At 71.3% G+C, this 55,476-nt stretch carries 56 protein-coding genes (2 of these 56 running past the window's edge); 22 read left to right on the top strand and 34 right to left on the bottom strand.

The window, feature by feature from the left end:
* Window positions 1–567, bottom strand: the 5' portion of a protein-coding gene (locus P8R59_RS08490; protein ID WP_278103580.1) for an aminotransferase class V-fold PLP-dependent enzyme. The gene continues 690 nt to the left of window position 1, outside the view; the window shows 567 of its 1,257 coding nt (coding positions 1–567); its start codon is at window positions 565–567; its stop codon lies beyond the left edge, outside the window.
* 79 nt (window positions 568–646) lie between these two features.
* Between P8R59_RS08490 and P8R59_RS08485 the strand changes: the two genes are divergently transcribed.
* From P8R59_RS08485 to P8R59_RS08470, 4 genes are all read left to right on the top strand, one after another.
* On the top strand, window positions 647–1,447 hold the full coding sequence (locus P8R59_RS08485) for a class II glutamine amidotransferase (protein WP_278103579.1): 801 nt from the start codon (window positions 647–649) through the stop codon (window positions 1,445–1,447).
* A gap of 94 nt (window positions 1,448–1,541) precedes the next feature.
* The gene (locus tag P8R59_RS08480; protein ID WP_278103578.1) at window positions 1,542–2,408 is read left to right on the top strand and encodes a spermidine synthase; all 867 of its coding nucleotides are present in this window, start codon (window positions 1,542–1,544) and stop codon (window positions 2,406–2,408) included.
* 103 nt (window positions 2,409–2,511) lie between these two features.
* The gene (locus P8R59_RS08475) at window positions 2,512–3,039 is read left to right on the top strand and encodes a hypothetical protein (RefSeq protein ID WP_077050720.1); all 528 of its coding nucleotides are present in this window, start codon (window positions 2,512–2,514) and stop codon (window positions 3,037–3,039) included.
* A gap of 29 nt (window positions 3,040–3,068) precedes the next feature.
* Window positions 3,069–3,557: a SprT-like domain-containing protein gene (locus P8R59_RS08470; RefSeq protein WP_077050721.1), complete on the top strand. Its 489-nt coding sequence runs from the start codon at window positions 3,069–3,071 to the stop codon at window positions 3,555–3,557.
* Window positions 3,558–3,575: 18 nt separating this feature from the next.
* Here P8R59_RS08470 and P8R59_RS08465 read toward each other — a convergent pair whose 3' ends face one another.
* Window positions 3,576–4,193: a 2-phosphosulfolactate phosphatase gene (locus tag P8R59_RS08465; protein ID WP_278103577.1), complete on the bottom strand. Its 618-nt coding sequence runs from the start codon at window positions 4,191–4,193 to the stop codon at window positions 3,576–3,578.
* An 84-nt stretch (window positions 4,194–4,277) separates the two neighbouring features.
* Between P8R59_RS08465 and P8R59_RS08460 the strand changes: the two genes are divergently transcribed.
* The gene (locus P8R59_RS08460) at window positions 4,278–4,778 is read left to right on the top strand and encodes a hypothetical protein (protein WP_278103576.1); all 501 of its coding nucleotides are present in this window, start codon (window positions 4,278–4,280) and stop codon (window positions 4,776–4,778) included.
* A 7-nt stretch (window positions 4,779–4,785) separates the two neighbouring features.
* Here P8R59_RS08460 and P8R59_RS08455 read toward each other — a convergent pair whose 3' ends face one another.
* The 3 genes from P8R59_RS08455 to P8R59_RS08445 all read right to left on the bottom strand — a co-directional run bounded on the left by P8R59_RS08455 (window position 4,786) and on the right by P8R59_RS08445 (window position 7,330).
* Window positions 4,786–5,436 (bottom strand): response regulator, encoded by a 651-nt coding sequence (locus P8R59_RS08455; RefSeq protein WP_278103575.1) that lies wholly within the window; start codon window positions 5,434–5,436, stop codon window positions 4,786–4,788.
* Window positions 5,433–6,608, bottom strand: coding sequence for a sensor histidine kinase (locus tag P8R59_RS08450; protein ID WP_278103574.1), 1,176 nt, complete (start codon window positions 6,606–6,608; stop codon window positions 5,433–5,435). The genes P8R59_RS08455 and P8R59_RS08450 overlap by 4 nt, the downstream gene beginning before the upstream one ends.
* A gap of 233 nt (window positions 6,609–6,841) precedes the next feature.
* A complete protein-coding gene (locus tag P8R59_RS08445) occupies window positions 6,842–7,330 on the bottom strand; it encodes an Lrp/AsnC family transcriptional regulator (protein WP_278103573.1) in 489 nt (162 codons plus the stop codon).
* 109 nt (window positions 7,331–7,439) lie between these two features.
* On the opposite strand from P8R59_RS08445, the gene P8R59_RS08440 reads away from it, so the two are divergent.
* Together P8R59_RS08440 and P8R59_RS08435 are read left to right on the top strand one after the other, a co-directional pair.
* Window positions 7,440–8,846: a DUF6421 family protein gene (locus P8R59_RS08440; protein ID WP_278103572.1), complete on the top strand. Its 1,407-nt coding sequence runs from the start codon at window positions 7,440–7,442 to the stop codon at window positions 8,844–8,846.
* Window positions 8,847–8,972: 126 nt separating this feature from the next.
* Window positions 8,973–9,650, top strand: a complete 678-nt coding sequence (locus P8R59_RS08435; protein WP_278103571.1) for an SDR family NAD(P)-dependent oxidoreductase — start codon at window positions 8,973–8,975, stop codon at window positions 9,648–9,650.
* A 17-nt stretch (window positions 9,651–9,667) separates the two neighbouring features.
* Here P8R59_RS08435 and P8R59_RS08430 read toward each other — a convergent pair whose 3' ends face one another.
* Window positions 9,668–11,158, bottom strand: coding sequence for an MFS transporter (locus P8R59_RS08430; RefSeq protein WP_278103570.1), 1,491 nt, complete (start codon window positions 11,156–11,158; stop codon window positions 9,668–9,670).
* A gap of 79 nt (window positions 11,159–11,237) precedes the next feature.
* Between P8R59_RS08430 and P8R59_RS08425 the strand changes: the two genes are divergently transcribed.
* A complete protein-coding gene (locus P8R59_RS08425) occupies window positions 11,238–12,305 on the top strand; it encodes a threonine aldolase family protein (protein WP_278103569.1) in 1,068 nt (355 codons plus the stop codon).
* A gap of 187 nt (window positions 12,306–12,492) precedes the next feature.
* On the opposite strand, the gene P8R59_RS08420 is transcribed toward P8R59_RS08425, so the two are convergent.
* Complete coding sequence (locus tag P8R59_RS08420; protein WP_278103568.1) at window positions 12,493–13,329, bottom strand: AlbA family DNA-binding domain-containing protein; 837 nt, start codon at window positions 13,327–13,329, stop codon at window positions 12,493–12,495.
* A gap of 22 nt (window positions 13,330–13,351) precedes the next feature.
* Window positions 13,352–13,972 carry an NUDIX hydrolase family protein gene (locus P8R59_RS08415; protein WP_278103567.1) on the bottom strand — a complete coding sequence of 207 codons (621 nt, stop codon included), beginning with the start codon at window positions 13,970–13,972 and terminating at the stop codon, window positions 13,352–13,354.
* Window positions 13,973–14,207: 235 nt separating this feature from the next.
* Here P8R59_RS08415 and P8R59_RS08410 point away from each other — a divergent pair, with 235 nt between their 5' ends.
* From P8R59_RS08410 to P8R59_RS08395, 4 genes are all read left to right on the top strand, one after another.
* Window positions 14,208–14,876, top strand: coding sequence for an alpha/beta hydrolase (locus P8R59_RS08410; RefSeq protein ID WP_278103566.1), 669 nt, complete (start codon window positions 14,208–14,210; stop codon window positions 14,874–14,876).
* Window positions 14,877–15,064: 188 nt separating this feature from the next.
* Window positions 15,065–16,660, top strand: a complete 1,596-nt coding sequence (locus P8R59_RS08405) for an ABC-F family ATP-binding cassette domain-containing protein (RefSeq protein ID WP_278103565.1) — start codon at window positions 15,065–15,067, stop codon at window positions 16,658–16,660.
* Between the two features lie 103 nt (window positions 16,661–16,763).
* On the top strand, window positions 16,764–21,416 hold the full coding sequence (locus P8R59_RS08400) for an ATP-dependent helicase (RefSeq protein ID WP_278103564.1): 4,653 nt from the start codon (window positions 16,764–16,766) through the stop codon (window positions 21,414–21,416).
* Window positions 21,409–22,185 carry a DNA-formamidopyrimidine glycosylase family protein gene (locus P8R59_RS08395; protein WP_278103563.1) on the top strand — a complete coding sequence of 259 codons (777 nt, stop codon included), beginning with the start codon at window positions 21,409–21,411 and terminating at the stop codon, window positions 22,183–22,185. Before P8R59_RS08400 ends, P8R59_RS08395 begins: the two co-directional genes overlap by 8 nt.
* 1 nt (window position 22,186) lies before the next feature.
* Here P8R59_RS08395 and P8R59_RS08390 read toward each other — a convergent pair whose 3' ends face one another.
* Window positions 22,187–22,642 carry a hypothetical protein gene (locus P8R59_RS08390; protein WP_278103562.1) on the bottom strand — a complete coding sequence of 152 codons (456 nt, stop codon included), beginning with the start codon at window positions 22,640–22,642 and terminating at the stop codon, window positions 22,187–22,189.
* Window positions 22,643–22,888: 246 nt separating this feature from the next.
* Here P8R59_RS08390 and P8R59_RS08385 point away from each other — a divergent pair, with 246 nt between their 5' ends.
* Entirely contained in the window at window positions 22,889–23,296 is a 408-nt protein-coding gene (locus P8R59_RS08385) for a transferase (protein ID WP_278103561.1), read from the top strand.
* Between the two features lie 189 nt (window positions 23,297–23,485).
* On the opposite strand, the gene P8R59_RS08380 is transcribed toward P8R59_RS08385, so the two are convergent.
* Entirely contained in the window at window positions 23,486–23,875 is a 390-nt protein-coding gene (locus tag P8R59_RS08380; protein ID WP_077050738.1) for a DUF1304 domain-containing protein, read from the bottom strand.
* A gap of 22 nt (window positions 23,876–23,897) precedes the next feature.
* Here P8R59_RS08380 and P8R59_RS08375 point away from each other — a divergent pair, with 22 nt between their 5' ends.
* Window positions 23,898–24,653 (top strand): LysR substrate-binding domain-containing protein, encoded by a 756-nt coding sequence (locus P8R59_RS08375; protein WP_278103560.1) that lies wholly within the window; start codon window positions 23,898–23,900, stop codon window positions 24,651–24,653.
* Window positions 24,654–24,673: 20 nt separating this feature from the next.
* Here the strand turns inward: P8R59_RS08375 and P8R59_RS08370 are convergent, their stop codons facing one another.
* On the bottom strand, window positions 24,674–24,991 hold the full coding sequence (locus tag P8R59_RS08370; RefSeq protein WP_278103559.1) for a hypothetical protein: 318 nt from the start codon (window positions 24,989–24,991) through the stop codon (window positions 24,674–24,676).
* A gap of 64 nt (window positions 24,992–25,055) precedes the next feature.
* On the opposite strand from P8R59_RS08370, the gene P8R59_RS08365 reads away from it, so the two are divergent.
* Entirely contained in the window at window positions 25,056–25,778 is a 723-nt protein-coding gene (locus tag P8R59_RS08365) for a glutamine amidotransferase-related protein (RefSeq protein ID WP_278103558.1), read from the top strand.
* Between the two features lie 83 nt (window positions 25,779–25,861).
* Window positions 25,862–26,689 carry a tryptophan-rich sensory protein gene (locus P8R59_RS08360; RefSeq protein ID WP_278103557.1) on the top strand — a complete coding sequence of 276 codons (828 nt, stop codon included), beginning with the start codon at window positions 25,862–25,864 and terminating at the stop codon, window positions 26,687–26,689.
* A 24-nt stretch (window positions 26,690–26,713) separates the two neighbouring features.
* On the opposite strand, the gene treZ is transcribed toward P8R59_RS08360, so the two are convergent.
* The 7 genes from treZ to P8R59_RS08325 form a co-directional block, all read right to left on the bottom strand.
* Window positions 26,714–28,465 (bottom strand): malto-oligosyltrehalose trehalohydrolase, encoded by a 1,752-nt coding sequence (gene treZ / locus P8R59_RS08355; RefSeq protein ID WP_278103556.1) that lies wholly within the window; start codon window positions 28,463–28,465, stop codon window positions 26,714–26,716.
* Window positions 28,466–28,560: 95 nt separating this feature from the next.
* The gene (gene treY / locus P8R59_RS08350; RefSeq protein WP_278103555.1) at window positions 28,561–30,963 is read right to left on the bottom strand and encodes a malto-oligosyltrehalose synthase; all 2,403 of its coding nucleotides are present in this window, start codon (window positions 30,961–30,963) and stop codon (window positions 28,561–28,563) included.
* A gap of 6 nt (window positions 30,964–30,969) precedes the next feature.
* A complete protein-coding gene (glgX, locus tag P8R59_RS08345; protein WP_278103554.1) occupies window positions 30,970–33,192 on the bottom strand; it encodes a glycogen debranching protein GlgX in 2,223 nt (740 codons plus the stop codon).
* Between the two features lie 81 nt (window positions 33,193–33,273).
* A complete protein-coding gene (locus P8R59_RS08340) occupies window positions 33,274–33,756 on the bottom strand; it encodes a glutaminase (protein WP_278103553.1) in 483 nt (160 codons plus the stop codon).
* A complete protein-coding gene (locus P8R59_RS08335; RefSeq protein ID WP_278103552.1) occupies window positions 33,753–34,598 on the bottom strand; it encodes a transposase in 846 nt (281 codons plus the stop codon). Before P8R59_RS08335 ends, P8R59_RS08340 begins: the two co-directional genes overlap by 4 nt.
* A 22-nt stretch (window positions 34,599–34,620) precedes the next feature.
* Entirely contained in the window at window positions 34,621–35,298 is a 678-nt protein-coding gene (locus P8R59_RS08330) for a GTP pyrophosphokinase (protein WP_278103551.1), read from the bottom strand.
* Window positions 35,299–35,340: 42 nt separating this feature from the next.
* Window positions 35,341–35,478, bottom strand: a complete 138-nt coding sequence (locus tag P8R59_RS08325) for a hypothetical protein (protein WP_278103550.1) — start codon at window positions 35,476–35,478, stop codon at window positions 35,341–35,343.
* 118 nt (window positions 35,479–35,596) lie between these two features.
* Here P8R59_RS08325 and P8R59_RS08320 point away from each other — a divergent pair, with 118 nt between their 5' ends.
* Complete coding sequence (locus tag P8R59_RS08320; protein ID WP_278103549.1) at window positions 35,597–35,923, top strand: hypothetical protein; 327 nt, start codon at window positions 35,597–35,599, stop codon at window positions 35,921–35,923.
* A 2-nt stretch (window positions 35,924–35,925) separates the two neighbouring features.
* On the opposite strand, the gene P8R59_RS08315 is transcribed toward P8R59_RS08320, so the two are convergent.
* Window positions 35,926–36,243 carry a hypothetical protein gene (locus tag P8R59_RS08315; RefSeq protein WP_022879211.1) on the bottom strand — a complete coding sequence of 106 codons (318 nt, stop codon included), beginning with the start codon at window positions 36,241–36,243 and terminating at the stop codon, window positions 35,926–35,928.
* Between the two features lie 110 nt (window positions 36,244–36,353).
* On the opposite strand from P8R59_RS08315, the gene P8R59_RS08310 reads away from it, so the two are divergent.
* Complete coding sequence (locus tag P8R59_RS08310) at window positions 36,354–36,671, top strand: hypothetical protein (protein ID WP_077050749.1); 318 nt, start codon at window positions 36,354–36,356, stop codon at window positions 36,669–36,671.
* Between the two features lies 1 nt (window position 36,672).
* On the opposite strand, the gene P8R59_RS08305 is transcribed toward P8R59_RS08310, so the two are convergent.
* Together P8R59_RS08305 and P8R59_RS08300 are read right to left on the bottom strand one after the other, a co-directional pair.
* A complete protein-coding gene (locus tag P8R59_RS08305; RefSeq protein ID WP_278103548.1) occupies window positions 36,673–36,927 on the bottom strand; it encodes a hypothetical protein in 255 nt (84 codons plus the stop codon).
* Between the two features lie 89 nt (window positions 36,928–37,016).
* Entirely contained in the window at window positions 37,017–37,562 is a 546-nt protein-coding gene (locus P8R59_RS08300) for a MarR family winged helix-turn-helix transcriptional regulator (RefSeq protein ID WP_278103547.1), read from the bottom strand.
* A 147-nt stretch (window positions 37,563–37,709) separates the two neighbouring features.
* Here P8R59_RS08300 and P8R59_RS08295 point away from each other — a divergent pair, with 147 nt between their 5' ends.
* A complete protein-coding gene (locus P8R59_RS08295) occupies window positions 37,710–38,189 on the top strand; it encodes a MarR family winged helix-turn-helix transcriptional regulator (RefSeq protein ID WP_278103546.1) in 480 nt (159 codons plus the stop codon).
* Between the two features lie 19 nt (window positions 38,190–38,208).
* On the opposite strand, the gene P8R59_RS08290 is transcribed toward P8R59_RS08295, so the two are convergent.
* Window positions 38,209–38,454 (bottom strand): DUF3072 domain-containing protein, encoded by a 246-nt coding sequence (locus P8R59_RS08290; protein ID WP_077050753.1) that lies wholly within the window; start codon window positions 38,452–38,454, stop codon window positions 38,209–38,211.
* Window positions 38,455–38,533: 79 nt separating this feature from the next.
* Between P8R59_RS08290 and P8R59_RS08285 the strand changes: the two genes are divergently transcribed.
* Window positions 38,534–39,496 carry an alpha/beta fold hydrolase gene (locus P8R59_RS08285; RefSeq protein WP_278103545.1) on the top strand — a complete coding sequence of 321 codons (963 nt, stop codon included), beginning with the start codon at window positions 38,534–38,536 and terminating at the stop codon, window positions 39,494–39,496.
* Here the strand turns inward: P8R59_RS08285 and P8R59_RS08280 are convergent.
* The 5 genes from P8R59_RS08280 to P8R59_RS08260 all read right to left on the bottom strand — a co-directional run bounded on the left by P8R59_RS08280 (window position 39,478) and on the right by P8R59_RS08260 (window position 44,757).
* Window positions 39,478–40,698 carry an ADP-dependent glucokinase/phosphofructokinase gene (locus P8R59_RS08280; RefSeq protein WP_278103544.1) on the bottom strand — a complete coding sequence of 407 codons (1,221 nt, stop codon included), beginning with the start codon at window positions 40,696–40,698 and terminating at the stop codon, window positions 39,478–39,480. The two genes, P8R59_RS08285 and P8R59_RS08280, sit on opposite strands and share 19 nt — an antisense overlap.
* Before the next feature lie 18 nt (window positions 40,699–40,716).
* The gene (locus P8R59_RS08275) at window positions 40,717–41,580 is read right to left on the bottom strand and encodes a ketose-bisphosphate aldolase (RefSeq protein ID WP_278103543.1); all 864 of its coding nucleotides are present in this window, start codon (window positions 41,578–41,580) and stop codon (window positions 40,717–40,719) included.
* A gap of 34 nt (window positions 41,581–41,614) precedes the next feature.
* Complete coding sequence (locus P8R59_RS08270; protein WP_077050757.1) at window positions 41,615–42,460, bottom strand: carbohydrate ABC transporter permease; 846 nt, start codon at window positions 42,458–42,460, stop codon at window positions 41,615–41,617.
* Between the two features lies 1 nt (window position 42,461).
* On the bottom strand, window positions 42,462–43,391 hold the full coding sequence (locus P8R59_RS08265; protein WP_278103542.1) for a carbohydrate ABC transporter permease: 930 nt from the start codon (window positions 43,389–43,391) through the stop codon (window positions 42,462–42,464).
* Window positions 43,392–43,464: 73 nt separating this feature from the next.
* On the bottom strand, window positions 43,465–44,757 hold the full coding sequence (locus tag P8R59_RS08260) for an ABC transporter substrate-binding protein (RefSeq protein ID WP_278103541.1): 1,293 nt from the start codon (window positions 44,755–44,757) through the stop codon (window positions 43,465–43,467).
* A 233-nt stretch (window positions 44,758–44,990) separates the two neighbouring features.
* Here P8R59_RS08260 and P8R59_RS08255 point away from each other — a divergent pair, with 233 nt between their 5' ends.
* The gene (locus tag P8R59_RS08255; RefSeq protein ID WP_077050760.1) at window positions 44,991–45,797 is read left to right on the top strand and encodes a DeoR/GlpR family DNA-binding transcription regulator; all 807 of its coding nucleotides are present in this window, start codon (window positions 44,991–44,993) and stop codon (window positions 45,795–45,797) included.
* A gap of 10 nt (window positions 45,798–45,807) precedes the next feature.
* Here P8R59_RS08255 and P8R59_RS08250 read toward each other — a convergent pair whose 3' ends face one another.
* The 4 genes from P8R59_RS08250 to P8R59_RS08235 form a co-directional block, all read right to left on the bottom strand.
* Window positions 45,808–46,827 carry a zinc-dependent alcohol dehydrogenase family protein gene (locus tag P8R59_RS08250; protein WP_278103540.1) on the bottom strand — a complete coding sequence of 340 codons (1,020 nt, stop codon included), beginning with the start codon at window positions 46,825–46,827 and terminating at the stop codon, window positions 45,808–45,810.
* A 76-nt stretch (window positions 46,828–46,903) separates the two neighbouring features.
* Window positions 46,904–49,738: an aminotransferase class III-fold pyridoxal phosphate-dependent enzyme gene (locus P8R59_RS08245; RefSeq protein WP_278103539.1), complete on the bottom strand. Its 2,835-nt coding sequence runs from the start codon at window positions 49,736–49,738 to the stop codon at window positions 46,904–46,906.
* A gap of 116 nt (window positions 49,739–49,854) precedes the next feature.
* Window positions 49,855–51,213 carry an APC family permease gene (locus P8R59_RS08240; RefSeq protein WP_278103538.1) on the bottom strand — a complete coding sequence of 453 codons (1,359 nt, stop codon included), beginning with the start codon at window positions 51,211–51,213 and terminating at the stop codon, window positions 49,855–49,857.
* Between the two features lie 16 nt (window positions 51,214–51,229).
* A complete protein-coding gene (locus tag P8R59_RS08235; protein ID WP_278103537.1) occupies window positions 51,230–52,831 on the bottom strand; it encodes an amidohydrolase in 1,602 nt (533 codons plus the stop codon).
* Window positions 52,832–53,003: 172 nt separating this feature from the next.
* Here P8R59_RS08235 and P8R59_RS08230 point away from each other — a divergent pair, with 172 nt between their 5' ends.
* Window positions 53,004–53,627, top strand: a complete 624-nt coding sequence (locus P8R59_RS08230; RefSeq protein ID WP_278103536.1) for a TetR/AcrR family transcriptional regulator — start codon at window positions 53,004–53,006, stop codon at window positions 53,625–53,627.
* A gap of 12 nt (window positions 53,628–53,639) precedes the next feature.
* Here the strand turns inward: P8R59_RS08230 and P8R59_RS08225 are convergent, their stop codons facing one another.
* The 3 genes in view from P8R59_RS08225 to P8R59_RS08215 are tightly spaced (at most 32 nt apart) and all read right to left on the bottom strand, a layout consistent with a single transcriptional unit that may run on beyond the window.
* Complete coding sequence (locus tag P8R59_RS08225) at window positions 53,640–54,233, bottom strand: DUF3885 domain-containing protein (RefSeq protein WP_278103535.1); 594 nt, start codon at window positions 54,231–54,233, stop codon at window positions 53,640–53,642.
* A 32-nt stretch (window positions 54,234–54,265) separates the two neighbouring features.
* Entirely contained in the window at window positions 54,266–55,069 is an 804-nt protein-coding gene (locus P8R59_RS08220; protein ID WP_278103534.1) for a DUF1206 domain-containing protein, read from the bottom strand.
* Between the two features lie 16 nt (window positions 55,070–55,085).
* Window positions 55,086–55,476, bottom strand: partial view of a phosphatase PAP2 family protein gene (locus tag P8R59_RS08215; RefSeq protein ID WP_278103533.1) — the 3' portion only. The gene runs 305 nt beyond the window's last position; the window shows 391 of its 696 coding nt (coding positions 306–696); its start codon lies beyond the right edge, outside the window; the stop codon is at window positions 55,086–55,088.

The raw sequence follows: 55,476 nt of genomic DNA, 5'->3' as shown, positions 1-55,476 counted from the left end.
GACGAGACCGGACGAAGTGGGCACGTGGGCGACCGTCACGATCGACGGTACCCCGTCGGACAGGAGCGCTTCGAGCGCGGCGACATCGACGCGGCGGCGCGCGTCGTACGGGGCGATCACGAGGTCGATCCCCTCCTCGCGGGCGAGGCTCATGAGGTGCAGCGCATGGCTGACGTAGGTGCTGCTCGAGGCGACGATGCGCTGCCCCCGCGCGGGTCGCAGCGCATCGAGCAGGACCCGGAGTCCGGTGGAGGCGCTGTCGAACAGGGCGATCTCGCTCGGGTCGGCGCCGACGAGGCCGGCCGCCGAGGCGTACACCGCGTCCAGGTGTCCGCGCCGCTCCGCCGCCGCCTCGTAGCCGCCCTTCGCCTCTTCCAGACGGAGGTGCTCGACCACCGTGGCGACCACTCCGCGCGACGGCAGCGCGGCACCCGCGGCGTTGAAGTGGCTCGCGAGCGTGGAGCCCGTGGTGCGTTCACGCTCGGCGGCGACGTCGATGGAGGATCCGTCCGCGGGAAGCGCGGACGCCGAGGCCGGTGCGGCGTCTGCGATGGGGAGCGGGTTCATGGGGGACGGGTTACCTCCGAGTAGGATCCAAACATACTACATGTGGATCCAATCTGTGATCCCGGCCCCCGGAGGTGCCATGTCGCGCATGATCGCCTACGTCAGCCCGGGTCCGGCCGACGTGCCCGCCGCCCTCGGCGACGACGTCCTGACATCCTTCGCCGCGCTCTCGCGCGTGCACGCCGACGGCTGGGGAGCGGGCTGGCGGACGAGCGCGGGCGTGGGGGCTCGAGTCGTCGCGGGACGACCCGCGACGCGCCACGACCTCGCCCGCGCCGTCCGCACCCCCTCGACCGCGGCCCTCCTGTACCTCCGCTACGGCAGCGCCGGAAGCGGTACCGGGGAGGCGGAGGCCCAGCCCTTCCTGTTCGGCGACGAGGCGTTCCAGCACAACGGAGCGCTGTCCCCGTCCGACCGACTGCGCGCCGAGCTCACCGACGGCGAGCGGGCCGACCTCCGCGGGAGCAACGACAGCGAGCTGTATTTCGCCCGGCTCCGACGCGCCCTCACGCCCGGCACCGTTCCCGACCCCGTCAGGATCGCGGATGCCGTCGCCGCCGTCCGCGACTCCTACCCGGAGGCGTGCCTGAACGCCCTCCTCCTCACCCCCACGGCGCTCGTCGCCGTGCACTCCTCCGCGTCGCGGCCCGCCCCGCGCGCCGCGTTCGCCGCCCGGGGCTTCGCCGAGGCCGATCTGCCCCCCGGCCACGGCGACGACTACAACGTCCTCTTCACCCGCCGCACCGCGTCCGGTGCGCGCTTGGTCGCGACGACCGGCATCCCCCTCGCCGGCTGGACCCCCCTCCCCGCCGACACGGTCTCCCTGGTGACCCCCGCCTCCGTGGCATCCACCCCTCTCCCCCGTCGCGCGAGCGCGTGAGTCGCCAAGAATTGTCGCTCCGGTCGCGGTGGAGGCGACACTTCCTGGCGACTCACGCGCGTGGAGCGCGGGGAGCGCGGGATAGCGTGGACGCATGGCACGGATGCGGGTGGAACCGGACGATGCGCCGACGGCGCGGCTGTCCGACGGGGCGATCGCGCGGGTGACCGCGTCCACCTACGTGTCGGGGTCGGAGCTCGTCGTCGACGGCACCCCGCAGTCGCACGTCGACCTGGAAGACCCCACGCACCTGCACTTCGAGTACGTCGCGCGCATGGGTGCGGTCATCGACAGACTCCGGATGCCGGGACAGCCGCTGACCGCGGTCCACCTGGGCGCGGGCGCCCTGACGCTCCCCCGCTACGTCGAGGCCACCCGCCCGGGGTCACGGCAACAGGTCATCGAGTTGGAGCCGGCGCTGTGGGACCTGGTGCGCGAGAACCTCCCCCTCCCCCGCGGGGCGGCGATCCGCGTCCGCATCGGCGATGCCCGCGCGGGCCTCGGCCGCCTGCCCGCGGGCCTGCGCGGCGCCGTCGATCTGCTGGTCAGCGACGTCTACTCCGGCGCCCAGACCCCTGCGCACCTGACCACGGTGGAGTTCTACCAGGACGCGGCGTCCCTCCTCGCACCCGACGGCGTCCTGCTCGTCAACGTCTCCGACGGACCGGGGCTCGCGTTCGCGCGGCGTCAGGTCGCGACCGTGCGCGAGGTGCTGCCCGAGGTCATCGTCCTCGCCGAGGTGCAGGTGCTCAAGGGCCGGCGGTTCGGGAACCTCGTCGTAGCGGCCTCCGCCGCCCCCCTCCCGGTCGAGTGGTTGCCGCGTCTGATGGCCGCCGGGCCCCACCCCGCGAAGGTCGCCCAGGGCGACGAGATCGACGAGTTCATCCGCGGCGCGCGTCCGGCGACGGATGCCGACGCGACACCGTCGCCGAAGCCCTCGGCATCCATCTTCGATCGGTGAGCCCCGGGTCACGACCTGTTCGCGGCCGGACGGTGTGGCGATGCGGCTCCGGCCGCCGACGCACCGCAGACTGGAGACCATCGGCCATTCGAGAGGAGCGACGGTGAGCTACATCCACGGGTACGACCCCGACACATTGCGCGAGATCACCGACTCTCGCGAGTGCGCGGAACGACTCGAGGAGATCGGTTCGCAGCGCAGCCTCCCCGCCCTCCTCGAACGCACCTGGCTCCTGAAGGTGCTCGATCGGTTCGACGAGGCGCTGACGGTGTCCGAGCAGTCGGTGCGCGTGGCGCGCATGGCCGGAACCCGCCGCGACCTGCTGCGCGCGCGCATCCTGCACGCGACGATCCAGCAGTGCCGGGGCGCGTTCGCCGCGGCCGAGCAGGAGCTCACCGCGTGCGCCGAAGAGGCCGAGGGGCAGGGGTGGTCCGGCATCGCCGCGTTCGCCCTGCAGCACCGCGGCAAAGTCCACTACGACGAGGGCGACTTCGAATCGGCCCGTCGCGACTTCAAGCGCGCGCTGTTCCTCCGCCAGAACGCGGGAGCCGGCGACGCCGAGCTCGAGTCGACGCTGCTGGCGATCGACGCCGCCGACCGGCGACGGGCCCGCGCGGTCGTGGCGAGCTGACGTCGGAGCCCCTCTCTACGATTCCCCTCATGTCCGATCTGCAGCGTGTGCGCGTGTGGGCAGAGGCCCTGATCGCTCTGCACCTCGACGAGTCGTGGTCGTTCGCCTTCGACAACGCCAAGCGGCGCGCGGGCCTCTGCGACTACGGCCGTCGCCGCATCAGCGTCTCGCGCTACCTCACGGCACGGTACGACGACGACACCAACCACCAGACGCTCCTGCACGAGGTCGCCCACGCGCTCGCGGGAGCCGCGGCCGGGCACGGTCCGGTGTGGAAGAGGGCGGCGCGCGAGCTCGGGTACGTCGGCGGCACGACCCACGCCGGCGAGACGGCCACCGAGCTGGCCCCGTGGGTGGGCACGTGCCCGTCCGGTCACGTCGCCTACCGGCACCGCCGGGCGACGCGTCCCACCTCGTGCGCCAAGTGCGCACCGTATTTCGACCCGCGCTTCGCGCTGACGTGGGTGCACCGCGAGATCACCCCCGCGACGCGGCTGGCCGCGGCCACGCCGCGCTGAGCCGCGTCCGGCACCGTTTCAGGCGGCGGTGAACGCCCCGTCGCGCAGCACGGGGACCACGGATGCCGCGTCGCGCTCGGCCGCGGCGAGGACGAGGTCGCGCTCGCCCGCGTCCGCGCGCAACCGGCCGGTGCCGCTGGCGGTGAGCAGGTGCCGCACGGCCCCGCGGAGCGCCCGGAAACCCTCGCCGGCGACGGCCGCGTCCGGCGAGGCATGGTCGATCCCGAGGTCGCCGAGCGCCGCCACGACGGCGCCGGCACCCAGCGAATCCTCCACGGCGAATCGCGGGCCCGACTGGCCGTCGTCGCCGACCGCGATGATCGCGATGCTCGTGCGGTCGCCGCGCGAGCGCTGCACCTCGAGCACGTGCGCGGCGACGGCGGCGGCGTTGCGGATCCCCCCGGCCACGACGTGCGCGCCCTCCCGCTCGGCGGCGAGCGCGATGCGGTCGGCGGCGTCGGCCTGTGCGGGAGCGGCTTCCCCGCTCTCGGCGGCCGCGAGCGCCCGCGCGGTCAGTCCCAACGTCTGCACCACGACGACGACGTGCGCCGGAGCCACGCGTCCGAGCCCCGCCTCGCCCCACTCCAGGCGCACCTGGTAGTCGACCTGCGAGAAGGCGGCGGGGGTGTTCGGCATCCCTCGAGCCTACGACGGGCGTCGGGAGTGGCCGGGCTCGTCAACCCGACCGCGTTCCTCGCGGTGAGTTGGCACAATGCGAGCATGCGCATTCTGCTGAAGTTCGAGATCGACTGCGATCCGGATGCCGCCTGGCGGGCCCTACACTCCCCGCGCGCCGTCGCGGAGCTGTACGGACCCCTCCTCGACGTCGAGCCCCTCGAGGAGACTCCGACGTCGTTCGCCTCGGGTGACGACGTTCCGGTGCAGATGCGTGCGGCGGGCGTCTTCCCCGTGGGGCGCCAATTGATCTCGGTCGCCGACCGCGAGACCTCCGACGGCAACGGCCGCGTGCGCGTGTTCCGCGACTGGGGTGTGCCCCTCACGGGTCCGCTCGCGGCGCTCGACGTCTGGGACCACCAGATGGCGGTCTCGGCTGCGCCCGGCGACCCGAACCGGACGCTGTGGCGCGAGCGCCTCACGATCGGCGGCGCCGCCGCGCCCGCCCTGTGGCCCGGCCTGTGGGCGATGTGGCAGTGGCGCGCGGCGCGCATCCGCGCGCTCGCCCCCACCTGGGCGCACGACCCGGAGCTGCACGAGGACTGAGCCGCGCTCAGACCAGCCCGTGCCGGTAGGCGAACACGACGAGCTGCACCCGGTCGCGGAGCGCGAGCTTGCTGAGGATGCGGCTCACGTGCGTCTTCACCGTCGCCTCCGAGAGGAACTCGCGCGCGGCGATCTCGGCGTTGCTCAAGCCCGCCGCGGCGAGGGCGAAGATCTCGCGCTCCCGGTCGGTGAGGGCCCCGTAGCTCGACGGCACCGGATCGGTCGCCCCGCCCTGGGCGATGTGGGCGAACAGGTCGCGCGTCGCCTGCGCGGCGATCACCGCGGATCCGGCGTGCACCGTGCGCACCGCCGAGAGGAGGAACTCCGGATCGGAGTCCTTCAGCAGGAAACCGCTCGCCCCGTGCTGGATCGCCCGGGCTGCGGCCTCGTCGAGATCGAACGTCGTCAGCACCACGATCCGCGGGGCGTCGGGGTCGCGCAGGATCTCGGTCGTCGCGGCCAGCCCGTCCATCACCGGCATCCGGACATCCATCAGCACGATGTCGGGACGCGTCGCCCGCACGACGTCGATGCCCTCGCGGCCGTCGGACGCCTCGCCCACGACCTCGAGATCGGGTTGCGAATCCAGCACCATCCGGATGCCGGCGCGGAACAGCGCCTGGTCGTCCACGAGCACGAGGCGGATCGGGGAGGTCATGAGGTCGACTCCTTTCCCGGCGCGGGGGCGCCGACCGGAAGCGTCGCACGGACGACGAACGCGTCCGCTTCGGGCTGCGCCGACAGGGTTCCCCCGGCGAGCTGCGCGCGCTCGCGCATGCCGATGATCCCGTGCCCGCCCGCGGACGCGGCGATGCCGACGGCCCGGCGGTTGCGCACCGTCATCTCGACGCGGTCCGGATGCCACGCGAAGCGCACCGTCACGCGCGGGTCGGCTCCGTGCCGGAGCGCGTTGGTGAGCGCCTCCTGGAGGATGCGGTAGAGCGCGAGCTGGACGGCGGCGGGCGGGTCGGCGGGCGGAGCGGGGTCGACGGTGGTCTCGAGGTCGACGCCGGCCGCCCGCATCTGCGCGGCGAGGGTCTCGATGTCGGCGAGCGTGGGCTGCGGACCGTCCGCCTGACTGTGCCGGAGTTGCTGGAGGAGGAGCCGGACGTCGGACAGGGCCGCACGGGCGGTGGACGAGATCGTGGCCAGCGCGTCGGCGGCCGCGGCGGGGTTCTGACCGGCGGCGTAGCGCGCCCCGTCGGCCTGAGCTATCACCACCGCGAGCGAGTGCGCGACGACGTCGTGCATGTCGCGCGCGATGCGCACGCGCTCCTGCTCGGCGATCGTGGCCTCCTCGGCCGCACGCTGCGCCGCCGCGTTCTCGGCCGCGCGGCGCGTGGTGCGCACGAGGGCGCCCGACCCCCAGCTCAGCAGGAACGCGAAGCCCGACGTCAGCAGCACGGCGAGCACGGCGAGCACGTTCTCGGGGTGGAAGATCTCCTGCCCGCCCCGCAGGATCAGGTAGCCGGTCACGGTCGCTGCGCCCACGAACGTCGAAAGGAAGCCCGCCCAGTACGCGCGGCGGCTGCCGTAGGCGGCCACGGCGTAGAGGACCACGAAGACGGCGAAGTCCGTGGTGGTCGGGGAGCGCAGCAACGCCATCTGCACGACGGCCGCCACCCAGGCGAGGGCCAGCGCCACTCCCGGCTGCAGACGGCGGAAGGCGAAGGCGGCCGAGAAGAGCACCACCACCACGAGCGCACCCAGGTTGCCGACCACGTCACCCGGCTCCAGCTCGATCACGAACGAGAGCAGCCCGAAGAGACCGGCCGCGACGAGGTCGACGACCAGCTGGTATCGGAGGAGGGGACGCAGGGCGATGCGCATCCCTGTCACGCTACGCGGCACGTGGCGCCGTGGCATCCGTCCGCAGATGTATTCGCGCACGGTGCGGCAGACGCCTCTCGGCATCCGCGAACCCCTCCTGGCGTTCGGAGCCCTCGCCCCGGGGCGCCGACCTCACGTCGAGTGTCCAAGACACGCGGACGCGGGCAAGCCCTATCAGCGTGTCTTGGACACTCAACAGCGACAGACGCAGGCGCAAGCGCACGCGCGCCGGGTCAGGCGGGGAAGTCGGCGGGTTCGATGGGGCGCGCCTCGAAGAAGGTCTGCAGCACGATCGTGGTGCGGGTGTTGACCTGAGCGGCCGCACGGATGTCGCGGATGAGCGTCTCGAGGTCGCGCGGCGTGGGGACACGGACGAACAGCATGTACGCGGCGTCGCCGGCGACGGAGTGGCATGCCTCGATGGCACTCAGGTGCGCGAGCAGGTCGGGGGCGTTGTCGGGTTGCGCGGGGTCCAGCGGGGTGATCTCGACGAATGCGGCGAGCGGGCGACCGAGGGCCTCCGCGTCGAGCACGGGGCGATAGCCGCGGACGACCCCCCGCGCCTCCAGCCGACGCAGACGCGACTGCACGGCCGACACCGACAGGCCCACCTTCTCGGAGAGGTGCGCGAGCGTCGCTCGCGCGTCGAGGGAGATCTCCCGCACGATGGCCGCGTCGACGGTGTCATCGAGCCGGACACGGCGAGCGGAACCATCGGACATGGGCCGAGAGTAGCGGATGCCGCGCCCCTCCCCTCGCGAGCGACGAAAGTTTTCCGTTAGCATGACGTTTTGACAGGAATATTTCCCGTACTGCCGATCGGAGGCCACCATGTCCCTCGCAACGCCCGCGCGTTCCGCTCACGACCTGCTCGACGGGCACGGTGTAGCCGATGTCGAGCGCACTCCGGCGTGGGCCCTGCTGAAGGACGCAGCGGTCGAATTGCAGACCCTGCAGGCCTCGGACGGCTCCATCCCCGAAGCCGCCGACCACCCCCGCGCCGCCGCCCTGGTGTCCGATATCGTCGACGCGATCGCCGCCCTGACCCCGCTCTTCCCCCATGACGACGCCTACCTGCGCGCCGCCGTGGCGGACTTCGACCGGTGGAAGGACACCGGCTTCGGGGTGCCCGACTTCCTCGACTCCCTCGTCGCCTTCCAGCCCCAGCAGCACCGGGTCGACGGCATCCGCCACCTCGTCGTGTTCCCGATGTACACGCAGAACGGGTCGCGCGACCGGCACGTCGAAGCCGTCCTCGTCGAGGTCATCTGGCCCGAGTTCATCGCGCGGCTCGAGACCGAGTACACCAACGGCCTGTTCGTCTCGCTGCGCCTGGTCGACTTCACGCCCGGGTACGACACGAACTCCGCGGTGCTCTTCCCCGAGACCATCGCGATGCGCGAGGTACCGACGTTCACGTGGGGCGCGATCTTCCAGGACCGTGAGGCCGCCCGCTACCGCCGGGTGACCCGCGCGGCCGCCGAGATCACCAAGCTCGAGCTGCCGGCCGCCGCCGCCCGCATGCTCGACGACCAGTCGCTCACCGAGCAGACGTTCGTGATGTGGGACATCATCCACGACCGCACGCACATGCGGGGCGACCTCCCGTTCGACCCGTTCATGATCAAGCAGCGGATGCCGTTCTTCCTCTATTCGCTCGAAGAGCTGCGCTGCGACCTCACCGCGTTCCGCGAGTGCGTCGAGATCCAGAAGCGCCTGTCGGCACGGGACGACCTGGATGCCGCCGAGCAGGCGATGCTCGAGCACGCCGAGCTCGTGCAGTACGCGGTGATCTTCGACCGCATCTTCCGGTTCGCCATCACCGGCTCGCGCGTGCGCAACTACGACGGACTCGGCGGCCAGCTCCTGTTCGCGTGGCTGCACCAGCGTCGCGTGCTGCACTGGACCGACACGTCTCTCGCGTTCGACTGGGACGAGGTGCCCGCGGCGGTCGTGGCCCTGGCCGACGCGATCGACGAGCTGTACTGGCGCTCGATCGACCGCCCGAAGACGGCGCACTGGCTGGCCGCGTACGACCTGGTCCGGTCGGTCGTCACCCCGCACCCCGCCTCGGTGTGGGCGCGCGGACTGTCGGACGACGTGCTCGCCGGGCTCCCGAAGGGGTACACCGACGCGGTGCTGGACGACGAGTTCCCGCTGTCGATGTTCTTCGAGGCGCTGGAGAAGAAGATGCGCCCCGTCATCGCCTCGACCGAGGGCATCACCGGGCGCGACTGAGCGGACGCCCGGTCCGGCCCGCGCTCCGCGGGGGTGGCGGTGAAGGCGGGGTGTCCGACACGATGTCCGCACGACGGTTCGTCGCCGCGGCCGGCGTCGACCGGACCGATCCACGGAGGAGACGGCATGGACACGGGTATCGAGGGCCGGACGGTGCTGCTCGCCGGCGGAACGAGCGCGGCCGGCCGCAGCGTCGCCGGCGCGCTGCGGGCGGCGGGGGCAACGGCCGTCGTCGTCGGCTCCGACGCCGGGCGACTGGCATCCGCCGCCGCCGAGATCGACGGCGTGGTCACCGAGCAGTGCGACCTCACCGATCCGGATGCCGTGGCGGCACTCCGCGACCGCGTGCATGCCGCGCACGGCGGGGTCGACGGCATCCTGCACCTCGTCGGTGGCTGGCGGGGCGGCGGGGGTCTGGCCGGTCAGAGCGACGAGGACTTCGCCTTCCTGCTGCGGTCCTTCACGGCACTGCGGAACGTCACCCGCGCGTTCGACGACGACCTCCGCGCATCCGATGCCGGCCGCCTGGCGATCGTGTCGTCGACCTCGGTCGCACGGCCCCTCGCGGGCGGCGCGAACTACGCCGCGGTGAAGGCCGCGAGCGAGGCGTGGACGCGGGCCGTCGCCCAGGGCTTCACCAAAGCCGCCCGGGACGCCGGAGCGGACCCTTCCGCGGCCGCCGTGGTGTTCCGCGTGAAGAGCCTCGCGGGACTCGAGGACGCCCTCGCCCTCGCCTTCCTCGGGCTGTGGGGAGACCCCGCGGAGGACGTCAACGACGTCACGATCGAGCTCGCGGGAGCCTGAGGCCGCGCATCGCGGGCTCAGCCGTCTCCGCCGCCCGGCGCAGCGGGGCGGTCGCGGGGCGCCGGCACCGCGGCATCCGGAATCCCGCCCGCCCGCGCGGCGAGCGACGACGCCTCGTCTTCCGGCCCGGGAGCATCGTCCGCGCCGGAGGCGTCGTCGGTCGGCATCGCCTGGTACTGCCGGGACAGCACGCGATACGAGCGGGTGAGGAAGGCCGCCGCGCCGACGACCACCATCACCAGCCCCGCGAAGAAGAACACGAGTGCGATCCCCCGCCCGATGCCGTCGCCGAGGAGCCATCCCCAGGTCGCCTTGCCCTCGGCGGCATCCATGTAGGGGATGATCACGAACTGGGCGATCGGGGCGATGAGGAACGCGGTGATCGGGGCCGACGCCGACTCGAACGCGGCGGCGAAACCGAAGACGCGCCCCTGCGTCTCGAACGGGACGACCTTCTGGATCACGGTCTGCTCGGCGGCCTCGACCGCGGGGATGAGCGCCATGTACACCCAGATGCCGGCGACGTACAGCCACCACCAGTCGCGGAGCGTGAACGCCGCCCCCAGGACGCCCATGGCGATCACGATGAGGAGCATGGTGCGGATCGGGTTGCGCCCGAGCCCGAACTTCGCCACGAGCGCGCCGCCGACGATGAAGCCGGTGGCGGTGACGCCGAGGACCAGACCCCAGCCCTCGACCGTGAAGAGCTGGAGGCCGTACGGGTCCATGAGGGAGAGGTAGACGCCGCCGATGAGGTTGTTGAACGTCGAGAAGATCAGGAGCGCGAACAGACCCGGAGACGCCCGGACGGCCCGGACCGCGCCGCGGACGTCGACCGCGGGGGCGCGCTCGCCAGCGGGTTCGGGGCGCGCCTCGGGGATCCGGATCGTGAGCAGGTGCACGAGGGCGGCCAGGGTGAGGACGATCGCGATTGCGAGCGTCCATCCCATGCCCAGCTGCCCGACCGACAGACCGCTGAACACGCTCGTCACCACGAACGACAACCCCTGCACCGTGCCGACGAGACCGTTGGCGTTGGCCCGACGGTCTTCGGGGATGAGAAGGGTCACCGTCGTCGACAGCGCGATGTTGCGCATGTTCTCGATGACGGCCCCGCCGAGCACGACCCCGGAGAAGACCCAGAACCAGGGGCCGCCGAGATCGAGCAGCGCACGCTCGGGGAAGGCGAGCCAGAGCGCCCCCGCGATGAGGAACGCCACGAGCGTGACGACGCCCGACACCACCATGACGCGGTGCTTGCGGTGCCGGTCGACGATCGTGCCGAAGAGCATCGCGAAGACCGCCAGCAGCAGCATGTACGCGCCGCCGATGATGCCCGTCGCGAGCACCGACCGCGTCTCGAGGTACACCCAGAAGGTCAGCGCGAACCAGAGGTAGCTCGTGGTGACGTTGGCCGCCGCCGTGTTCACGAGAACACCGAGGAAGGCGCGACGACTCGCGGCGCCGTGCGCCGTGACGGCGGGGGCGGGCGGGGGCGTCTCGGTCATGCGGCACACGTTAGCCACCCCCTCCGACATCGGCCAGGGCCCCGGCGTGGACGGCATCCGCGATGACTACGCTGGAGGGGTGACCCCCCTGCATGACACCGCCGTCCGCGGCTTCGCGTCCGACAACTACTCCGGCATCCACCCCGACGTGCTGGCGGCCATCGCCTCGGCGAACGAGGGCCACCAGGTCGCCTACGGCGAGGACGTCTACACCGCGCGACTGCAGGAACTCTTCGCCGGGCTGCTCGGCGACGGCGTCGAGGCCTACCCCGTCTTCAACGGCACCGGAGCCAACGTCGTCGGGCTGCAGTCGATGCTCCCCCGCTGGGGCGCCGTGATCTCGGCATCCACCGCGCACATCAACGTCGACGAGGGCGGTGCACCCGAGCGCGTCGGCGGCATCAAGCTCCTGACCGTCCCCACCGACGACGGCAAGCTCACGCCCGAGCTCGTCGACCGCGAAGCCTGGGGCTGGGGCGATGAACACCGCGCGCAGCCGCTCGTCGTCTCGATCACACAGTCGACCGAGCTCGGCACCCTGTACACGCCCGACGAGATCCGAGCCCTCGCCGACCACGCGCACGCTCGCGGCATGCGCCTGCACATGGACGGCGCCCGCATCTCGAACGCCGCCGCGGCGCTCGACCTGCCGCTGCGGGCCTTCACCCGCGACGCCGGTGTCGACGTCCTGAGCTTCGGCGGCACGAAGAACGGCGCGATGATCGGCGAGGCCATCGTCGTCCTCGACCCCGCGGCATCCACCGGGCTCACCTACCTGCGCAAGCTCGACATGCAGCTCTCGAGCAAGATGCGCTTCGTGTCGGCCCAGCTGGTCGCCCTCCTCGAGAACGACCTGTGGCTGCGCAACGCGCGGCACTCCAACGCCATGGCCCAGCGGCTGCGCGCCGGCGTCGAGGCAGGGGTCGCCGACGGGTCGATCCAGGGCGTGGAGTTCACGCAGCCGACGCAGGCGAACGGCGTCTTCGCGATCCTGCCCGAGGGCGTCGCCGATCGCCTGCGCGAGAGCTTCCGCTTCTACGACTGGGACGAGGCGCGTCGCGAGGTCCGCTGGATGTGCTCGTTCGACACCACCGAGTCCGACATCGACGCGTTCGTCGCCGCGATCGCGCGCGAGACCGCGCGCTGACACCTGCGGGCCCCCGAGGGTAGCGCGCGGACGCCCGCGCGGCGTCTCCAGAACAGGCCGCGGCCTCGAGAACAGGCCGTTCCGCACCGAAAGGCCCTGTTCTCGTGGCATCCCCTGTTCTTGGGGCGAGACGGCGAGCCGGACTCGGGTCAGCCGATGGATGCCACGCGCGCGAGCCGGCGGCCGCTCAGCGCGCGGACGGGCGGCCGAGCACGAGCGTCGACGGCGAGGGCCGCCAGTGCCGGGCCACGTACTCGACGGCCTCGTCGACGCCGAGCGCCCGGCTGGAGTTCCCCACGCGCACCCAGAGGTCGGTGGTCGACCCGCCGTCCTTGGGCTGCGTGAGGAACACCGGTCGGGGTGCCGGACGGCACACGACGACGCACACCGCGGGAAGCTCCGGCCCGGGAGCGGCGAAGACGATCCGCGGTTGAGCTGCGGCGTTGCGGCCGAGGGCGGTCGAGAGCATGTCGCGCAGCCAGAGCTCGAACCGGTCGTGGTCGGCGGTGCGCAGGGTCGCGAGATCGCGGTCGAGTCCGATCGCCGTGCCGGTGTCGTCCGCACCGATGACCAGCGTTCCGCCGCGCGAGTTCAGGAACGCCGCGACGGATTTCGCGATCGCGATCTCCATACGCGCGTCCTTGCGGTTCTCGCGGACGTTCCAGCGCGCGGTCTCCTTGAACTCCACGCGGTCGGACTCGCCCGCCCGCAGCACGGCCGTGACGTCGATGTCGCCCCCGTCGCGCCGGGCCGCGGCGACCACCGCCGCGACGACCGCCGAGAGCCCGAGGCTCGCCCCGACCGAGAACAGGATCGTCGTGGGCACCCACAGGCGCGCGGCGCCGCCGACCCACGCCGACAGCAGCAGTCCGACGCTCACGCCCAGCACGCCGATGACCGTCATGGTCGGCATGCTCAGCGACCGCGCCGGGCCGAACACGCGACGCAGCAGGAGGGCGATGAGCGCAGCCAACGCCAGCACGACGGGCAACGCGATCGCGAGATCGACGAGGGAGGTGTCCATCGGCATCCGGTTCTCGCGAGGGTCAGCGCAGCGCGCCCACCGACGCCAGACCGAGCCGGATCAGGGTGCCCCGCCCGCCCTCCATCTCGGCGGAGAGGGCCTCGGATGCCGCCTCCTCGGGCGAGAGCCACGTGACTTCGAGCGCGTCCTGCCGCGGTTCGCACGTTCCCGTGACGGGCACGACGTACGCCAGCGACACCGCGTGCTGGCGGTCGTCGTGGAAGGCGCTCATGCCGGGGAGCGGGAAGTACTCGGCGACCGTGAAGGGCGCCGGCTGCGGCGGAAGGAGGGGGAAGGCCATCGGGCCCAGGTCGTTCTCGACGTGACGGAACAGCGCGTCGCGCACCGTCTCGCCGTAGCGCACGCGACCGGACACCAGGGTGCGCGTCATCTCGCCGAGCGGGGTGGCCCGCAGCAGGATGCCGACCTGGGTCACCGCCCCCATGCCGTCGGTCCGCACCGGCAGCGCCTCGACGTACAGCATCGGCAGTCGCCGCCGCGCCTCGGCGAGCTCGACCTCGCTCAGCCACGCCGGGTTCGTGTTGGGACCGGAGCCTGAGGGAGCACCCGAGAAGGGCGTCGAGAGCGGCTCGCGCTCGTCGCCGTTGTCGCCGGGATCGGGGTCGGGTGTGCGCACAGGCATGCTCCCTGTATATCAACGGTCCGCGGCGTTGCCTACGCGGGAGACGACACCATGCCGCCGCGCGCGGTCGCGGCCGCGCTCGGATGGGCCCTCGCGGCCGCGGTCGAGGGAGGACTTTCGGGGAGCGGAGGGCGCGCGGCGCCCTCCGCGTCCTCCGCTCCCCGAATCCCCTCCCCGCGCCGCCTCGGACGAGCCGGGCGGAGCCCGTGTCGGAGGCGTTTGCCACAATGGCCGCATGAGCGAGCGCCCGATCCTCGACCCGTCCGTCGTCCGCTGGTCCGTGCCACCGGCCGACATCGGCGAGCGCCCCGTGCTGCTCCTGCTGCACGGCTATGCGGCCGACGAGCACGACCTGTTCGGCCTCGTGCCCTACCTGCCGGACGATTTCGCGGTCGCGAGCGTCCGCGCACCCCTGACGCCTCCGTGGCCGACGCCGGGGGCGTCGTGGTACCCGATCGAGGGGCTGAACGGCCGCGATCCCGTCGCCGTCACCGCCGCCGCCGAGTCCCTCCTGGCGTGGATCGCCGATCATCTCGGCGACCGTCCCGTCGGACTCCTCGGCTTCTCGCAGGGCGGCGCGGTCGCGATCCAGACCCTACGGGTCGCTCCGGAGGCCGTGTCCTTCGCGGTGGTGCTCGCCGGATACGCCGCGGGCGGCGAGCTGCCCGGCGACGCGGTGCTGGCCGAGCGCCGACCGCCGGTCTTCTGGGGCCGCGGGTCGCGCGACGACGTCATCCCGCCCGCCCTCGTCGACATGACGGCGCAGTGGCTGCCCGCCCACAGCGAGTTGACCGGCCGCGTGTACCCGGGGCTGACGCACTCGGTGTCCGAGGAGGAGCTCGCCGACGTGCGCGCGTTCCTCGACGCGCGGCTGGCGGCGGGGTCCGCGGCATCCGAGGGTTGAGAAGAAGGAGACCGAGCGGCTATCGTGGACAACCCCGTCCCCGAGAACGAGGTCTCCTCCGGTGAAGAACGTCGACGCTTCCGCGCCCCTGTCCGCGCGCTGACCCGTCGACCCGCCGTTTTCTCGGCCGCCCTCCGCTGATGCGGACGGTCCGGTGTCCGCGCATCCCGCGTCCCCGGAGTCCCGTCATGCCTTCCCTTTCCTCTTCTCTCGTCTTCGACCGCGTCCGCGTCGTCTGGCCGGACGGCGCCGTCGCCCTCGACGGCGTCTCCGGCGCCATCGGCACCGGCCGCACCGGTCTCGTCGGCCGTAACGGCGCCGGCAAGTCCACGCTCCTCCGCGTAGCGGCGGGCCGTCTCACCCCCTCGTCCGGGACGGTCTCGGCATCCGGTGAGGTGGCGATGCTTCCCCAGCGTCTGGCGGCCGATCCTCGCCGCCCGGTCTCCTGGCTCCTCGGCGTCGAGACGGCGCTGACCGCCCTTCGCGCGATCGAGTCGGGCGATGTGGCTCCCCATCATTTCGACGCCGTCGGCGACGACTGGGACGTCGAGGCGCGCGCCCACACCCTCCTCGCCGAGGTGGGCTTGGCATCCGATGCGCTGGATCGGACCGTCGGCGAGCTCTCGGGCGGCGAGACGATGCTGGCGGCGCTCGTGGGCCTGCGCGCCCGCGCGGCCGACATCACGCTGCTCGACGAACCGACCAACGACCTCGACCGCGAGGCGCGTGCGCGGGTGGGAGAGCTCCTCCGCGCCTGGCCGGGCACGCTCGTCGTGGTGAGTCACGATGTGGGCCTGCTCGAGCTGATGGATGCCACCGCCGAGCTCTACGGCCGCAGCCTGAGCGTCGTCGGCGGTCCGTACAGCGTCTGGAGGGCGCACCGCGACGCCGAACAGGAGGCCGCCGTGCGCGCCGAGCGCGACGCCGCGCAGAGTCTTCGACGCGAGCGACGACAACGCATCGAGTCGAACGACAAGCTCGCCGCCCGCGCCCGCGTCGCGCACAAGGCGCAGGTCGAGAAGCGGGTTCCGAAGATCATCGCGGGAGGCCGGGCCAACGCGGCGCAGGTGAGCGCGGGCCGATTGAGCACCGAGATGAGGGGGAACGAGGATGCCGCGCGCGCGGCGCTGGACGAGGCGTCGGCCCGCGTCCGTGACGACGACGTGGTGCGCATCGACCTGCCCGATCCGGGAAACGCGCCCGGTCGACGCGTCCTCTCCCTGGGTAATGGCGAACGCGAATGGATCGTCACCGGCCGGGAGCGGGTCGCCCTGGTGGGGCGCAACGGCGCGGGGAAGACGACGTTGCTCGACAGCGTCGTGCGCGGCGCGGCGGCGGTGGGAGCGGTCCGTGCCCGGGCCAGCGTGGAGCACGTCGGATATCTCCCCCAGCGGCTCGACGGCCTCGACGACGCCGCATCCGTCCTCGACGCCGTCTGCGCGGCGGCGCCGGGCGTTCCCGTCCCCGCGGTCCGCGATCGGCTCGCCCGCTTCCTCGTGCGCGGCGACGCGGTCACCCGCCCCGTCGGCTCGCTGTCCGGCGGCGAGCGATTCCGCGTCGCGCTCGCCCGCGTGCTGCTGGCGGATCCGCCGCCGCAGCTCCTCGTGCTCGACGAGCCGACCAACAACCTCGATCTCGACACGGTCGACCAGGTGGTGTCGGCCCTCCAGGCCTACCGCGGGGCGGTGCTCCTGGTCAGCCACGACGACGCGTTCCTCGCCCGCCTCGGGCTCGACCTGCGGCTGGAGCTGAGCGACGGGAGGCTGATCGAGCGCGCGCCGTGACCTCGAAGCGGCGCCGCCGCCCGACCCCGCGGAGGACCGTCGTTCCGCGACCGGCGAACGTCAACCCCGGCCCGATGTCGGAGGTCCGGGGGAGGATGTCGGCATGGCCGACGTACTCGACAGGTTCGGTCCTGCGACGCAGGACTGGTTCCGCGGTGCGTTCTCGGCGCCCACCACGGCTCAGAAGGGCGCGTGGGAGTCCGTGGCATCCGGTCGCAACGCCCTGGTCGTCGCGCCCACCGGATCGGGCAAGACGCTCTCGGCCTTCCTGTTCGCGATCGACCGCGTCTTCCGCGAGAAGGCGCCCGAGGTCGCAGATGCCACTCCCCCGCGCCGCGGCGCGAAGAAGACGCCCACGCGCACCCGCATCCTCTACATCTCGCCGCTGAAGGCCCTCGGCGTCGACGTCGAGCGGAACCTGCGTTCGCCGCTCGTCGGGATCGGGCAGTCCGCGCGGCGGCTCGGGATCGACGTCCAGGCGGTCACGGTGGGCGTGCGCTCGGGTGACACGACCTCGAGCGATCGCCGCAAGCTCGTCTCCGATCCGCCCGATATCCTCATCACGACCCCCGAGTCGCTGTACCTCATGCTCACGAGCCAGGCCGCCGAGACTCTGCGCGGGGTGCACACGGTCATCATTGACGAGGTCCACGCGGTCGCCGCGACCAAGCGCGGCGCGCACCTCGCGGTGAGCCTCGAACGGCTCGACGCGCTCCTCGACGCCCCGGCGCAGCGCATCGGGCTCTCGGCGACCGTGCGCCCGATCGACGAGGTGGCCCGCTTCCTCGGCGGTTCCCAGCCCGTCGACATCGTGGCCCCGCGGGCGACCAAGGCCTTCGACCTGTCGGTCGTCGTGCCGGTGGACGACATGCTCAATCCCCCGCCCCCGCCCGGCAGCCCCGCTCCCGACGACCCGACCGACGGCGAGTGGTTCTCCGAGCGGCCCGAGAGCACCGAGGTGTCCGGCTCGGTGTGGCCGCACGTCGAGGAGGCGATCGTCGATCGCATCCTCGAGCGCCGCTCGACCATCGTCTTCGCCAACTCCCGCCGACTCGCCGAGCGCCTGACCGGGCGTCTGAACGAGATCTACGCCGAGCGGCAGGGCATCGACGTTCCCGAGCCGACGGTCCCGGCCACGATGATGGCGCAGGCCGGGTCCTCGGCCGGTGTCGCCGCGATCCTCGCCAAGGCGCATCACGGCTCGGTCTCGAAGGAGCAGCGCGCCCAGGTCGAAGACGAGTTGAAGTCCGGCACCCTGCGGTGCGTGGTCGCGACCAGCAGCCTCGAGCTCGGTATCGACATGGGCGCGGTCGACCTCGTGATCCAGGTCGAGGCGCCGCCGAGTGCGGCATCCGGCCTGCAGCGCGTCGGTCGCGCGGGCCATCAGGTCGGCGAGGTGAGCCGCGCCGCGCTGTTCCCCAAGCACCGCAGCGACGTCCTGCACACCGCGGTCGTCACCGAACGCATGCTGTCGGGCAAGATCGAGGCGATCGCCGTCCCCCAGAACCCGCTCGACATCCTGGCGCAGCAGACCGTCGCGGCGTGCGCTCTCGGGTCGATCGACGTCGAGGAGTGGTTCGAGACGGTCAAGCGCAGCGCGCCGTTCCGCTCGCTCCCCCGATCGGCGTACGAGGCGACGCTCGATCTGCTCGCGGGTCGCTACCCGTCCGACGAGTTCGCCGAGCTCCGCCCGCGGCTCGTCTGGGACCGCGACGCGGGCACCCTCACCGGCCGCCCCGGAGCCCAGCGCGTCGCGGTCACGAGCGGCGGCACGATCCCCGACCGCGGCCTCTTCGGCGTCTTCGTCGCCGGAGAGTCGCAGAACGCCCGCGTCGGCGAGCTCGACGAAGAGATGGTCTACGAGTCGCGGGTGAACGACGTCTTCACCCTCGGCACGACGAGTTGGCGCATCGTCGAGATCACGCACGACCGGGTGAACGTCCTCCCCGCCTTCGGGCAGCCCGGGAAGCTGCCCTTCTGGCACGGCGACGGCCTCGGTCGTCCCGCCGAGCTCGGCGAGGCGCTCGGCAAGTTCTCGCGCGACATCGCCGGAGCCGACCGCGCCAAGGCCGAGGAGCGCCTGCGTGAATCCGGGCTCGACGACAACGCGATCTCCAACCTCCTCTCCTACCTCGCCGAGCAGCGCGAGGCGACCGGCACCCTCCCGACCGACCGCACGCTCACCGTCGAGCGCAGCCGCGACGAGGTCGGCGACTGGCGCATCATCCTGCACTCGCCGTACGGCATGCAGGTGCACTCGCCGTGGGCGCTGGCGGTGAACGCCCGCATCCGCGAGCGACTGGGCGTCGAGGGCGCCGCGGTCGCGAGCGACGACGGCATCATCGCGCGGGTTCCGGATGCCGCGGCCGAACCGCCCGGGGCCGATCTCTTCGTCTTCGAGCCCGACGAGCTCGAGCAGATCGTCACCGACGAGGTCGGCGGCTCCGCGCTCTTCGCCTCCCGGTTCCGCGAGTGCGCCGCCCGCGCGCTGCTGCTCCCGCGGCTGAACCCCAACCGGCGGTCGCCGCTCTGGCAGCAGCGTCAGCGCTCGGCCCAGCTGCTCGAGGTGGCCCGACGGCATCCGTCGTTCCCGATCATCCTCGAGACGCTGCGCGAGGTCCTGCAGGACGTCTACGACCTCCCCGCGCTCCTCCGCGTGGCGCGGCAGATCGGCGAACGCCGGATCCGCCTGGTCGAGACGACGACCAGCCAGCCCTCCCCGTACGCGCGCGACCTGCTCTTCGGCTACGTCGGCGCGTTCATGTACGAGGGAGACTCGCCCCTCGCCGAGCGCCGCGCGGCCGCGCTGTCGGTCGACCCGGCGCTGCTGAGCGAGCTCCTCGGCAAGGTCGAGATGCGCGAGCTCCTCGACCCCGAGGTCATCGCCCAGTTCGAGCGCGAGGCCCAGCGCCTCGATCCGGACCGCCGCGCGCGCGGCGTCGAGGGCGTCGCCGACCTGCTGCGCCTTCTCGGCCCCCTGGATGCCGCGGAGGTGGCCGCACGTCTCGAGGGGGAGTCGTCGGAGGAGGCTTCGGCGCATCTCCAGGCACTCATCGAGGAACGGCGCGCGATCCCCGTGACGATCGCGGGAGTCTCCCGCGTCGCCGGCATCGAGGACGCCGGGCGCTTGCGCGATGCGCTCGGCGCGGCCCTGCCCGTCGGCATCCCGAACGCCTTCCTCGAACCCGTGGCCGATCCCCTCGGCGACCTCGTGGCCCGCTACGCCCGCACGCACGGCCCCTTCACGACTGACGCGGTGGCCGAGCGGCTGGGCGTCGGTGTCGCGGTCGCGCGTCTCACGCTGCAGCGTCTCGAGTCGCAGGGGCGGCTGTCGAGCGGATTCTTCCTGCCCGAGGCCGCCGCCGGCCGCGGCGACGACACCGAGTGGTGCGACGCCGAGGTGCTCCGCCGCCTGCGCATGCGGTCGCTCGCGGCGATCCGCGGCAGCGTCGAGCCCGTGCCCCCGTCGGCGTACGCGCGGTTCCTCCCCGTCTGGCAGCACCTCACACGGCCCCTCGAGGGTGTCGACGGGGTGCTCGCGGTGATCGAGCAGCTCGCCGGCGTCCCGATCCCGGCGAGCGCGTGGGAGTCGCTCGTGCTGCCCTCGCGCGTCGCCGACTACACCCCCGCGCTGCTCGACGAGCTGACCGCGACGGGCGAGGTCGTGTGGTCGGGGCACGGCACCCTGCCCGGGCGGGACGGGTGGATCGCCCTGCACCCCGCCGAGGCGGCACCCTTCACGCTGCAAGATCCGGACGACCCCGAAGATCCCGCGCCCGATTCGCTCGAGGCCCGCCTGCTCACCGCGCTCGAGGGCGGCGGCGCCTATTTCGCCGCACAGCTGAAGCAGCTGGTCGGCGCCGAGAACGAGCAGTCCGTCAACGACGCGCTGTGGGCCCTCACCTGGGCCGGTCGGGTCACCAACGACACTTTCGCTCCCGTGCGCGCGCTCCTCGGCGGCGGCGGACAGGCCCACCGCGTCGCCCGTCGCGCGCCCCGCGCCCGCATGTACCGCGGAGCGGCCCTGCCGCGCCCGACCTCGGCACCCCGGCCGCCGTCGCTCGGCGGACGCTGGTCGCTCCTCCCGGACCGTGAACCGGATGCCGCTGCCCGCGCGACCGCGACGGCGAGCCTGCTGCTCGACCGGTACGGCGTCGTGACGCGCGGCGCCGTGCAGTCGGAGGGTGTGCCGGGCGGCTTCGCTCAGGTGTACCGCATCCTCGCCGGCTTCGAGGAGGCGGGGCACTGCCGCCGCGGGTACGTGATCGAGAAGCTCGGTGCCGCCCAGTTCGCGGCCTCGGCCACCGTCGACAGGCTCCGCGAGTTCGCCGCGGTCGCCGACCCGCCGCCGCTGCGGACCGTCACCCTCGCCGCGACCGACCCCGCCAACCCCTATGGGGCGGCGCTCGGCTGGCCCGCGCTGGAGGGGGTGACCCACCGCCCGGGACGCAAGGCGGGCGGTCTGGTCGTGCTCGTCGACGGCGAGCTGACGCTGTACCTCGAGCGGGGCGGGCGCAGCGCGCTGGCGTTCACCGACGACGAGGCGCGGTTGCAGGCGGCCGCGCGCGACATGGCCGAGACCTCGCGTCGCCGCCGACTCGACGCCCTGACGGTCGAGCAGGTCAACGGCGAGTTCGTGTACGGCACGGCCGTCGGCCGGGCCCTCCGCGAGGCCGGGTTCGTCGAGTCGCCGCGCGGGCTCACGCTGCGGCGCCAGACCGCCGGTGACACGCTCCGCGAGGCCGCCCGTGCCTGAGGGCGACACCGTCCACCGCGCGGCCGCGAAGCTCTCCGCCGCGCTCGCCGGCCGCGAGGTGACGAGGTTCGACATCCGCGTTCCGGGAAGCGCCACCGCCGACCTCCGCGGCGAGACGGTGCACGAGGTGGTCGCGCGCGGGAAGCACCTGCTCGAACGCATCGGCGCCTACACCCTCCACTCGCACCTCAAGATGGAGGGCCGGTGGGACGTGTACCGCCCGGGCGAGCGGTGGCGCCGTCCGGCGTTCAAAGCGCGGGCGATCGTCGGGGTCACGGGTGCCGACACCGTCGGGTTCGACCTCGCGATGGTCGAGGTGCTGCCGACCGCCGACGAAGACCGAGTCGTCGGGCACCTGGGTCCCGACCTGCTCGGTCCCGACTGGAACGCGGCCGAGGCCGTGCGTCGGGTCTCGTCTGACACGCGCGCCGCGCACGTCGCTCTCCTCGACCAGCGGAACGTGGCCGGCTTCGGCAACGTCTACGCGAACGAACTGCTGTTCGTCCGCGGCATCGCCCCGACCACCCCGGCGAACGAGATCGACGTGGCGGCCACGATCGCGCTCGGCCATCGCATGATCCACGCCAACCTCCCGCGGGCCGAACGCACCTTCACCGGCGACAATCGCCCCGGCCGGCGCATGTGGGTCTACGGGCGCGACGGAGCACCGTGCCGACGGTGCGGCACTCCCATCCGTGCGACCACCCTGGGCGCGTCGGCGACGAGCGAACGCAACGTCTTCTGGTGCCCCACCTGCCAACCGGACTGATTCACCCCGCGGCCCCGGGCAGGAGCGGCGGCGGATTGCGTCGATGATCCAGGGCGCGGCATCCGGCCATGAGAGCCGCGCACACCGCAGCCGCCACGGCCGATGCCAGTGCGCCCAGGAGGACGGCGGGCACCAGCACCAGAAGCACGGACGCCCCCGCGATGATCGCCACATATGCGAGCAGGAGGATCCACAGGGATGCCACCCCCACCGCCGTCCCCGCGACGGCCGCGGGAATCACAGCGTGCTGACCTCGTCGCACCGCGCGGGAGACACCGACGATCGCACCGGCGGCGCCGAGCATCGCACTCGCCCCACCGAAGACCGCTCCGCTGACGACGAACGCACCGAGAGAGCCCCAACCGGTCCACGTGAGAGTGGACCCGAGAAGCGCGCCCATCCCGGCCCCGAGGGGCAGGGCCGCGATCAGAGCGGGTCCATATATTCGCCACGGCATGCCCTCACCGTATCGACCGATCCACGGCGGGAACAGAGAGCGGATTCCTCGCCGCTGTCAACCCGCCGTTGCTGTGGAGCCGGGCATGCGACAACGGTGGAAGACAAACCGGCGCAACGGAAAATCCGTGGTCCGGCGGGAATCCGCTCGGGCGTCCGCGCCGAACAACCATGCACGGGAATGAGAGTGAACCCGCATCGGTTGTCACATAAGTCGGCTCACCCGAAGGGCCGGTCGGAGGGGATCGTGGGAAAGAACTACATCGACATCGAGAACGACCACGGCGAGACGCTGCGCTACCGCAAGCACGTCAACGGTCGTGGACTCGTCGCGCACGGCGCGAAGGTCCACCCGTCGGCACTGGTGGAGAACGGCGCGTACGTCGAGCCCGGAGTGCAGATCGCGGCGGGTGTCCGTGTCGGTAGAGGCGCGTGGATCGAGTCGGATGCCGTGATCGGGCCGGAGGCACGCATCGAACCGCACGCGCACATCTGCGCGGGAGCGGTGATCGGCGCGGGCGCGCACATCGGCGTCCGTACGCAGGTGGGATCGAACGCCCGCGTGGCGGTCGGCTCGCTCATCGGCGACGACGAGATCATCAACGACGGCGAAGCCGTCGCCACCGATCGACGAGGTCTTCGTCTGGCGGCCTGAGGCTCACGCCTCTCGGCATCCATCACCCGCACGTTCTTCGGAACGTGCGGGTTTCGTCTTCGCGGGATGAAATGTGCTTCGACGTCGAGAGAAAACAGCGCCAATTCGTTTCGACGTTGAAGAATTCGAAAGCTCGCGATTTTCTCGACGTCGAGATTCCCCAGGCGAATTGCCTCGACGTCGAGAAACTCACGCGAGCAACGTCAGCACGAATCCGATCAGCGGGAGCGTTCCCTGGACCGTGGCCGGGCGCAGGTATTTGCGGCCGGACGTGACGAGCACGAGCGCCGCGGCGACCATGGAGCCGAGCGAGAACAGCAGCAGCGTCCGACCGGCGACGTCACCGACTCCGTTCACGGCCCAGAGCACGACACCGAGGGCCGCGCCGATCGCCAGGAAGAGGTTGTAGAAGCCCTGGTTGTACGCCAGGGGCTTGGTCGTGTCGGCCGCCTCCTGTGACGTCAGGCCGAAGATCCGCCACACGCTCGGGTGCGACCAGCGGACGCTCTCGAGAACGAAGATGTAGACGTGGAGGAGGGCCGCGAGCCCCGCGAAGACGAGCGCCAGGATGCCGAGCATGTGCCCACGTTAGCCTGGGGGTATGGCCAAGAGCGGAAGCGGATCACGGGGTGCGCGCGGGGGCGCGGGACGCCCGCGGTCCGGGGCGTCGGCGCGCAAGCCCGCGCCGGCGCGTAAGCCCGCCCCGGCGCGAAAGAACGCCGCGGCCCGCGCGCCTCGCCCGTCGTCGCCGCCGACCGCCGACCTCGCCCGCACATTCACCCTCGGCGCGGTTCCGGGCGCGACACCGGGCAAGTGGATCGGGCTCTGGCGCGACCGGGTGCCGCACGTACCGCTGGAGCTGAGCGAGATCTCCGTATCCGGCCAGCGCGCCGCTCTCGACGACGTGGATGCCGCTCTCGTGCGCCTCCCGATCGACGGCGCCGACGACCTGCACGTCATCCCCCTGTACGACGAGCTCCCGGTCGTCGTGATGTCGACCGAGTCGCCGCTGACCGCCGCGGACGAGGAGATCACGGCCGACGATCTCGCCGGCGAGATCCTGATCGTCCCCGCCGACGACGTCCTCGGGGCCCGGATCCCGGATGCCGCGCCCCCGGCGTTCGCGCCTCCCACCGACACCGCGGAGGCGATCGCGACGGTGGCCGCCGGGGTCGGCGTCGTGATCGTGCCGATGTCGCTGGCCCGCGCCCACCAGCGCCGGGACGTGGAGTACCGCGTCCTCGCGGACGGCCCGGTCTCGACGGTCGCCCTCGCGTGGCGGCGGGACGCGACGACCGACGACGTGGAGACGTTCGTCGGCATCGTGCGCGGCCGCACCGCCCGCTCCTCGCGCTGAGGCACGGCCCCGACCGCCTCTCAGCGCTTCGTCGTGCGCCGTACCTCGTCGACGGTCGCTCCGCCCCGCAGCCCCCTCGCCCGCGCGCCGCGCAGGACCGCCTCGGCATCCACCGGTCCGTCCGACAGCGCGTGCAGGTCGACCTTCACCGGGATCGGCAGTCGCTTGCGCTCACGATCACGATGCGCGGCCGCGGCCGCCTCGGCTTCGTCGACCTCGTCCCCGGCGAGCGTGCGGACGGTGAGCCCGCAGTCGAGCTCGGCGGCGGCCGCGCGCAGCAGGGCCACGACCTCGCCGAGGTTCTCTACATCGGTCACGAGAAGGGTCGCGGTGGTCATACCCCCATTGTCGCGGCGAGTCACGCCCCGGGGGTCGTGCGCGCGACACGCATAGAATCCCTGGGTGACCGGTCGACTCCTCTACGTCTGCGCGCGTCCGCAGCGCGAGGCGGCCGTCGCCGAATGGGCGTCCTTCCGCGACGGGCTCGGCGTCGCGGACGGCGACCTGGTGCACCACGATCTCGTCCGCACACCGCTTCCGCCCGACCTCGAGCGCTACGCCGGGGTCGTGGTCGGCGGCAGTCCCTTCAACATCACGGACACGGACAAGACCGACGAACAGCTCCGCCTCGAACGCGACCTCGAGGAGCTGGCATCCGCGGGGCTCACCGGGCGGACGCGGACCCTGTTCACCTGCTTCGGGATCGGGGTCGTCACGCGGCTGCTCGGTGGCGTGGTGACCCTCGATCACCCCGAGGGCACCGGCCCCGCCGAGATCGAGCTGACCGAGGAGGGGGCGGGCGACGAGCTGTTCGGTATCCTGAACCCCCGTTTCGAGGCGCTCACCGCTCACAAGGAGGGAACCGCCGAGGTCCCTCCGGGGGCGACCCTGCTGGCCCGCAACGACGACTGCCCCGTGCAGGCGTACCGGGCGGGCACGAGCCTGTGGGCGACGCAGTTCCACCCCGAACCCACGGCGGACGCGTTCGTCGCACGCATGGCCGTGTACCGCGCGGCGGGCTACTTCGACGCGGACGCCTTCGACGAGGTGGCCGCGCACGTCCGCACCGCCTCGGTCGAGCAGCCGACCCTGCTGCTGCGCACCTTCGCCGCCCTCGCGGTCTGACCCCGCCCGCGACGCGCGGACGACGGCGCCGACCGCTGTCAAGCCGGAGCGCGGAACTGGCTAGCTTATCTAGTGTTCTATCCATGAACGCGAGAGATCACGTCACCACCACCCCGCACGGATCCGACCTGGTACGCCAGATCGTCCTCCTTTCCGCGGTGTCGTTCATGCTGATCGCCGCGGTGATCGGGGCGGGAGCCTTCGGCAACACCGCCGTCGAAGACCAGCAGGGCGGTGCGCTCGACACGGACGGGTCCTACCTCGCTCCGGCGGGACCCGCCTTCTCGATCTGGTCCGTGATCTACCTCGGCCTCATCGCGTACGCGATCTGGCAGGCGCTCCCCCGCCAGCGCGCCTCGGAGCGTCAGCGGGCGATGGGCTGGCCGATCGCCGTGACCATGGTGCTGAACGGGCTGTGGCTCGTCGCCGCGCGCTTCGGCACGCTGTTCCTTACCGTCGTGGTGATCGTGCTGCTGCTCGCGGCACTGGGCTGGGCCTTCCGGACCGCGGTCGTCACGCGCGACCCGCGCGGCGGCGTCGTCGACTCCGTGCTGATCGACGGGGTCACGGGGCTGCACCTCGGCTGGGTCACCCTGGCGACCGTCGCCAACACCGCGGCCTGGCTGACCACCGTCGTGCCGCCGACGTGGGAGGACGCGGCGAGCGCGATCGGGGTCACCGTCCTGGTCGTCGTCGCGATCATCGGCCTGGCGATCGCCTGGCGGAGCGGCTGGCGTGTGGCTCCGGCGCTCGCCCTCGCGTGGGGGCTGTCGTGGCTCGCCGTGGAGCGCCTCACCGGATCGCCGACGAACGCCCCCATCGCGATCACCGCGATCCTCGTCGCCCTCGTCGTCCTGCTGCCGCCGGCCGTCGTCTCGGGGCTGCGCCTGATCCGTCCCTCGATCGACTGACCCGCGGCACGCGGCCGCGACCCGTCAGAGCGCGGGAGCCGCGATCGCACTGCCGCCCGCGGGGACGGTCAGCAGTCCGTCCTCCAGCACGGTCCCGTCGACGGTCGCGAGCAGCACACCGGCACCGGATGCCACAGGCACCGCCGCCTCGGCATCCGAGAGGTTCACGAGCACGACGAGGTCGCCACGGTGCAGCTCGTACACGCGGCCGCCGGGGGCCTCGAGAGCGCGCGCGGACAAGCCGTGGCGGGAGGGGTCGGTGAGCTCGGGACGCGCGCGACGGAGCTTCGCCAGCTCGCGGTACAGGGCGAGGAGTTCGGCGTGGCCGTCACCGTCGGGCTCCGACCAGTCGAGCTTCGACCGGTGGAACGTGTCCGGATCCTGCGGGTCGGGGACGACCGACTCGTCCCAGCCCATCTTCTCGAACTCGGCCACGCGGCCCTTCGCCGTGGCCTCGCCGAGCTCGGGCTCGGGGTGCGAGGTGAAGAACTGCCAGGGGGTCGTCGCGCCCCACTCCTCGCCCATGAACAGCATCGGCGTGCCCGGGGCGGTGAGGGTGAGCACGGCGGCCGCGGCGAGGCGGTCGAAGGGCAGGCTCTGCGACAGGCGGTCGCCGGCGGCGCGGTTGCCGATCTGGTCGTGGTCCTGCGCGAACGTGACGAGGCGCCAGTTGGGCACGTCCTCCGGGATGGGGTGGCCGTGCGCGCGCCCGCGGAACGTGGAGTACGTGCCGTCGTGGAAGAACCCGCCCTCCGACACTTTCTCGAACGCGTCGATCGCGGCGAAGTCCTCGTAGTAGCCGATCGTCTCGCCGGTGAGGGCAACGTGCGCGGTGTGGTGCCAGTCGTCCGACCACTGCGCGGTGAGCCCGTACCCGCCGGCCTCGCGCGGCAGGATCAGCTTCGGGTCGTTCATGTCGGATTCGGCGATGGTGGTGAGCGGGATGCCGCGGTGCGCCGACAGGGCGTCGGTGCGTTCGGCGATCTCCTGCAGCACGTGCACCGGACGCTCGTCGAGCAGCGCGTGCACGGCATCCAGTCGGAGACCGTCGACGTGGTAGTCGCGCATCCACATCAGCGCGTTCTCGAGGATGTAGGAGCGGACGGCGTCCTCGTCGAGGTTGATCGAGTCGCCCCACGTGTTGCGGCTACCCTCACGGAGGTACGGGCCGAACTCGGGCAGGTAGTTCCCCGACGGTCCGAGGTGGTTGTAGACCACGTCCTGCACGACCGCGAGGCCCGCCGCGTGGGCGGCGTCCACGAACCGCTGGTATGCGGCCGGGCCGCCGTACGCCTCGTGGACCGTGTACCAGAGCACACCGTCGTAGCCCCAGTTCCAGACGCCGTTGAAGCCGTTGACCGGCAGCAGTTCGACGTGGGTCACGCCGAGGTCGACGAGGTGGTCGAGGCGCTCGATCGCGGCATCCAGGGTTCCCTCGGGGGTGAAGGTGCCGAGGTGCAGCTCGTAGATGAGGCCGCCGGCGAGCTGGCGCCCGGTCCAGGCGGCATCCGTCCACGCGAACGTCGAGGGATCGAACCAGGCGGATGCCTCGTGCACACCGGCGGGCTGACGCCGCGACCGCGGGTCGGGGCGCAGGTCGTCGCCGTCACCGAGGACGAAGCCGTAGCGTTCGTCGTCGGCGAGGTCGACCGCCGCCGTCCACCAGCCCCCGATGCCGGGCTCCATCTCGACGTCTTCGACGACGTTCACGCCGCTCTCGTCCAACCGCCGCAGTCGCACGCGGTCGCTCTTGGGCGCCCACAGGTCGATGCTCATGGCATCCTCCTCCTCTGCCTCACGCGTGAGGGGTCAATATCTGTCGCTTGCGAGGCCGTGAGGCGACAATTCTCGACCCCTCACGCGCCGGGAAATCAGGAGCAGGCCGGTTCGTCCACCAGGAGAGCGACCGGAAGGAACTCCAGCAGCTCCGACAGCAGCACCGGGCCACCCGGGAAGCGGCGGCCGGTCAGGACGTCGACCGCGGCGACGTCCGGGCGCAGCAGCACGGTGTCGCGCCAGCCCCCGGCCGCGCGCAGACCGTGCGGGAGGCGGGTCGCCACCGCGGAGACACCGCCGCGGTCGAACGCGACGACGTGTCCGGATGCCGCACCCGCGGCCTCGAGCGGACGGTACAGCGTGTACCGCTCGGGGCAGTCGCGCCGCACGCGCAGCGCGCGCGAGGTCACGAGGAGCTTCGCCGCGCCGGTGGCATCCACCTTCGGAAGCGTGGCATCCTCGGCATCGAGCGAGGCCAGCAGACGCGCCCGCTCGGCGAAGTCCACCGCGCGACGGTTGTCGGGGTCGACCAGCGACTGCTCCCACAGCTCCGAGCCCTGGTACACGTCGGGCACGCCGGGTCCGGTGATCTGCAGCAGCTTCGCGGCGAGGCCGTTGGACCAGCCCGCGTCGGCGATCTCGTCGACGAAGGCCTGGACACGGGATGCCGCCGGCCCCGTCGCCGCATCGACGACGGCGTGCATGCGCTCCTCGAACGCCTCGTCCTGCTCCCACCAGCCGGTGACCTCGGAGGCCTCGCGCGCGGCCTTCTCGGCGTACGCGTGCAGGCGCTCGCGGTACTCCGCGAGACCCGAGGGCGTGGATGCCGACGCCGGCCACGCCCCGACGATCGCCTGCCACAGCAGCGCGTCGAACGGGCCGTGCCCGGTCGAGGCGATGGCACGGAACTCCCCCAGTACCTCGGCCCAGCGCGCCGGGATCTCCGCGAGCACCGCGATGCGCGCACGGGTGTCCTCGCCGCGCTTGGTGTCATGGGTCGACAGCGTGGTCATGGCCCAGGGCCACGACGCCTGCCGCTGGGCTTGCCCAGCGTGGAAGCCGTCGACGTCGAGGGAGAACTCCGCCGGGTCGCCGCCGACCTCGGTCAGCGATCCGAGGCGCGTGTAACGGTAGAACGCGGTGTCCTCGACGCCCTTGGCCATGACCGGACCGGTGGTCTGCTGGAAGCGCCACGCGATCTCGAGGTCGGTGTCGGTCAGGGCCGGGACCAGCGCCTCGATGACGTCGCCGAGCTCGGGCCGGCGCTCCTCGGCCTCGCCGACGGCGGCATCCAGGTGCGCCCGCCCGGCCGGGAGGTAGGAGCGGTAGACGGGGAAGCACGCGAGGATCTCGGCGAGCGCGTCCTGCAGGTCGGCGGCGGCGAACTCCTCGCGCAGCGCGGACGGGAGTCCGCGGACGATGCGGCGGATCTCGGACACCTGGATCGTGTCGGCGATCCGTCGCTTGGTGTCGTGGATCAGGTCGTGCCAGCCGGTGAGCGGCGCGAGGTCGCTGTCGGCGCGCAGGCGCGCGTCCAACGCGTCGAGCGCCGCCTCGCCCGCGGGGTCGGTGAGCACGCGGTCGATCTCGGCCAGCGCGTCGTACCCGGTCGTGCCGGCGGTCCTCCACCACGACGGCAGGGCTTCGCCGTGCTCGAGGATCTTCTCCACGAGCACGTACCCGGCATCCTCGCCGCCCGCGTCGCGCAGTGCCGTGGCGAGCCGGTCGAGGTACCCGCCGGGATCGACGAGACCGTCCGGGTGGTCGACGCGCAGGCCGTCGGCGAGGCCCTCGCGCACCCAGCGCAGGATCTCGGCGTGCGTGGCGTCGAACACCTCGGGGCGCTCGACCCGCACGCCCGCGAGGGTGGTGACGGCGAAGAAGCGCCGGTAGTTGAGGTCGGCCGCCTCGTCCTGCCAGAACCGCAGCTCGAAGTTCTGCGCGTCGAGGAGCGCGCGGATGTCCGACGTCCCCGTTCCGGGCGCGACCGGGAAGACGTGGTCGTAGTAGCGGACCAGGCCGTCGGGGGCGTCGGCCGCGGGCGTCGGGTCGTAGGAGATCTCGTCGATCACTTCGGCGAGGTCGGCGCCGAGCACGGGAACGCGCACCTTGCCGCCGCCGAACTCCCAGTCGATGTCGAACGCGTCCGCGTGCACCGAGGCGCGCCCCTGGCGGAGCACATCCCACCACCAGGCGTTCGTGCGGGGCTCGGACACGCCCATGTGGTTCGGGACGATGTCGATCAGGATGCCGAGGCCCTCGGCGCGGGCGGCCTCGGCGAACCGGGCCAGCCCCCCGGCGCCGCCCCGCGCGGGGTCGACGCGGGTGACGTCGACGACGTCGTAGCCGTGGTCCGACCCGGGCGTCGCCTCCAGCAGCGGCGACAGGTACGCCCACGACACCCCGAGGTCACGGAGGTAGCCCGTGACCTCGGCGGCGGTGCCGAGGGGGAAGGATTCGCGGATCTGCAGGCGATAGGTCGAAAGCGGATGCCGCATTCTGAATCAGAGCTCCGGTTTGGGGGCCTGCCCGGGCAGGTCGTCGGTGGCGGTGACGGCGATCTGCGCGGTGAGCGACGCGGCCACGGTGTGGTCGATCTCGGGCTCGGGCAGGTGGTGCTCGCGCAGCACGATGAGCGACTTCGGCTCGAGTTTCAGCGCCTCCCCGGGCGCGATCGGCTCGGTGTTGGCGCGCTCGCCCGCCGTGTCGACGTACACGTCCCACTCGGGCGAGTACTGGATGTCGGGCACGTGGAAGTCGACGGCGTCGTCGCCGGCGTTGAACAGCACGAGGAAGTGGTCGTCGCTGATGGTCTCGCCGCGGCGATCGCGCTCGCGGATGCCCTGCCCGTTGAGGAACACGCCCACCGCGCGGCCGAAGCCGGAATCCCAGTCCTCGGGCTGCATGAGCGAGCCGTCGGGGCGCAGCCACACCACGTCGGGGATGTTGTCGCCCTCCTCCATCTTCACCGGGCGCCCGTCGAAGAACCGGCTGCGGCGGAAGGTGGGGTGCTCCTTGCGGAGGCGCGCGAGGGCCGCGGTGAACTCGATGAGCGGGTGGTCGACGCTGGACCAGTCCACCCACGTGATCTCGTTGTCCTGCGCGTAGCCGTTGTTGTTGCCGCCCTGGGTGCGGCCCAGCTCGTCGCCGTGGAGCAGCATCGGCACGCCCTGGCTGAGCAGCAGCGTCGCGATGAAGTTGCGCTGCTGCTGCGCGCGGCGCTTGCGCACCTCGGGGTCGTCGGTCGGCCCCTCCACCCCCAGGTTGTTGGAGCGGTTGTGCGATTCGCCGTCGTTGTTGTCCTCGCCGTTGGCCTCGTTGTGCTTCTCGTTGTACGAGACGAGGTCGCGGAGCGTGAACCCGTCGTGCGCGGTGACGAAGTTGATGGATGCCACGGGCCGGCGCCCGGAGTGCTCGTAGAGGTCGGCCGAGCCGGTGAGACGGGAGGCGAACTCGCCGAGGGCCTGGGGCTCACCGCGCCAGAAGTCGCGGACGGTGTCGCGGTACTTGCCGTTCCACTCCGTCCACTGCGGCGGGAAGTTGCCGACCTGGTATCCGCCGGGGCCGACGTCCCACGGTTCGGCGATGAGCTTGACCTGCGAGACGATCGGATCCTGCTGGACGAGTTCGAAGAAGGCCGCGAGGCGGTCGACCTCGTAGAACTCCCGGGCCAGGGTGGATGCCAGGTCGAAGCGGAATCCGTCGACGTGCATCTCCAGCACCCAGTACCGCAGCGAGTCCATGATGAGCTGCAGCGTGTGGGGGTTGCCCACGTTCATGCTGTTGCCGGTGCCGGTGTAGTCGGTGTAGTAGCGCTTGTCGTCGTCTTCGAGGCGGTAGTAAGCCTCGTTGTCGATGCCCCGCATCGAGAGGGTCGGACCCATGTGGTTGCCCTCGGCGGTGTGGTTGTAGACCACGTCGAGGATGACCTCGATGCCGGCGGCATGCAGCGCCTTGACCATGGCCTTGAACTCCTGCACCTGCTGACCGTGGTCGCCGGTGGAGGAGTAGGTGTTCTGGGGCGCGAGGAACGCGATGGTGTTGTAGCCCCAGTAGTTCGACAGCCCCTTCTCCTCGAGCGTGGAGTCGTTGACGAACTGGTGCACGGGCATGAGCTCGATCGCGGTGACGCCGAGCTTGCGCAGGTGATCGATGACGGCCGGGTGCGCGATGCCGGCGTACGTGCCGCGCAACTCCTCCGGAACGTCGGGGTGCAGCTGGGTGAGGCCCTTGACGTGCGCCTCGTAGATGAAGCTCTCGGCGTAGGGGATCTTGGGCTGACGGTCACCCGCCCAGTCGAAGAACGGGTTGATGACCACGCCCTTCATCATGTGCGGGGCCGAGTCGTCGTCGTTGAACGAGTCGGGGTCGCCGAACTCGTAGCTGAAGACGGGCTGCCCCCAGTCGATCTGGCCCTCGACGGCCTTGGCGTACGGGTCGAGCAGAAGTTTGCTCGGGTTGAACCGCTTGCCGCTGGCGGGGTCGTACTCGCCGTGCACGCGGTAGCCGTACCGCTGGCCCGGCTGGATGTTCGGGAGGTACGCGTGCCAGACGAACGCGTCGACGTCGACGAGCTCGACGCACGTCTCCGTGCCGTCGGCGTCGAAGAGGCACAGCTCGACTTTCTCCGCGTTCTCGCTGAACAGGGCGAAGTTCGTCCCATTACCGTCGTAAGTGGCCCCGAGGGGATAACTGGATCCTGGCCATACCTGCTGCACGTCGCTCACGATAGACCAGGGAAGTTACGGCCGATGGGCCGGATCATCGTCGTTGACAGCACCCCCTCCGCCGACTATGCGCGCGGATCTCTATGCACGCTCCGGAGGGTGGACGAGCAGGTCGATCCGCTCGTCCAGATACCGTGCGAGCGGCAGGTACCCGCCCTGCGCGCTCCATCGCACGGAGAGCGCGCCGTCGCGCAACGCGAGCGGCGCCGTCCGGGCGTCGAGCGCGGCCGGATCGAGTGCCCGCCAGCCGATGTGCACCGTCTCCCCCTCGGGCACTCCCCCGCGATGCGCGGCGGCGGACAGCTCGGCCCGACGGCGCTGCGACTCGGCGGCGAAGCCCCGGCGCACCTCGGCGCGCGAGCGCACGATGTCACCGGTCGCGAGGACGCCGCCGTCGGTGAGCAGCAGCACGCCCAGATGCCAGGCTCGGCCCCGGTCCACGATGCGGGGAGCGCGCGGGATGCCGAGCAGCCGCCGTCCCTCCTGGAGTTCGCCGATCCGCTCGCGGGGGGCGTCGGCGAGCCGTTCGCGCGCCGCGGCGAGGAGGTCGTCGACCGCGCTCACGGCATCCCCTCCACCACGGAGCGCGCGTGGTCGAGGTCTCGCGCCCGGGTGCTCGCCGTCTCGCGCGCCGCCGTCGCCTCCTCCTCGGCCGCATCGAGCGCCGCGCGGGCGGCGTCCGCGTCCTGCTCGACCCGCGCGATCTCGGCGCGGAGGCCCTCGAGCCGTTCGCGGATCCGGTCGGCCTTCTCCCGGGCGGCGGTCTCCCGCGCCGTCGCCCCGGCGAGCGCGCGGTCGGCGTCCGAGCGAGCCCGCTCCGCCTCGCGCACCGCGCGCTCCGCAGCCTTCCGAGCCCGGCGCTGCGCCAGGTCGTCCCGCGCGGGCGTCTCGACGACGGCCGCGCCGTCCGGCACCGAACCGGCCACCGCGGCGCTCGGGTCGGTGTCGTCGGCCAGATCGACGGATGCCACCAGCCGCCCGGTCAGGATCATCGCCGCCGCGTGCGGGTCGATGATGGCCGCGTTGACGGTCTTCTCCACGGCGTCCCGCATCGGAGCGCTCAGGGGTGTTCCCGCTTCGGCCGCGAGATCGGCCGCCCGCCGGGCGAGGGCGGCGACCAGCTGACGACGTTGCCGACCGAGACGGGTCATCTCCGCGGCATCCGCGTCATCCTGCGCTTCGCGGAGCGCCTGCGCCAGATCGACGGCCTCGGCGAGCTGGCCGTCGCGGGAGAGCAGATTGACCGCCCACGCGGCCAGGGTCGGCTTGCGCAACTTCGCGATGCGGCGCCCCACCGCGCCGCCGATCTCCTCGGCGCGACCGTTGCGCGCCGCGGTGAATCGCGCGGGCGGAAGGGCGAGCAACTCGGCCGCGACCTCGTCGAGGAGGGTCGCCGCGTCACTCATCCCCCCATTGTGACCCGTCCGGTCAGAGGGGGACCACCCCGGGACGCGGACCGCGGATCTCGCGGTGCAGGCGCTCCATGCGCGCGTCCAGCTCGGCCGCCGCGTCGGCGGCATCCTTCAGCTCCGCCAGCAGTTCGGCGGGAACGAGGCGGTCGTACTTGTAATAGATCTTGTGCTCGAGGCTGGCCCAGAAGTCCATCGCGATCGTGCGGAACTGCACCTCGACGGGGACGTCGACGCGCCCGGTCGAAAGGAACACGGGCACATCGACGATCACGTGCAGGCTCTTGTAGCCGTTCGCCTTCGGGCGGGCGATGTAGTCCTTGACGTCGCGCACGGTGATGTCGTCCTGCTGCGTCAGGAGGTTGGAGAGGCGGTAGGCGTCGTCGACGAAGCTGCAGGTGATCCGGATGCCCGCGATGTCGGTGATCGTGCTCCGGATGGAGTCGAAGTCGGGTTCGATGCCCTTGCGCCGGACCTTGTCCACGAGACTGTCGGGCGACTTCACGCGACTCGAGACGTGCTCGATCGGGTTGTAGTCGTGCATCTCCTGGAACTCTTCGCGCAGGATGGTGATCTTCGTCTCGACCTCGGCGAGACCGAACCGGTACTCCATGAGGAAGCGCTGGAACTCGTCGCGCATCGCGCGGAGCGACGCTCCGGACACCGTGATCTGCTGATCCTCCAGCGGGTCGGACATGGGAGTGACGCTAGCGCCGGCTCCTACGAGGGTCCTGGGAGGTCACTCCCCCGCCGTCGGGGCCGACCGCGGGATGAGTTCGCCGTCCACGACGTCGATACCGGTCAGTTGGTCGAAGACCTCGGGGAGGTCGCCGGCGTCACCGGGTTCGGGAAGGAGGGGGAATCGGCTGTCGCTCACGGCGGGGTCCTTTGCTGGATGCCTCCAGACTGACAGAGCCGCCAGGCGCAACGGGTGGCCTTGACACCCCGTCGGCGGCCACGTAGCTCTCCGGATCCCCGCCGGTATCGTGGAGGCCATGGGCACGATCTTCTACGGCGGCGGCGGGACGGCGGTCCCCATCGAGGACCGCGCATTGGCGCATCTCAAGGTCGTCATCTCCACCAAGCTCCGCCGCGGTGAGAGCTTCACGCTCTCCTGGCAGCACCCCGAGGACCAGCCGCGGGGGCGCAGCACGCTGTGGCTGCACCCGGCGATCCCGCTCCGCTTCGTCTTCGACGAGGCCGAGCCCACGAAACTCAGCCGCGAGTGGATCGAGCGGCTCGCCGACTCGGCGAACTCCTCGGGCGGCATCCTGCTCGTCCCCGAGGACATCGCCCCGGTCGAGGAGACTCCGAAGCGCTGAGGTCAGCCCTCTTCGACGAGGGTGTCCTCCGAAGGCTCGGGCGTGATCGCCAGACCGTTCGGGCCCGAGGCGGCCAGCATGAGGTCCTCCACCCAGACGCGGTTGATGCGCGGCTGGCGGCTTCCGTAGAAGTGGAACTGGATCGGCACCGAGGGGTGCATCCAGAAGCTGCGGCGACCGCTGCCGTCGCCGACCTCGACGTCGAACATGAACGACTCCGAACGCCGGAGCTTGTTCATCACGACGATGCGAAGGTGCGCGAGCGTGCGGTCATCGATGTCGACGGCGTTCGCGACGGTGTCGTAAATGAAACGGCCCATGATGTCGAGCCTATCCGAGACCCGCGTGCGGCCGTCCCGCGAATGCCACGGCACGGGGTGCCGAATCAAGCCCCCGGTCGTGGATCCCCGGCCGGTGTTGACTGGATCGTGTGGGAACGTTGTACTACGGGGATGTCGCGACGCCGATCGAGATCGAGGATCGCGCGCTTGCGCACGTCAAGGTCGTGATCGCCACGAAGCTCCGCCGCGGCGAGAGTTTCACCCTCTCGTGGACGCACGGCCCGGGCCAGGAGGTGGGCCGCAGCACCGTCTGGCTGCACCCGTCGATCCCGCTGCGCTTCGTGTTCGACGACCCCGAACCGGCGCTCCTCAGCCGGGCGTGGATCGAGGACCTGGCCAACTCGGCGAACTCCTCGGGCGGGCTCCTGCTCGTCCCCGAGCCCGGAAGCGACGCTCCGCGGACCTGAGTCAGGCCGTGCGCTGGTCGAGGATCTCGCGCGCGCCCTCTTCGACCGCGGTGGGAACGACGAGCGGACGTCCGGCCGAGAAGGCCTCCCACTCCCGCAGGACGATCGTCTCGATGTGCACGGGGTCTTCGCCGGGGTAGTCCAGGCGCAGTCGCGAAACGACCGAATGCAGGGATGCCACGGGCACGCCCTCCACCGTGTGGACGGCGTCGACGGCGGTCACGCTCACGCGCGCCTCGATCGCATTTTCGTCCATGGCCTCATGGTTTCACGGACGCCGAGCGATTCCTAATACTCAGAATTCAACTAGGCTGCCTAGCTTCTTACGCGGGACGCGCATCCCGATCAGAGAGAGACGTCGGCCCCGATCGGCGAGGGCTCCCCGTCGTGATGCGGGTCGACCTGGTCGACGGCATCCTGGAGCCGGCCGAGGCAGGCGATGACGGTCGCGCACTCCTCGGCGGTCATGTCGACGACGGCCGCCATCATGCGCGAATGCATCGAGCCGAGCGTGGCGCGCACCTCGGCATCGCTCGCCGCGGTGGCCACGATGTAGATGCTGCGCCGGTCGGTGGGGTGCGGCGTCCGCGTCACGTGTCCGGACTTCTCGAGCCGATCGATGATCGCCGTCGTCGACGCCGTCGAGACACCGAGGTAACGGGTCAGTTCACTCGGCGAGACCTGCCGGCCCTGCCCGGTCGCCCGCAGGAGGTAACGGAGAACGAGGAGTTCGTTCTCTCCCATCGACATGGACTCACGTGTCCGGCGCCGCATCGCGATCTCGGCCGCGCGGTACACGCGGAACGCCTGCAGCACCTCCACCGCACGACGGCGACGGTCTTCTTCGCTCGCGCCGTACCAGTAGCGCGACGCCTGCGAGCCGTTTTCCACCTCGGCATCCTACGTCAGGAGGACCGCGCAAGGGCCCGTCCCCTTCGCATGGCGTACAGGTACGATGGTGAATATATCGGCCCGCTACTTTATGGGCGCTCGAGATACGAGGAATGCGAACTACCCCGTCGGGGAGGTGACGAGAACATGACCACGGAACAAGACGTGGTGAAGGCCGTCAGCGACCTGTCCGAATCCGGCGCCGCCTCCGAGCGCGTCGCCCTGCAGTCCCTCGGCATCGGCCCGAACGACGCCAAGGTGCTCCGATTCCTCCTCGACCGCGAGGACGACGACGAGCCGGTGACCCCGCGACTCCTCGCCGAGATGCTGGGCATCTCGTCCGCCGCCACGACCGCGCTGGTCGACCGCCTCGCCGACGCCGGCTGGGTCGAACGGGTTCCGTTCCCCGGCGACCGGCGCTCCATCGTCGTGCGCGCGACGATCGACGCGGCCTCCCCCGCACGCCACCTCCTCGCGGTGCGCCGCTCGTCGGTGGCCGAAGCCGCGTCGCGACTGGGGGCCGACGAACGCCGAGTCGTCGCGGAGTTCCTCGACGAGGTCGCCCGCGCCGAGACGCAGCGCGTCGAGCACCTGAACCCCCGCGCCGGACAGTCCCGCCCCGCCTGAGCGGCGGGGCGGGCACGGGTCAGTCGTTCGTGCGACCCGTCTCGTGCTGGAGACGGTCGATCTCTTCCGAGGCCTCGGCCTTGGTCAAGTCGGCGGTGATCTCCTCGCCGGCCTCGCGCGCGAGCGTGTCGAGGTAGCTGCGCTGCGGCGCGGTCATCGGCTCGTCGCCGGTGACCCAGTCCGAGGGGTCCTTCTCTACGGGGTCCTGTCCCTCACGCACGGCGCCGAGGGTCTCTTCTTCATGGTCACGGGGAGCATCGGTCATCGCGCCAGGCTAGGTCGGCGTCACCGGCGCTCCGCCGGGATTGACAGCCCCCGCCCTGCGGGTGCGGCATCCTGGACGGATGCCCGACGACACCCGCCCCGCCGACGTCGACGTCCAGACGTTCCGGCGCGGCACAGCGCAGACCCGGGTGACGATCGTGTCGACCGGCGCATCCGGTCGCGCCTTCGTGCTCGTCGCCGGGATCGGGGTCGCGGCCAGCTACTTCGAGTTCCTCGCGCCGCTCCTCGCCGAGCACGGCGACGTGTACGCGCTCGATCTCCCGGGATTCGCCGGGATGCCGGCATCCGGTCACGAACCGACCGCCGCGTTCTTCGCCGACCAGGTCGAGGGCGTGATCGACCACTACCGCCTGGACGATCCCGTGCTCGTCGGACACTCGATGGGTACCCAGGTCGTGGTCGAGGTGCTCACGCGGCGCGACGATCTGTCCCGAGCGGTGCTCGTGAGCCCCGTCGTGGACGAGAGCGAGGCGACGGCCCCGCTGCAGGCCGTGCGCTTCGTGCAGTCCACCGCGCGGGAGTCCCTGCACATCGCGGTGATGGCGGTCTCGGCGTACCTCCTGTGCGGGTTCCTCTACTTCGCCGAGGTGCTGCCGCACATGCTGAGGTACCGGATCTCGGACCGGGTCGGGCTGGTCCGCGCGCGACTGCTCCTCATCCGCGGCGAGTTCGACCGTCCGTCGCCGCGGCGGCTGCACTCCCGTCTCGTCGCCCGCGCCCGCGACGCGCGGCGCTGGGAGATCGAGGGCGCGGCCCACTCGATCATCAACGGCCATGCCGTCGGCGTCGCCCGCCTGGTGCGGGAGCACCTCGACGACGACCTCGCCGCCCGCGGACGGCTCACATCCGAGGAGGCGCGCGTTCCGCCCGCCCGGCACAAGGACCTCCGGATGATCCTGGATGCCACGGCCAGCCGCTTCGCCGAGTGGTTCAGCGCGCTGCACCACGACCAGGACGGAGTCGAACGGGCCAAGGCCCGCCACGCCCGCATCCTGTGGCGCGCCTACGTCTCGAGGCGCTGACCGGCGAGCGTCGCGGCACGGGCGGCGGCGGGAACCGCGGCGAGGAAACCGCCGACGAACGTGTCGCCGAGCCCGATCGTGGTCGGGTGGGGGACATCGACCACGTGGGCGGCGACGCCGACGGCCGGCATCCGCTCCTCCACCGCGGCGACGACGGCCGCGCCGCCGGGGTGGCGCGGAAAGGCCGCGGTCGCGTCGAGGTCGGCGAGCGTGCACGCGTCACCGACCCGGTAGCGGGTCGCCGCCGTGCGCACCGCGCTCTCCAGACCCGCGCGGTGCCGATCGGCCTCGGGCCCCACGGCGATCGCCCAGTACTTCGTGTGCACCACGAGCGCGGGAGCGGGGATGAGCGCGTGCGCCTCGGCGAGGGCGGTCGCGACGTCGTCCGGCGACAGCAGGTCGACGGGGCGGCCGAGGTACTCCTGCAGCTCGTCCTCGTTCATGCCGTACACGTCGATGCGGTCGAGGAGGCGCCGGCGCACGATGCCTGCGAGGGAGCGCTCGTAGAACCCGGCGTCCTCGTAGTAGACGAGCGCGTTTGGCGACAGGCTGCGCATCGCCGCGACGAGATCGTCGAGGCGGCTCGCGAGCAGGGCGGCATCCTGCATCGTGTTGAACCCCGACACCAGGAAGGCGTCCGCATCGGCGAGCGCGTCGCCGAGGTCGGCGGCGATCGCCATCTCGCGATTCGGGGCGTCGTTCGCGAAGATCAGGCGGTTCGACGACGGCGCGGTGACCGCGCCGTCGGGGAGGATCACGGTCGTCCCCTCGGGGTACTGCACGATGAGGTGCGGGTCGAGGGTGTCGCGCGTGGCCGAGGAGACGACCCGCATCGACGCGGGCAGGAGCCGGCGCACGGTGTCGTCGATGCTCACGAGATGCTGCACCGTCGGCACGCCGATCCGATCGAGGGCGATCCCCGCGCGCACGCCCGTGCCGCCGAGGGTCACCGCCACGTCGAACCGGGCGGCGAAGTCCTCGATGATGTCGGAGCTTCGGACGTGCCGCTCGCCTCCCCCGCCGTGGGCGAGGAAGGCGAGCACGGTCACGACGAGCGTGCGCTCGTCGACGATCGGCGCCGTGGTGACGAGCTCGCCCCGGTGGATGCCGTACTCGGCCGCGAGGGCGGTGAGCACGGTGGCATCCCACCCGATCTCGTAGTCGACGGTTCCGCCGAGTCCGAGGACGAGGTCTCCTGCCATGACGCCGATCCTCCCCGATCAGTACAGGTCGGCCTTGCCGGCGGCGCCGAACAGGTCGATCTTCTCGGCCGCGGTCACCTTCATCGCCGCGATGGGCTCCGGCTGGATCGCGTTCGGCTCACGCAGGCGACGGTCGGTGCCGAGCACCTCGCGCATGCGGTCGTGGTACGCGACCTTGATGTCGCTGGAGATGTTGATCTTGTTGATGCCCAGCGACACCGCGCGCGCGAGTTCGGCGTCCGGGTTGCTGGATCCGCCGTGGAGCACCAGCGGGATGCCGACGGCCGCCTTGATCTGCTCGAGCAGGTCGTGGCGCAGCTCGGGGTTCTTGTCCGACGGGTACAGGCCGTGCGAGGTGCCGATGGCGATCGCGAGGCTGTCGACCCCGGTCTGCTCGACGAAGCGCACCGCGTCGTCGACGTTGGTGTAGATGATCTCGGCCGCGCCGGACTCGCCGTAGCTGTCGTTCGCGCCGATCGTTCCGAGCTCGCCCTCGACCTGGATGCCGGCCGCGTGCGCCGCCTCGACGACCTTGCGGGTGATCGCGACGTTCTGCTCGAACGGCTCGAGCGAGGCGTCGATCATGACCGACGTGAAGCCGGAGCGGATCGCCGTGATCATCTGCTCGTAGGTGCCGCCGTGGTCCCAGTGGATGGCGACGGGCACGCTGGACCGGTGGGCCCGTGCGTGCATCGCCGGAATGAGGTCGGTGGTGATGTGCGAGACCTCGTCGGGGTGGATGGCGATGATGACCGGAGCGTTCTTCTCTTCGCTGATGTCCATGATCCCGGTGAACATCGCCCAGTCGCTGATGTTGAACGCCGGGATGGCGAAGCTGTGGGCGTTGGCCACGTCGAGGATGGACTTGCCGGTGTAGAGCACGGATTTCTCCTTGTTCGGGGTTGGGTAGGCGGGATCAGCTCTTCACCGAGCCGGCCGTGAGGCCGCTGATGAAGAAGCGCTGGAAGAAGAGGAAGAGCACCAGCACGGGGATCGAGCCGAGGATGCTCATCGCCATGATCTGGTTCCACTCGTACGAGTGCTGGCCCATGAGCAACTGGATGCCGATCGGCACGGTGCGCATGTCGAGGGTGCGGGTGAGGGTCAGCGCGAACAGGAACTCGTTCCACGCGATCATGAACGTGTAGATGCCGACCGACACGATCCCGGGGATGGAGATCGGCACGAGGACCCGCCAGAGGGCGGTGAACGATCCCGCGCCGTCGACCCGGACCGCTTCGTCGAGCTCCTTGGGGAGGGTGTTGAAGTAGCCGGTCATCATGATGATCGCGTAGGGCAGCGTGAACACCATGTAGGTGAGGATCAGGCCCGGGTAGGTGTTGTACAGCTTCAGCGCCACCATGAGCCCGAAGTACGGGATCAGCAGGGTGATCGGCGGGACGGCCTGGACGCTGACGATGATGACGTTGACGATGCGCTTGCCACGGAAGTCGAACCGGCTGAACGCGTAGGCCGCCTGGATCGCCACGAGCAGCGTGAGGACGGTCACCGCCCCGGCCACGACGTAGCTGTTGATGAAGAAGCGCACGGTCTCGGGCGTGGTGAAGATCTTCACGTAGGCGTCGAACGAGAACGTCTCGGTGATCAGCCGCGGGGGCAGCTCGAAGATCTGCGTGTTCGACTTGAACGAGCTCGAGAGCATCCACAGGACGGGGCCGGCGGCGAAGACGGCGCCGAGCACCAGTCCGATCAGCACGCCGGTCTTGGCGACGCGGGTGCGTGCGACGGTGGTCAGGGCCATGTCAGTCCCTCGCCTTCTGGTGGCGGACGTAGAGGACCGCGATGATCATGGACATCGCCAGCACGAGCACCGCCGAGGTGGCAGCCGTGGAGAAGTCGTACGTGGCGAACGCGAGCTTGTAGGTGTAGGTGCTGAGCATCTCGGTCACGTCGATCGGGCCGCCGCCGGTGGTGAGCCAGATGAGCGCGAACTGCTGCGACGTCCAGATCAGGTCGAGGAGCAGGAGGCTGACGATGATCGGGCGCAGCTGCGGGATGGTGACGTTCCAGAACCGCTGCACCGGGCTCGCGCCGTCGACGGTCGCGGCTTCGTAGAGGTCGCTGGGGATGCCCTGGAGCCCGGCGAGCAGGCTCACCATGAAGAAGGGGTAGCCGGCCCAGATGTTGATGAACGTGACCGTGCCGAGGGCGAGCTGGGGGGACGCGAGCCACTCGATGTTCGTGTTCAGGAGGAAGTTCACGATGCCGTTGGGGGCGAGGAGCATGCGCCACAGCACGGCGATGACGGCGACGGTGAACAGCCACGGCAGCACGTAGAGGCCCCGGAAGATCGCCCGGGGGATGGCGCCGATCAGGCGGCTGTTCAGCAGCAGCGCGAACGAGAGACCGAGGACGAGGTGCGCGGCGACGCTCGTCAGGGTGAAGAAGAGCGTGTTGCCGGTGGCCTTCCAGAACCCGGCGTCGGTGAGGACGGCGATGTAGTTGTCGAGCCCGACGAACTGCGGGTTCTTGTTGGTGATGACGTTGTCCTGGAACGAGTACCCGATGACCATGACGATCGGCACGATCATCAGCACGAACAGCAGGATCAGCGTCGGCGACAGGAAGGCATAGGCCTCGGAGGCCTTGCGGAGCTGGCGCGTCCGCCGGGACGCGGGGCGCCCGGTGACGATCAGCTCGGTATCGGGGGGAGTGAGGGTGCGCATGGTCATGGTGTGCGGCCTTCCTGGCGGGGATGCCGCGCCGCCCGGGTTCATCGGCGCGGCATCCCCTGTCAGCGTCGGATCAGAACTTCGACGTCCACTCGTCCTGGGCCTTCTTCAGCGCGTCCTTCATCGACTGCTGGCCGTCCAGGGCGGACTGGAACTGCTCGCCGAACTGGCGCATGAGCTCCTCGGCGACGGGCAGTCCGGTGAACTCGTTCGCCGGGTAGCCGGCCTTGTAGATCTCGAACGCCTTCTTGAACAGCTCGTCGTCCTGCACGAAGGTCGGTTCGGACTGGGTGTTGCCGGGGAACGCCTTGGCCATGGTCGACAGCTCGGAGTTGACGTCCTTGCCCATCAGGAACTGCACCAGCTTGAAGGCGGCGTCCTTGTGCTCGGAGTTCTCGGCGACGCCGATGCCCCACGAGGCGTAGGGGATGCCGCGTTCCCCGGTGAAGCCGTCCTCGGCCGGGATGGCCGAGATCGAGAACTTCAGGTCGGGGTTCGACTCGCGGATGAGGTTGATGTGCGCGAGCGAGTCGATCATCATGCCGACGCGACCGTTCGTGAACTCCTCGACCTTGTCCTGCTCCTTCATCGTGAACGATCCGGGCGCGATCACCCCGTCGTTCCAGAGCTGCTGGATGTAGTCGGTGGCCGAAGCGACGTCGGCGTTGGTCAGGTCGGGCTTGCCGTCCTTCAGCATCGATCCGCCCGAGGCCCACACCCACGACATCACGTCGTTCTGCACGCCGTTGGGCGCCTCGAGCGACAGCGGGAGCACCCACCCCGAAGCATCCCCACCGAGGGCCTTGATCTTCTTCGCCGCGTCGGCGAACTCGGTGCGGGTGGAGGGGGGCGTGCTGACGCCCGCCTGGGCGAGGATCGCGTCGTTCGTGAACATCGGGTACACGAAGTTGACGACCGGGATCATGTACGTGCTGCCGTCCACCTGGATCTGGCTGGCGAGCTGGCTGTCGTCGAAGCCGGCGTCGCTCATCAGCTTCGACAGATCGGCGATCACGCCCTGCTTCGCGAAGTCGCTGACCCACGCGCCGTCGAGACCGACGACGTCGGGCATGGTGCCTGAGGCGGCACCCGCGAAGAGCTGCTCCTTGGTCGAGGCGTAGGGGCCGCTGACCAGGTCGACCTTGATGCCGGGGTTCTCTTGCTCGAAGGTGTCCATGAGCGCGCGGAACTGTCCGTCGGGCAGCTCGGGCTCCCACCACTGGGCGAACTCGATCGTCACGTCTCCGCCGCTTTCGGGGGCTGCCGAGCTGGACGAGCACCCCGCCATCGCCAGGAGTGTCGTGGCCGCCGCGGCGGCACCGACGAGCTTGATGGCGTTTCGACGCCCGCGCCCGCTGTTGTCCATCGTTTCTCCTCATTGAGATCTGCTGTTATTCGCGCTGTTATGCGCCTTCTTGCGTCTTTCAGCACGAGTATGCGCGGATGTGCGGCGGCCGTCAAGATCACGATGCAGATTCGTGACTATTGCGGCAAGGAACGGCGGCGTTTCCGCATGAGAGCCGCAAAATCGTGCCGTTTCATGCCGAATTCGGCAGAAACCCGTCGATCTGCGTGCCGCTCTGTGCTAGAGATGACGGCATGGAGGGCACAACCACTCAGACCAAGAAACGGCTTCCGGCAGGGCGGAAAGCCGAACTCGCCGCCTACGTCGCCGAGACCGGCCAGGTCACGGTCGTCGACCTCGCCTCGCACTTCGGCGTCTCGATCGACACCGTCCGTCGTGATCTGGATCAGCTGGACCGCGAGGGCATCGTCGTGCGCACGCACGGGGGCGCGGTGAGCGCGATGTCGGTCCCCGGACGCGACCGCGGACTCGACGTGCGTCTGCAGATGCAGACGGCGGAGAAGGAGAAGATCGCGACGATCGCCGCCGACCTCATCGAAGACGGCTCGGTCGTGATGCTCAACGCCGGGACCACGACGCTGGCCGTGGCCCGGGCGCTCCGCAACCACCGCAACCTCACGATCGCCACGAACAATCTGCGGATCCCCGCGGAGATCTCCCCCAGCGTCTTCCGCGATCTGTTCATCTTCGGCGGCGCCGTCCGGACGATCACCCAGGCCACGACCGGTCCGGTGACACTGGCGGCCGCGTCGAGCAGCGCCGACGTGGAGATCCGCTGCGACTACGCCCTCATCGCGGTCGGAGCAGTGGATGCCTCGGGCTTCTCGACCAGCAATCTCGGCGACGCGACGATGATGAGCGAGATGATCCAACGCGCCGACCGCACCGCGATCCTCGCCGACTCGACGAAACTCGATCGACGCCTCTTCGCCCAGGTCGCCGCGCTGGAGAAGGCCGACTACCTCATCACCGACGCTCCCCCGTCGGCGGCGCTCGCCGCCGCGCTGGAGGAGGCCGGAGTGACGGTGCTCACGCCCTGACGGTCGCGGCTCAGATCGTGAGGAGGACCTTCGTCGCGCGGCGTTCGTCCATCGCGCGGTAACCCTCCGCGGCCTCCTCGAGCGGGAGGGTGAGGTCGAAGACCGCGCCCGGGTCGATCTCGCGGTCCCAGATGAGCTGGATCAGCTCGGGGAGGAAGCGGCGCACCGGAGCGGGTCCGCCGTGGAGGTGCACGGCCGAGCGGAACAACTCCTGCCCCTCGAGGGTGACCTCGTGCGAGACGCCGACGAAGCCGATGTGCCCGCCGGGGCGCGTCGAGCGCACCGCCTGCTCCATCGACTGCTGCGTGCCGACCGCCTCGATGGCCGAGTGCGCACCCAGCCCGTGCGTGAGCTCCTTGACCTTTGCGATGCCCTCGTCGCCGCGCTCCTCGACGATGTCGGTGGCCCCGAAACGGCGCGCGAGCTCCTGCCGGTCGGCGTGCCGCGACATGGCGATGATGCGCTCCGCACCGAGCTGCTTCGCGGCCAGGATGCCGAGCAGCCCCACGGCTCCGTCGCCGACCACCGCGACGGTCTTCCCCGGACCCACCTCGGCGGCGACCGCGGCGAACCAGCCGGTGCCGAGCACGTCGCTCGCGGCGAGGAGGGAGGGGATCAGGTCGGCATCCGGCTGCCGGGGAGTCGCCACGAGCGTGCCGTCGGCGAGCGGGATGCGGGCGAACTCGGCCTGGGTTCCGACGCGTCCCATCGGGACTACGTGCACGCACCGCGACTGGTAGCCCGCCTGGCAGATCTCGCAGGTGTTGTCCGAGGCCATGAATGAGCCCACGACGAAGTCGCCCACCTTCACGTTCTTCACCGCGTCGCCGATCTCGGTGACCACGCCGACGTACTCGTGCCCCATCGGCGTGGCATCCACGTCGTCCGCCCCGCGGTACGGCCACAGGTCGGATCCGCAGATGCAGGACGCGGCGAGCCGGATGATGGCATCCGTCGGCTCCTGGATGATCGGGTCGTCGCGGTCTTCGACGCGCACGTCTCCTGCGGCGTGCATGATGACTCCACGCATGGCGGTTCCTCTCGGGTGGAAAGCGGCTGTCTCCGGTGTACTCCTCCGAGCTGTGCGGCGCCGAGGGCTTGCGGGATCAGAATCCGGTCGACAGCACCCGGTCGAGCATGTCGGCGAAGTAATCGACCGACTCCCGCGAGACGCACAGCGGAGGCTTGATCTTCAGCACGTTCTGGTGATCACCGGTGGGCTGCATGACGACGCCGAGTTCGAGAAGGCGGTCGCAGATCGCGGCGGTCTCCTCGGTGGCGGGCTGGAGGGTGTCGCGGTCCCGCACGAACTCGAGGCCCAGGTACAGCCCCGCCCCGTGCACCGTCCCGACCAACGGATGCCGCTCCCCCAGCTCCTCGAGACGGGCTTTGAGGTGTCCGCCGACGACGCGGGCGTTCTCCTGCAGCCCCTCGTCCTCGATGATGTCGAGCACGGTGGTGCCGACGACCGACGACAGCGGGGAGCCTCCCGTCGAGGAGAAGAAGTATCCCTGGGTGCGGTAGCGGTCGGCGATCTCGCGGCGCGTGATGACCGCGCCGAGCGGGAACCCCGCACCGATCGACTTCGCGACGGCCACGATGTCGGGCACGACGCCCTGCTGCCGGAAGCCCCAGAACCACGACCCCAGGCGACCGAAACCGACCTGCACCTCGTCGGCGATCGCGAGTCCGCCGAGGTCGCGGACGGCGGCGTAGACCTCTCGCAGGTAGCCGTCGGGGAGGGCCACGCCGCCGGCGTTGCCGTAGAAGGTCTCGCTGAGGAACGCCGCGGGGGCGTGGCCTTCGGCGGCGAGCGCGCGGATGCGTTCGACCGCTTCGGGCGCGTAGCGCGCGGCATCCGGCCCGCGATGACGGCCGCGGTACGAGTTCGCGGCCTCGACCGTGTGCACCCAGTCGGGGCGGGTCTCGAGCGCGTGAGGGTTGTCGGCGATCGACGTCGACACGGCGTCGCTGGCGTAGGTCCAGCCGTGGTACGCCTCGGCCATCGCCACGACGTCCGTCCGGCCGGTGGCCGCCATGCCGAGACGGATCGCGAGGTCCACCGCCTCCGACCCGGAGTTGACGAAGAACACCGTGTCGAGCTCGTCCGGGAGGGTCGCCGCGAGACGCTCGCCGTACTCGGTGATCGCGGCGTAGTGGAAACGCGAATTGGTGTTCAGCAGTCGCGTCTGACGCGAGACGGCGGCGTGGATCCGCGGGTGCGCGTGCCCCACGGAGGCGACGTTGTTGACCATATCGAGGTACACGCGCCCGTCGACGCCGACGAGATACTCGCGCCAGCCGCGCTCGATGCGGGGCGGGCGGGAGTAGTAGTGCTCCTGCACCTCGGCGACGACGGCCTCACGGCGTTCGAGGAGGTCGTCGGCGGCGGGCTCGGGCACCGTGACGCCGAGCGCGGGGGTCGCGTCGCCGATCACGGCGCGCCACCCGGGCAGGTCGCTCGGGCGCACGGCATCCGGGACCTCGGCGGGGTCGAGCGTGGTGAGCAGCACCCGCACGCGCGTTCGCGCAGGAACCTCGGGCGACGAGGTCGGGATGCCATCTCCCACGCGCATCGAGAGCGCACCGTCGGACAGCTTGAGGCGTGTCGGCGCGGCGAACCAGACGGACGCGGCCGTCGGCACGGTCGCCGGCTCCTCGGGGGTACGGGACGGGGCCCCGAGCAGCGTCGGGACGAGCGCGGGGAGGACGACCGCGTCGGCGCCGTCGTCCAGCAGGCGCCGCGCCGCGGCGTCGAGGGCGTCCGGCTCGAGCCACGCGCCCTCGTCCGACAGGGGCGAGAGGGTCGTGGCATCCAGCACGACGGGGTGGATGCCGTCGGGAAGAATCGATGCACCCTCCCATGCGGCGGCGTCGGCGGAGGGGCGGCCCAGCGCGTGGCGGATGCGGGCCGTCGCGACCTCGACCGGCACCGCGATCGCGCGGCGGAGGATCTCGAACTCGCGGTCGAGCGCGCCGCTGGCGTAGTCGTTGGCGTCGTCGAGCCGGACCTGCTGGCGGCCGCTGAGGACGAGCACCACCCCGCGCAGCACCACGAGCGGCCACAGCGCCGTGATCTCGTCGTCGGACAGCGGACGGCGCCGGTCGAACGCCGCGATCGCGGGCAGCGTCGAGGCGTACGACGCTCCGTCGTGGTGCAGCACCGACGACACCGTGACCGCGATCTCGCCCACGGCCCACGACTCGATGACGTCACCGAAGTCGATGACGGCGTCGGGGAGCGTGCCCACACCGTGCGGGCGCAGGACGTTGTCATCGGTCACGTCGAAGTGACCGAGCTGCCGCGGCAGGGCGGCGGCGACGGGGTGCAACGCGGCCAGGGCGGCGGCCGTCGCCGCGGCGCAGTAGTCGCGCACCTCGGCGTCCGGTTCGGTCGCGGCGATCTCGGCGATCACGCGCTCCGCGTGCTGAAGGTCCCACTGCAGCACGCGGCCGGCCGCGGGATGCGTCTCCCCCGCGAGTGCGACGCTGACGGCCGCGGCCAGTTCGCCGAGACGTTCGACGGTCCGGGGCGGGAGGTAGCCCGAGCCGGTGAGGGTCGAGCCCGGGACGAACGAGATCACCCGCGCGTGCAGCCGACCCTGACTCGTCTCCCACCAGCCGGTGAGGGGGCCGCGGGGTCCGGCGACGATCTCGGGGATGCGCAGCCCCGGTTCCGCCCGCGCGACCGCTGCGGCCGCGGCATCCTGCATCTCGATCTCGGTCTCGCTGAAGACGGGGTTGCTGATCTTCAGCACGCCCAGCGGCTCGCCCGCGCCTCGGGGACGGACGAGGAAGTTCTGGTCCTGCTGGCTGCCGAGGCTCCCGAGTTCGGCGTCGAGCCCGTGCACGTCACGCAGGAGCGCGACGGCCTCTTCGGTGGGGAGGGTCGGCGTCGGCAGCTCGCCGGCCGTGAAGTAGTCGAACAGGGTGTCGGTCATGACGGGCTCCATGGGGCGCGGAACGGGGTGGGGCGACGACGCCCCGGGTCTTCGGGTGACGAAGAAAACACTAGGGTGGCGCGGTGCCCCGGGGAACGGGACACCGCGCCGGAGGGTCAGGCCAGAACGCGCTCGGGGGCGGGGGTCTCGTCGTCGAACTCGACCTCGGGCGGGCGCCGACGGAAGCCGCGCGTGAGGACCGCGAGCCACACGATGCCGACGCCGATCCACACCAGACCGACCGTGAGCGCCAGCGGCGAGAGGCTGAACCAGAGCCACGCGGTCAGAGCGAACCCGAGGGCGGGGAGCACCCCGAAACGGAACACCGCCGCTCCCCCGCGCCGCTTCTCGTCGATGAGGAAGTGCTTGATCACCGACAGGTTCACCAGCGAGAACGCGGCGAGCGCCCCGAAGCTGATGAGGGATGCCACGGTGTTCAGGTCCGCGAAGAGGGCCGCGAGCGACACCACACCGACGAAGAGCGCGGCGCCGATCGGCGTCTGGTATCGGCGGCTGAGTCGGGCGAAGAACCGCGGCAGGACGCCGTCGCGCCCCATGGCGAACAGGATGCGGGAGACGCTCGCCTGCGACGCGAGGGCCGCGGCGATGCACCCGGCGATGTAGGCGACGAGGAAGAACACCTCGAGCCAGCGGCCCGCCGCGACCTCCATGATCTGGTTCGCCGCGGCATCCGGGTTCGTCAGGTCGGCCACGTTCGGGATGACGAGCGTCGAGACGTAGGCGATCACGGTGAAGATGAGTCCGCCGATGATCGTCGTGAGGATGATCGCGCGCGGGACGGTGCGCTGCGCGTCGCGCGCCTCTTCCGACAGGGTCGAGATCGCGTCGAATCCGAGGAACGACAGCGCGAGCATCGCCGCGCCGGCCAGCAGGCCCGGGAAGGTCAGCCCGGCGTCGTACAGCGGCTGCAGCAGCGACACCCCGGGGTTCTGCGCGACGTGCACGATCGCGCACACCACGAATACGGCCGCGAACACCAGCTGCAGGCCGACCAGGACGAGGTTCGCGTTTCGCACGACGGTGATTCCGACGATGTTGAGTCCCGTGATGAGCAGCACGCCCGCGAGAGCGAACACCCAGGGCGGGATGCCGGGGAGCTGGGCGTTGAGGTAGATGCCCATGAGCACGTAGTTGATGAGCGGCAGCAGCAGGTAGTCGATCATCAACGACCACCCGGTGAGGAAGCCGACGTGGCCACCGAACGCCCGTCGCGCGTAGGTGTACGCGCTGCCGGCGCGCGGGAACGCCTTCACGAGAGCGGCGTAGCTGAATGCGGTGAAGAGCATCGCCACAAGCGTCACCAGGTAGGCCGTCGGCACGTGGCCGCCGGTGGTGACCGCGACGAGACCGTAGGTGGTGAACACGGTGAGCGGCACCATGTACGCCAGGCCGAAGATGACGAGGGAGGGCACTCCCATGACTCGCCGCAGCGAGGTGTCGGTGGAGGAGGACATCGGGTTCCTGTTCGGGTCAGAGCACGATTGCCGCGGGGACGGCGGTGAAGGTGGGGATGCCGCGGCGCCAGGTGCCGCGGACACGCGCGTCGGCGATCCGGGACGCCGGGGTGCGGCGGATGTCCCGGTCGAGCCAGACGAGATCGGCGATCATTCCGGGGCGCAGGGTCCCCCGGTGGTCCTGATCGCCGGCCTGGTGGGCGACGCCGAGGGTGGCGGCGTCGAGGGCCTCTTCGACGGTGAGTCGCTCGTCGGGCTGCCAGCCGCCGACGGGGAGCCCGTCGGCGTCCTGGCGGGTGACGGCGGTGCGGATCCCGGCGAGCACTCCGGGCGAGGTGACGGGCCAGTCGCTGCCGAAGCTGAGGCGGGCACCGGCCTTCTGGGCCGAGTGCATGCGGTACTGCCGTTCGCGCCCGGGTCCCAGGCGCGGAAGGGTGAGGTCGGTCATCACCGCGTCGGGCATGGCCCACTGCGGTTGGAAGCAGAAGGTCACGTCGAGTTCGGCCAGGCGCGGCAGATCCGCCGGGTCGATGACCTGGGCGTGCGCGACGGTCAGCCGTCGTCCGCGGCGCAGGCTCTCGCGGATCCGTTCGGCCGCGTCGATCGCGGCGCGGACCGCCGCGTCGCCGATCGCGTGCAGGTGGACGTCGAACCCGGCGGCGTCGCACGCCGCGACCGCATCGACCAGCTGGTCCGGCTGCCAGTTCGGGAGGCCCCGGGTCTGGGCATCGTGGTAGCACTCGAGCAGGTGGGCGGTGTGATTCTCCAGGATGCCGTCGACGAAGAACTTCACCGTGCGACACGTCAGGCCGGGCTCGTCTCGCACGGCGCGGGCGATGCGATCCAGTTGCTCGAGCTGTCCCGGCCACCGCCGCGGGTCGGCGCGGAGGGCGAGGTCGACGTCGACGTTCAGGCGGTCGGCGCGGGCTGCGGCGATCCAGGACGGGACGTCGTGCTCCTCTGTCCACGCCTCCTGCACCCACGTGATGCCCTGCGCCGCAAGGTGCTGCGTGGCCCAGCCGAGCGCCTCGACATCGGCGGCCAGGCTCGGACGGGGAGCGCGATCGAGCACGAGATCGATCGCGGGTCGCTCGACGAGGGTGCCGCGCGGCGATCCGTCGGCTCGGCGCAGGATGCGCCCGAGTGCGGGATCGGGGGTGTCGGCATCCACGCCCGCGGCTTCCAGAGCCGCCGTGTTGACCCACGCCGTGTGGTAATCCCACGCGTGGAGCACGACCGGGCGGTCGGGTACGGCCGCGTCGAGCCAGCGCGCGTCGAAGACGCCGCCGTCGACGAGGGTGGCGTCGTAGCTGCCCCCGATCAACCACGGCTCGTCGGATGCCGCGCTCCAGGAGCGCACCCGCTCCACGATCTCGTCGACCGAGCCGGCATCGCGCAGGGCCGGGCCACTGTGCTCACGCCCCGCCAGCAGCGGGTGGGCGTGCCCGTCGCGGAAGGCGGGGAGCAGCAGTCCACCGTCGAGATCGATCGTCGCGGCATCCGCGGGGATCGGGTGATCGGGGTGCGCGATCACGCCGTCGACGACGACCAACCGATCGACGTCCGGGCCCACGCCATCGACCCGGATTGCGCCACCGCGGAACACGACGACTGCCATGGAAACCTCCTTGAGACCACGCTGGAAAGAAACATACAGCGTAGGTTTTAGGAACGCTACGGTTTCTTCCGGTCCCCCGTGGCCCGTTTCGCCGACTCTTCACCGCACCGATACACCGCCGAAACACGGCCGATCGCGTAGCGTTGTCGGACCCCGACCGAAAGGCTCCGTCGTGCCCCGGCCGTCGCATCCGAAGCTCTCCCGCGAGGCGATCGCGCGCGCGACGCTCGCCCTGGTCGATCGCGACGGACCCGACGGGGCGAGCATCCGCCGCGTCGCCGACCGGTTGAACGTGCACCCGACATCGCTCTACAACCACGTGCCGAACCTGGCCGCCCTCATCGAGGACGTCCGCGCGCTCGTCTCCGCGCGTATCGACTCGACCGGCCTCCGCGAGCGGGACTGGGAGGAAGGGCTGGCGCTGTGGGCACGGTCCTATCGCGACGCCTTCCGGCGGCATCCGAAGACGATCCCGCTGCTGATGTCGCACCGGTCGTCCGCGCCCTCGCTGATGTCGCAGTACGAGGACTTCGCACGGGCCGCCGAGCGAGTGGGCTGGACGAGCGACGACATCCTGCCGCTGCTGACTGCGTTCGAGTCCTTCATCCTCGGCAGCGTGCTCGACATGTCGGGACCGAGCGTCATGTTCGATCCCACCGGGCAGGAGGAGACGGTGCCGCGCTTCGCCGCCGCCTATGCGACTCTCGAGCGCTACGACCCGGTCGACCCGGTCGCCACGCGCGCGTTCGAGCTCGGCCTGTCGCTGCTCATCGCCGGAGCCCGTCCCCGCGGGTGATCCGCGCGCGCGTCACAGCCCGTCGGGCCGCGGCGAGCGCCACGCGGAGAATCGCTCCGCCAGTGCCGCGCGGGTCTCGGCATCCGGAAGGAAGACGTCGACACCGCCGTCGTAGGGGGCGACGCCCCAGCGCATGCCCGCGTCGGTGAGCAGTACGGCGGCGCGATCGTCGATCACCGCGGCGAGGACCGGCTCGACGTCGACGTCGACGTCGACCCAGAAGTAGGCGGGAGCGTCCGCCCCATCGGCGACGCGCCAGGCGCGCGCCCCGGGCAGGAGGTGCCGCGTCCATCCGCCGGCACCGTCGGCGGCATCCCAGTCCTCGCCGACGACGAGGAGCGGGCCGTCACCGGATGCCGCGCGCGCGGCGTCGCACAGCTCGTCGACGATGCGCGCGACCCGGGCGCGATCGGCGGGCGTCTGCGCGACGCGGGCGGCACCGGGGAGCGTGTGGAAACGAACCCAGCGGTCGGGGTGCACCGTCCGCAACGAAGGACCGCTCGGCTCGGCGTCCGGCCAGAGGCGGTCCCACCGCGCACTCCAGTCAGCGGCGCGGGGATCGACGTCGGTGGGCGCGAACGCCCCGCCCGGGAGAGAAGCGTGCATACCGGAACCCTCCCACGGCCGAGCGCCGCGCGTCACATGCGGGCGTAGCGCGAACGGGCGAAGCAGAACAGTCCGTAGACCACGAGGCCCGCACCGACGAGCCAGAGCACGATCTGACCGAACGGCAGGCCGGCGAGGGAACGCAGGGCACCGTCGAGACCGCTCGCGGCATTCGGGTCATGGGTCAGCGCCGCGACGACGAACAGGATGCCGGCCACGCACACGGCGATGCCCTTCGCGACGTATCCGACGGTGCCGAACACGCGGATGCCTCGGCCCGCGGGGCCGCTCGGCACCGACAGGCTCTTGAGGAACGCGCGCGTGATGCCGCGGACGACGAACGCGACGCCCACCGCCGCGACGGCCACACCGACGAGGACGAGGAGGAAGACACCGCCGGGCGACGCGAGCAGCGTGGCGCTGAAGTTCTTCGTCTGGCCCGACGAGTCGGCCTGGCCGCCCGTCGCCACCGTGTACGCGGTGCCGGCGATCGCGGCGTACGCCACCGCCGTGCCGAGGTACTTCGCCCGATATCCCCAGCGCTTCTTGGCATCCGGGTTCCGCTCGACGATCGCCTCGCTGATCTGCCAGATCGCCAGGGCGGCGAGGCCCACGACGATGACCCACAGGAGGAACATCCCCGCGGGTGCGGCGGCCACCTGACCGAGGGCCCCGGACTGGTCGGCGCTGTCTCCGGCGCCGCCGGTGGCGATGGTGATCGCGATCACGCCGATGAGGAGGTGCAACAGCCCGAGGACGACGTAGCCCACGCGGGCGGCGACACGGAAAGCGGTCGAATCTTGCGCCTTGTCTGCGGCGGCACTGGCAGATGTCATCCGTGCACCGTAGCGCTCAGACCGCCGCCGTGGCAGCCCGTTGCGCGCGGCGCTCCCTTGCCACTTCGATGGCGGCCCACACCAGCGTCGCGACCGCCACGCCCTCGAGCATCCCCGCCGTCACATCCGACAGCCAGTGGGCGTGCAGGTAGGTCCGGCTCCACATCATGAGCACGACCCAGGTCGCGCCGACCGCCCACACCCAGCGGCGTCGGAGGATGAGTCCGAGCGTCACCGCGATCGTGGTGGCCACGGCCGTATGCCCCGAGGGGAACGACGTCGCGACCGTCTCGGCGAGCGAGTCGGCCGGCCTCGCCCGGGCGATCACCGCGGCCATCGGTGCTCCGATCGCGACGACGAGGGCGATTGCTCCCCCGACGTTGAGCGCATCCCAGGGGCGGCGGCGC

The organism is Microbacterium proteolyticum (assembly GCF_029639405.1).
GTDB lineage: Bacteria > Actinomycetota > Actinomycetes > Actinomycetales > Microbacteriaceae > Microbacterium.
This window is presented reverse-complemented; position numbering and strand designations above follow the sequence as displayed.

Coding starts and splice junctions, on each gene's coding strand:
- P8R59_RS08405 (WP_278103565.1), top strand. CDS start 15,065: ATGCCTTCCCTTTCCTCTTCTCTCGTCTTCGACCGCGTCCGCGTCGTC.
- P8R59_RS08390 (WP_278103562.1), bottom strand. CDS start 22,642: ATGCCGTGGCGAATATATGGACCCGCTCTGATCGCGGCCCTGCCCCTC.
- P8R59_RS08315 (WP_022879211.1), bottom strand. CDS start 36,243: ATGGGCCGTTTCATTTACGACACCGTCGCGAACGCCGTCGACATCGAT.
- P8R59_RS08435 (WP_278103571.1), top strand. CDS start 8,973: ATGGACACGGGTATCGAGGGCCGGACGGTGCTGCTCGCCGGCGGAACG.
- P8R59_RS08440 (WP_278103572.1), top strand. CDS start 7,440: ATGTCCCTCGCAACGCCCGCGCGTTCCGCTCACGACCTGCTCGACGGG.
- P8R59_RS08380 (WP_077050738.1), bottom strand. CDS start 23,875: ATGCTCGGCATCCTGGCGCTCGTCTTCGCGGGGCTCGCGGCCCTCCTC.
- treY (WP_278103555.1), bottom strand. CDS start 30,963: ATGCGGCATCCGCTTTCGACCTATCGCCTGCAGATCCGCGAATCCTTC.
- P8R59_RS08330 (WP_278103551.1), bottom strand. CDS start 35,298: ATGTCCGACCCGCTGGAGGATCAGCAGATCACGGTGTCCGGAGCGTCG.
- P8R59_RS08240 (WP_278103538.1), bottom strand. CDS start 51,213: ATGTCCTCCTCCACCGACACCTCGCTGCGGCGAGTCATGGGAGTGCCC.
- P8R59_RS08285 (WP_278103545.1), top strand. CDS start 38,534: ATGCCCGACGACACCCGCCCCGCCGACGTCGACGTCCAGACGTTCCGG.
- P8R59_RS08465 (WP_278103577.1), bottom strand. CDS start 4,193: ATGCCGAACACCCCCGCCGCCTTCTCGCAGGTCGACTACCAGGTGCGC.
- P8R59_RS08480 (WP_278103578.1), top strand. CDS start 1,542: ATGGCACGGATGCGGGTGGAACCGGACGATGCGCCGACGGCGCGGCTG.
- P8R59_RS08450 (WP_278103574.1), bottom strand. CDS start 6,608: ATGCGCATCGCCCTGCGTCCCCTCCTCCGATACCAGCTGGTCGTCGAC.
- P8R59_RS08290 (WP_077050753.1), bottom strand. CDS start 38,454: ATGACCGATGCTCCCCGTGACCATGAAGAAGAGACCCTCGGCGCCGTG.
- P8R59_RS08460 (WP_278103576.1), top strand. CDS start 4,278: ATGCGCATTCTGCTGAAGTTCGAGATCGACTGCGATCCGGATGCCGCC.
- P8R59_RS08400 (WP_278103564.1), top strand. CDS start 16,764: ATGGCCGACGTACTCGACAGGTTCGGTCCTGCGACGCAGGACTGGTTC.
- P8R59_RS08295 (WP_278103546.1), top strand. CDS start 37,710: ATGACCACGGAACAAGACGTGGTGAAGGCCGTCAGCGACCTGTCCGAA.
- P8R59_RS08270 (WP_077050757.1), bottom strand. CDS start 42,460: ATGGCCCTGACCACCGTCGCACGCACCCGCGTCGCCAAGACCGGCGTG.
- P8R59_RS08260 (WP_278103541.1), bottom strand. CDS start 44,757: ATGGACAACAGCGGGCGCGGGCGTCGAAACGCCATCAAGCTCGTCGGT.
- P8R59_RS08320 (WP_278103549.1), top strand. CDS start 35,597: ATGGGCACGATCTTCTACGGCGGCGGCGGGACGGCGGTCCCCATCGAG.
- P8R59_RS08245 (WP_278103539.1), bottom strand. CDS start 49,738: ATGACCGACACCCTGTTCGACTACTTCACGGCCGGCGAGCTGCCGACG.
- P8R59_RS08430 (WP_278103570.1), bottom strand. CDS start 11,158: ATGACCGAGACGCCCCCGCCCGCCCCCGCCGTCACGGCGCACGGCGCC.
- P8R59_RS08360 (WP_278103557.1), top strand. CDS start 25,862: ATGAACGCGAGAGATCACGTCACCACCACCCCGCACGGATCCGACCTG.
- P8R59_RS08250 (WP_278103540.1), bottom strand. CDS start 46,827: ATGCGTGGAGTCATCATGCACGCCGCAGGAGACGTGCGCGTCGAAGAC.
- P8R59_RS08225 (WP_278103535.1), bottom strand. CDS start 54,233: ATGCACGCTTCTCTCCCGGGCGGGGCGTTCGCGCCCACCGACGTCGAT.
- P8R59_RS08265 (WP_278103542.1), bottom strand. CDS start 43,391: ATGACCATGCGCACCCTCACTCCCCCCGATACCGAGCTGATCGTCACC.
- P8R59_RS08370 (WP_278103559.1), bottom strand. CDS start 24,991: ATGACCACCGCGACCCTTCTCGTGACCGATGTAGAGAACCTCGGCGAG.
- P8R59_RS08470 (WP_077050721.1), top strand. CDS start 3,069: ATGTCCGATCTGCAGCGTGTGCGCGTGTGGGCAGAGGCCCTGATCGCT.
- P8R59_RS08335 (WP_278103552.1), bottom strand. CDS start 34,598: ATGAGTGACGCGGCGACCCTCCTCGACGAGGTCGCGGCCGAGTTGCTC.
- P8R59_RS08220 (WP_278103534.1), bottom strand. CDS start 55,069: ATGACATCTGCCAGTGCCGCCGCAGACAAGGCGCAAGATTCGACCGCT.
- P8R59_RS08410 (WP_278103566.1), top strand. CDS start 14,208: ATGAGCGAGCGCCCGATCCTCGACCCGTCCGTCGTCCGCTGGTCCGTG.
- P8R59_RS08485 (WP_278103579.1), top strand. CDS start 647: ATGTCGCGCATGATCGCCTACGTCAGCCCGGGTCCGGCCGACGTGCCC.
- P8R59_RS08255 (WP_077050760.1), top strand. CDS start 44,991: ATGGAGGGCACAACCACTCAGACCAAGAAACGGCTTCCGGCAGGGCGG.
- P8R59_RS08455 (WP_278103575.1), bottom strand. CDS start 5,436: ATGACCTCCCCGATCCGCCTCGTGCTCGTGGACGACCAGGCGCTGTTC.
- P8R59_RS08375 (WP_278103560.1), top strand. CDS start 23,898: ATGGCCAAGAGCGGAAGCGGATCACGGGGTGCGCGCGGGGGCGCGGGA.
- P8R59_RS08420 (WP_278103568.1), bottom strand. CDS start 13,329: ATGGACACCTCCCTCGTCGATCTCGCGATCGCGTTGCCCGTCGTGCTG.
- P8R59_RS08445 (WP_278103573.1), bottom strand. CDS start 7,330: ATGTCCGATGGTTCCGCTCGCCGTGTCCGGCTCGATGACACCGTCGAC.
- treZ (WP_278103556.1), bottom strand. CDS start 28,465: ATGAGCATCGACCTGTGGGCGCCCAAGAGCGACCGCGTGCGACTGCGG.
- P8R59_RS08280 (WP_278103544.1), bottom strand. CDS start 40,698: ATGGCAGGAGACCTCGTCCTCGGACTCGGCGGAACCGTCGACTACGAG.
- P8R59_RS08305 (WP_278103548.1), bottom strand. CDS start 36,927: ATGGACGAAAATGCGATCGAGGCGCGCGTGAGCGTGACCGCCGTCGAC.
- P8R59_RS08415 (WP_278103567.1), bottom strand. CDS start 13,972: ATGCCTGTGCGCACACCCGACCCCGATCCCGGCGACAACGGCGACGAG.
- P8R59_RS08235 (WP_278103537.1), bottom strand. CDS start 52,831: ATGGCAGTCGTCGTGTTCCGCGGTGGCGCAATCCGGGTCGATGGCGTG.